At 37.9% G+C, this 57671-nt stretch carries 60 protein-coding genes and 1 pseudogene (2 of these 61 cut by a window edge); 32 read left to right on the top strand and 29 right to left on the bottom strand.

Features of this window, described 5'->3' with window-relative positions; translation table 11 throughout:
- The 3 genes from pnp to rpsO form a co-directional block, all read right to left on the bottom strand.
- Positions 1–851, bottom strand: partial view of a polyribonucleotide nucleotidyltransferase gene (pnp, locus tag ACQ86H_RS12585; protein ID WP_431295388.1) — the 5' portion only. It extends 1015 nt beyond the left edge of the window; only the first 851 of its 1866 coding nucleotides appear in the window; it begins with the start codon at positions 849–851; its stop codon lies off the left edge, out of view.
- A complete protein-coding gene (locus ACQ86H_RS12580) occupies positions 851–1120 on the bottom strand; it encodes a hypothetical protein (protein WP_431295057.1) in 270 nt (89 codons plus the stop codon). Before ACQ86H_RS12580 ends, pnp begins: the two co-directional genes overlap by 1 nt.
- Before the next feature lie 176 nt (positions 1121–1296).
- The gene (gene rpsO / locus ACQ86H_RS12575; RefSeq protein WP_056096414.1) at positions 1297–1581 is read right to left on the bottom strand and encodes a 30S ribosomal protein S15; all 285 of its coding nucleotides are present in this window, start codon (positions 1579–1581) and stop codon (positions 1297–1299) included.
- Between the two features lie 635 nt (positions 1582–2216).
- On the opposite strand from rpsO, the gene ACQ86H_RS12570 reads away from it, so the two are divergent.
- Together ACQ86H_RS12570 and ACQ86H_RS12565 are read left to right on the top strand one after the other, a co-directional pair.
- Positions 2217–2636, top strand: a complete 420-nt coding sequence (locus tag ACQ86H_RS12570) for an acyl-CoA thioesterase (protein WP_431295056.1) — start codon at positions 2217–2219, stop codon at positions 2634–2636.
- A 398-nt stretch (positions 2637–3034) separates the two neighbouring features.
- Positions 3035–4459, top strand: a complete 1425-nt coding sequence (locus ACQ86H_RS12565; protein WP_138821618.1) for an MATE family efflux transporter — start codon at positions 3035–3037, stop codon at positions 4457–4459.
- 85 nt (positions 4460–4544) lie between these two features.
- On the opposite strand, the gene ACQ86H_RS12560 is transcribed toward ACQ86H_RS12565, so the two are convergent.
- On the bottom strand, positions 4545–5642 hold the full coding sequence (locus ACQ86H_RS12560; RefSeq protein ID WP_431295055.1) for a hypothetical protein: 1098 nt from the start codon (positions 5640–5642) through the stop codon (positions 4545–4547).
- Complete coding sequence (locus ACQ86H_RS12555) at positions 5643–6269, bottom strand: ATP-binding cassette domain-containing protein (RefSeq protein WP_431295054.1); 627 nt, start codon at positions 6267–6269, stop codon at positions 5643–5645.
- Positions 6270–6532: 263 nt separating this feature from the next.
- On the opposite strand from ACQ86H_RS12555, the gene lepA reads away from it, so the two are divergent.
- The 4 genes from lepA (at position 6533) to ACQ86H_RS12535 (ending at position 10174) form a co-directional block, all read left to right on the top strand.
- The gene (gene lepA / locus ACQ86H_RS12550) at positions 6533–8320 is read left to right on the top strand and encodes a translation elongation factor 4 (protein ID WP_138821621.1); all 1788 of its coding nucleotides are present in this window, start codon (positions 6533–6535) and stop codon (positions 8318–8320) included.
- A 153-nt stretch (positions 8321–8473) separates the two neighbouring features.
- On the top strand, positions 8474–9355 hold the full coding sequence (locus tag ACQ86H_RS12545) for a bifunctional 5,10-methylenetetrahydrofolate dehydrogenase/5,10-methenyltetrahydrofolate cyclohydrolase (RefSeq protein ID WP_431295053.1): 882 nt from the start codon (positions 8474–8476) through the stop codon (positions 9353–9355).
- 135 nt (positions 9356–9490) lie between these two features.
- Entirely contained in the window at positions 9491–9751 is a 261-nt protein-coding gene (locus tag ACQ86H_RS12540; protein WP_431295052.1) for a DUF6364 family protein, read from the top strand.
- A gap of 3 nt (positions 9752–9754) precedes the next feature.
- Positions 9755–10174 carry a PIN domain-containing protein gene (locus tag ACQ86H_RS12535; RefSeq protein WP_138821624.1) on the top strand — a complete coding sequence of 140 codons (420 nt, stop codon included), beginning with the start codon at positions 9755–9757 and terminating at the stop codon, positions 10172–10174.
- Positions 10175–10225: 51 nt separating this feature from the next.
- Here the strand turns inward: ACQ86H_RS12535 and ACQ86H_RS12530 are convergent, their stop codons facing one another.
- Positions 10226–10561, bottom strand: a complete 336-nt coding sequence (locus ACQ86H_RS12530; protein WP_138821625.1) for a Rieske (2Fe-2S) protein — start codon at positions 10559–10561, stop codon at positions 10226–10228.
- A 106-nt stretch (positions 10562–10667) separates the two neighbouring features.
- On the opposite strand from ACQ86H_RS12530, the gene ACQ86H_RS12525 reads away from it, so the two are divergent.
- From ACQ86H_RS12525 to ACQ86H_RS12515, 3 genes are all read left to right on the top strand, one after another.
- The gene (locus ACQ86H_RS12525; protein WP_138821626.1) at positions 10668–11291 is read left to right on the top strand and encodes a 7-carboxy-7-deazaguanine synthase QueE; all 624 of its coding nucleotides are present in this window, start codon (positions 10668–10670) and stop codon (positions 11289–11291) included.
- Between the two features lie 228 nt (positions 11292–11519).
- Positions 11520–13214 (top strand): OmpA family protein, encoded by a 1695-nt coding sequence (locus ACQ86H_RS12520; RefSeq protein ID WP_431295051.1) that lies wholly within the window; start codon positions 11520–11522, stop codon positions 13212–13214.
- Between the two features lie 284 nt (positions 13215–13498).
- Positions 13499–14149, top strand: coding sequence for a YceH family protein (locus ACQ86H_RS12515; protein ID WP_431295050.1), 651 nt, complete (start codon positions 13499–13501; stop codon positions 14147–14149).
- A gap of 448 nt (positions 14150–14597) precedes the next feature.
- Here ACQ86H_RS12515 and fabF read toward each other — a convergent pair.
- The 4 genes and pseudogenes from fabF to ACQ86H_RS12495 form a co-directional block, all read right to left on the bottom strand.
- Positions 14598–15847 (bottom strand): annotated as a pseudogene (fabF, locus tag ACQ86H_RS12510) (beta-ketoacyl-ACP synthase II).
- A gap of 216 nt (positions 15848–16063) precedes the next feature.
- A complete protein-coding gene (locus tag ACQ86H_RS12505; RefSeq protein ID WP_431295049.1) occupies positions 16064–16834 on the bottom strand; it encodes an SDR family oxidoreductase in 771 nt (256 codons plus the stop codon).
- A 13-nt stretch (positions 16835–16847) separates the two neighbouring features.
- A complete protein-coding gene (locus ACQ86H_RS12500) occupies positions 16848–17333 on the bottom strand; it encodes a PaaI family thioesterase (protein ID WP_431295048.1) in 486 nt (161 codons plus the stop codon).
- Between the two features lie 39 nt (positions 17334–17372).
- The gene (locus ACQ86H_RS12495) at positions 17373–17960 is read right to left on the bottom strand and encodes a TetR/AcrR family transcriptional regulator (protein ID WP_431295047.1); all 588 of its coding nucleotides are present in this window, start codon (positions 17958–17960) and stop codon (positions 17373–17375) included.
- 163 nt (positions 17961–18123) lie between these two features.
- Here ACQ86H_RS12495 and ACQ86H_RS12490 point away from each other — a divergent pair, with 163 nt between their 5' ends.
- The 17 genes from ACQ86H_RS12490 (at position 18124) to ACQ86H_RS12410 (ending at position 34455) form a co-directional block, all read left to right on the top strand.
- Positions 18124–19035: a helix-turn-helix domain-containing protein gene (locus tag ACQ86H_RS12490; protein WP_138821633.1), complete on the top strand. Its 912-nt coding sequence runs from the start codon at positions 18124–18126 to the stop codon at positions 19033–19035.
- A gap of 87 nt (positions 19036–19122) precedes the next feature.
- Complete coding sequence (locus ACQ86H_RS12485; protein WP_371717054.1) at positions 19123–19956, top strand: SDR family NAD(P)-dependent oxidoreductase; 834 nt, start codon at positions 19123–19125, stop codon at positions 19954–19956.
- Between the two features lie 195 nt (positions 19957–20151).
- Positions 20152–21003 carry an SDR family oxidoreductase gene (locus ACQ86H_RS12480; protein WP_138821635.1) on the top strand — a complete coding sequence of 284 codons (852 nt, stop codon included), beginning with the start codon at positions 20152–20154 and terminating at the stop codon, positions 21001–21003.
- Positions 21004–21553: 550 nt separating this feature from the next.
- Positions 21554–21919 carry a hypothetical protein gene (locus ACQ86H_RS12475; RefSeq protein ID WP_431295046.1) on the top strand — a complete coding sequence of 122 codons (366 nt, stop codon included), beginning with the start codon at positions 21554–21556 and terminating at the stop codon, positions 21917–21919.
- A 53-nt stretch (positions 21920–21972) separates the two neighbouring features.
- Positions 21973–22131 carry a PhnA domain-containing protein gene (locus tag ACQ86H_RS12470; protein ID WP_431295045.1) on the top strand — a complete coding sequence of 53 codons (159 nt, stop codon included), beginning with the start codon at positions 21973–21975 and terminating at the stop codon, positions 22129–22131.
- 256 nt (positions 22132–22387) lie between these two features.
- Positions 22388–22579 (top strand): hypothetical protein, encoded by a 192-nt coding sequence (locus tag ACQ86H_RS12465; RefSeq protein ID WP_138821637.1) that lies wholly within the window; start codon positions 22388–22390, stop codon positions 22577–22579.
- Between the two features lie 702 nt (positions 22580–23281).
- Positions 23282–24670: an arginine decarboxylase gene (locus tag ACQ86H_RS12460; protein WP_025146786.1), complete on the top strand. Its 1389-nt coding sequence runs from the start codon at positions 23282–23284 to the stop codon at positions 24668–24670.
- A gap of 102 nt (positions 24671–24772) precedes the next feature.
- Positions 24773–25009 (top strand): DUF433 domain-containing protein, encoded by a 237-nt coding sequence (locus tag ACQ86H_RS12455; RefSeq protein ID WP_138821638.1) that lies wholly within the window; start codon positions 24773–24775, stop codon positions 25007–25009.
- A gap of 7 nt (positions 25010–25016) precedes the next feature.
- Positions 25017–25355 carry a DUF5615 family PIN-like protein gene (locus ACQ86H_RS12450; RefSeq protein ID WP_431295387.1) on the top strand — a complete coding sequence of 113 codons (339 nt, stop codon included), beginning with the start codon at positions 25017–25019 and terminating at the stop codon, positions 25353–25355.
- Between the two features lie 12 nt (positions 25356–25367).
- Positions 25368–26264 (top strand): DUF72 domain-containing protein, encoded by an 897-nt coding sequence (locus tag ACQ86H_RS12445; RefSeq protein WP_431295044.1) that lies wholly within the window; start codon positions 25368–25370, stop codon positions 26262–26264.
- Positions 26265–26446: 182 nt separating this feature from the next.
- On the top strand, positions 26447–27160 hold the full coding sequence (locus ACQ86H_RS12440) for a 3'-5' exonuclease (RefSeq protein ID WP_431295043.1): 714 nt from the start codon (positions 26447–26449) through the stop codon (positions 27158–27160).
- Complete coding sequence (locus ACQ86H_RS12435) at positions 27160–28863, top strand: ABC transporter ATP-binding protein (RefSeq protein ID WP_431295042.1); 1704 nt, start codon at positions 27160–27162, stop codon at positions 28861–28863. The genes ACQ86H_RS12440 and ACQ86H_RS12435 overlap by 1 nt, the downstream gene beginning before the upstream one ends.
- Positions 28864–28872: 9 nt before the next feature.
- A complete protein-coding gene (locus ACQ86H_RS12430; RefSeq protein WP_138821643.1) occupies positions 28873–29913 on the top strand; it encodes a sialidase family protein in 1041 nt (346 codons plus the stop codon).
- Between the two features lie 272 nt (positions 29914–30185).
- Positions 30186–32318 carry a ribonuclease R gene (gene rnr, locus ACQ86H_RS12425; RefSeq protein WP_431295041.1) on the top strand — a complete coding sequence of 711 codons (2133 nt, stop codon included), beginning with the start codon at positions 30186–30188 and terminating at the stop codon, positions 32316–32318.
- Between the two features lie 47 nt (positions 32319–32365).
- Complete coding sequence (locus ACQ86H_RS12420; RefSeq protein WP_431295040.1) at positions 32366–32761, top strand: carboxypeptidase-like regulatory domain-containing protein; 396 nt, start codon at positions 32366–32368, stop codon at positions 32759–32761.
- A 104-nt stretch (positions 32762–32865) separates the two neighbouring features.
- Positions 32866–33477: a hypothetical protein gene (locus ACQ86H_RS12415; protein WP_431295039.1), complete on the top strand. Its 612-nt coding sequence runs from the start codon at positions 32866–32868 to the stop codon at positions 33475–33477.
- A gap of 3 nt (positions 33478–33480) precedes the next feature.
- On the top strand, positions 33481–34455 hold the full coding sequence (locus tag ACQ86H_RS12410; protein WP_138821646.1) for a polyprenyl synthetase family protein: 975 nt from the start codon (positions 33481–33483) through the stop codon (positions 34453–34455).
- Positions 34456–34565: 110 nt separating this feature from the next.
- Here the strand turns inward: ACQ86H_RS12410 and ACQ86H_RS12405 are convergent, their stop codons facing one another.
- From ACQ86H_RS12405 to rplU, 4 genes are all read right to left on the bottom strand, one after another.
- On the bottom strand, positions 34566–34733 hold the full coding sequence (locus tag ACQ86H_RS12405) for a hypothetical protein (RefSeq protein WP_431295038.1): 168 nt from the start codon (positions 34731–34733) through the stop codon (positions 34566–34568).
- A 63-nt stretch (positions 34734–34796) separates the two neighbouring features.
- Positions 34797–35399: a hypothetical protein gene (locus ACQ86H_RS12400; RefSeq protein ID WP_431295037.1), complete on the bottom strand. Its 603-nt coding sequence runs from the start codon at positions 35397–35399 to the stop codon at positions 34797–34799.
- 590 nt (positions 35400–35989) lie between these two features.
- Positions 35990–36415 carry a 50S ribosomal protein L27 gene (gene rpmA / locus ACQ86H_RS12395; protein ID WP_431295036.1) on the bottom strand — a complete coding sequence of 142 codons (426 nt, stop codon included), beginning with the start codon at positions 36413–36415 and terminating at the stop codon, positions 35990–35992.
- A 52-nt stretch (positions 36416–36467) separates the two neighbouring features.
- A complete protein-coding gene (gene rplU / locus ACQ86H_RS12390; RefSeq protein ID WP_025146774.1) occupies positions 36468–36779 on the bottom strand; it encodes a 50S ribosomal protein L21 in 312 nt (103 codons plus the stop codon).
- Positions 36780–37515: 736 nt separating this feature from the next.
- Between rplU and ACQ86H_RS12385 the strand changes: the two genes are divergently transcribed.
- Genes ACQ86H_RS12385 through ACQ86H_RS12375 form a run of 3 tightly spaced genes read left to right on the top strand, consistent with a single transcriptional unit; the run spans position 37516 to position 41130 of the window.
- Positions 37516–37854: a hypothetical protein gene (locus tag ACQ86H_RS12385; protein WP_431295035.1), complete on the top strand. Its 339-nt coding sequence runs from the start codon at positions 37516–37518 to the stop codon at positions 37852–37854.
- Positions 37855–37861: 7 nt separating this feature from the next.
- Positions 37862–38473: a GLPGLI family protein gene (locus tag ACQ86H_RS12380; RefSeq protein WP_431295034.1), complete on the top strand. Its 612-nt coding sequence runs from the start codon at positions 37862–37864 to the stop codon at positions 38471–38473.
- Positions 38470–41130: a carboxypeptidase regulatory-like domain-containing protein gene (locus ACQ86H_RS12375; protein WP_431295033.1), complete on the top strand. Its 2661-nt coding sequence runs from the start codon at positions 38470–38472 to the stop codon at positions 41128–41130. Before ACQ86H_RS12380 ends, ACQ86H_RS12375 begins: the two co-directional genes overlap by 4 nt.
- Before the next feature lie 252 nt (positions 41131–41382).
- Here the strand turns inward: ACQ86H_RS12375 and ACQ86H_RS12370 are convergent, their stop codons facing one another.
- The 6 genes from ACQ86H_RS12370 to ACQ86H_RS12345 form a co-directional block, all read right to left on the bottom strand.
- Positions 41383–41595 carry a hypothetical protein gene (locus tag ACQ86H_RS12370; RefSeq protein ID WP_431295032.1) on the bottom strand — a complete coding sequence of 71 codons (213 nt, stop codon included), beginning with the start codon at positions 41593–41595 and terminating at the stop codon, positions 41383–41385.
- Between the two features lie 5 nt (positions 41596–41600).
- A complete protein-coding gene (locus ACQ86H_RS12365) occupies positions 41601–42296 on the bottom strand; it encodes a hypothetical protein (RefSeq protein WP_431295031.1) in 696 nt (231 codons plus the stop codon).
- Positions 42289–42873 (bottom strand): hypothetical protein, encoded by a 585-nt coding sequence (locus ACQ86H_RS12360; protein WP_431295030.1) that lies wholly within the window; start codon positions 42871–42873, stop codon positions 42289–42291. Before ACQ86H_RS12360 ends, ACQ86H_RS12365 begins: the two co-directional genes overlap by 8 nt.
- Before the next feature lie 5 nt (positions 42874–42878).
- Positions 42879–43241, bottom strand: coding sequence for a BlaI/MecI/CopY family transcriptional regulator (locus ACQ86H_RS12355; RefSeq protein WP_431295029.1), 363 nt, complete (start codon positions 43239–43241; stop codon positions 42879–42881).
- A 193-nt stretch (positions 43242–43434) separates the two neighbouring features.
- Positions 43435–43809 carry a hypothetical protein gene (locus ACQ86H_RS12350; protein WP_431295028.1) on the bottom strand — a complete coding sequence of 125 codons (375 nt, stop codon included), beginning with the start codon at positions 43807–43809 and terminating at the stop codon, positions 43435–43437.
- 229 nt (positions 43810–44038) lie between these two features.
- A complete protein-coding gene (locus tag ACQ86H_RS12345; protein ID WP_138821653.1) occupies positions 44039–45421 on the bottom strand; it encodes a dicarboxylate/amino acid:cation symporter in 1383 nt (460 codons plus the stop codon).
- Positions 45422–45576: 155 nt separating this feature from the next.
- On the opposite strand from ACQ86H_RS12345, the gene ACQ86H_RS12340 reads away from it, so the two are divergent.
- Genes ACQ86H_RS12340 through ACQ86H_RS12330 form a run of 3 tightly spaced genes read left to right on the top strand, consistent with a single transcriptional unit; the run spans position 45577 to position 47262 of the window.
- Positions 45577–46074 (top strand): RNA polymerase sigma factor, encoded by a 498-nt coding sequence (locus tag ACQ86H_RS12340; protein WP_138821654.1) that lies wholly within the window; start codon positions 45577–45579, stop codon positions 46072–46074.
- Positions 46061–46660: a hypothetical protein gene (locus ACQ86H_RS12335; RefSeq protein WP_138821655.1), complete on the top strand. Its 600-nt coding sequence runs from the start codon at positions 46061–46063 to the stop codon at positions 46658–46660. Before ACQ86H_RS12340 ends, ACQ86H_RS12335 begins: the two co-directional genes overlap by 14 nt.
- Before the next feature lie 35 nt (positions 46661–46695).
- Positions 46696–47262 (top strand): DUF922 domain-containing protein, encoded by a 567-nt coding sequence (locus ACQ86H_RS12330; RefSeq protein WP_431295027.1) that lies wholly within the window; start codon positions 46696–46698, stop codon positions 47260–47262.
- On the opposite strand, the gene ACQ86H_RS12325 is transcribed toward ACQ86H_RS12330, so the two are convergent.
- The 9 genes from ACQ86H_RS12325 to ACQ86H_RS12285 form a co-directional block, all read right to left on the bottom strand.
- Entirely contained in the window at positions 47251–47622 is a 372-nt protein-coding gene (locus ACQ86H_RS12325; protein WP_138821657.1) for a diacylglycerol kinase family protein, read from the bottom strand. The two genes, ACQ86H_RS12330 and ACQ86H_RS12325, sit on opposite strands and share 12 nt — an antisense overlap.
- 235 nt (positions 47623–47857) lie before the next feature.
- Entirely contained in the window at positions 47858–48454 is a 597-nt protein-coding gene (locus tag ACQ86H_RS12320) for a hypothetical protein (protein ID WP_138821658.1), read from the bottom strand.
- Positions 48455–48517: 63 nt separating this feature from the next.
- Positions 48518–50428, bottom strand: a complete 1911-nt coding sequence (locus tag ACQ86H_RS12315) for a beta-N-acetylhexosaminidase (protein WP_431295026.1) — start codon at positions 50426–50428, stop codon at positions 48518–48520.
- Positions 50429–51106: 678 nt separating this feature from the next.
- The gene (gene trxB / locus ACQ86H_RS12310; RefSeq protein ID WP_138821660.1) at positions 51107–52063 is read right to left on the bottom strand and encodes a thioredoxin-disulfide reductase; all 957 of its coding nucleotides are present in this window, start codon (positions 52061–52063) and stop codon (positions 51107–51109) included.
- A 274-nt stretch (positions 52064–52337) separates the two neighbouring features.
- Positions 52338–53966: an acyl-CoA carboxylase subunit beta gene (locus tag ACQ86H_RS12305; protein WP_431295025.1), complete on the bottom strand. Its 1629-nt coding sequence runs from the start codon at positions 53964–53966 to the stop codon at positions 52338–52340.
- 546 nt (positions 53967–54512) lie between these two features.
- Positions 54513–55052: a hypothetical protein gene (locus ACQ86H_RS12300; protein ID WP_431295024.1), complete on the bottom strand. Its 540-nt coding sequence runs from the start codon at positions 55050–55052 to the stop codon at positions 54513–54515.
- Positions 55053–55110: 58 nt separating this feature from the next.
- On the bottom strand, positions 55111–55572 hold the full coding sequence (locus tag ACQ86H_RS12295) for a MaoC family dehydratase (RefSeq protein ID WP_138821663.1): 462 nt from the start codon (positions 55570–55572) through the stop codon (positions 55111–55113).
- A gap of 195 nt (positions 55573–55767) precedes the next feature.
- Positions 55768–56361: a TIGR00730 family Rossman fold protein gene (locus tag ACQ86H_RS12290; protein ID WP_431295023.1), complete on the bottom strand. Its 594-nt coding sequence runs from the start codon at positions 56359–56361 to the stop codon at positions 55768–55770.
- 350 nt (positions 56362–56711) lie between these two features.
- Positions 56712–57671, bottom strand: the 3' end of a protein-coding gene (locus ACQ86H_RS12285) for a TonB-dependent receptor (RefSeq protein ID WP_431295022.1). It continues 1620 nt past the right edge of the window; the window shows 960 of its 2580 coding nt (coding positions 1621–2580); its start codon lies off the right edge, out of view; the stop codon is at positions 56712–56714.

Below are 57671 nucleotides of genomic sequence, written 5' to 3'. Positions count from 1 at the left end.
CCATTAAAGAAAGCACCATCAATCATTTGCTCATCATCTTTGCTACCTAAAGTAACCGAAGTTAGTGATTGGGTTTCGCCACGTGTAAATACTGCCGAACCGTGTGCAGCAGGTAAATAACCAACTTCGCTCCAGATAGGACGGATTTCTGTAGTCTTACGACCATCTAAACGGATACCTTCATCCAGCAATAAATTTCTAATGGCATCGTACTGAACATCATGGTAATAATGTTTAGCCATTGCTTTGGTTAAATCTGCAGTATCTTCTGGCATTGCTTCGAAGAACTCGTTAATGATTGCTGTGAAACCTTCTTTGCGAACATCTTTATTGCCACCGGCTTTCGCTACAGCATAAACTTTATCGTAGGTATCAGCATAAACTTTAGCTTTTAAATCAGCATCATGGTCTTCGTGATTATATTCACGTTTAACCGTTTTGCCTGTAGCTTCTGTTAATTCAACCTGAACAGCACATTGAACTTTAATTGCATCGTGTGCAAATTTTAAAGCCTCAACCATTTCGTCTTCCTGAATTTCATCACACTCACCTTCAACCATGCCGATATCGTTAGCTGAACCAGCAACCATAAACTCTAAAGTTGCACGTTCTAATTCGCTGGCTTTCGGATTGATAATTAATTTACCATCAATTTTAGCCACACGTACTTCAGAAATCGGACCGTTGAAAGGAATATCAGAAACTGATAATGCAGCAGATGCTGCCAGACCTGCCAAACAATCCGGCATAATATCTTTATCAGCAGAGATTAGAGAAATCATCACCTGTGTATCAGAGTGATAATCACTTGGAAACATTGGGCGTAAAGCTCTGTCTACTAAACGTGAAATTAATACTTCGTAATCAGATAATCTTGCCTCACGACGTAAAAGCCTCCCGGGATACGGCCAGTAGCCGCATATTTCTCCTGATAATCAACCGATAAAGGTAAAAAATCAGTACCTGGTTTAGCACCAACAGTAGATACAACAGTTGCTAACAACATCGTATCGCCCATTTTTACCACAACCGAACCATCAGCTTGTTTAGCCAGTTTACCAGTTTCAATTTCTACAATTCTGCCATCGCCCAAATCGAACGATTTTTTTATTACATTCATTTAATTAGAATTATGGTGTGTTTTCCTCTTTCTACACACCGTTGTTTATATAGTTTTTGTTTTTGCAAACGAAGATAGGATTAAAAATGCCTATCTATAATAAAACCCGTTAAAAAAAATTAACAGGGAATTAAAAAGCCATTCCCTAAAGAATGGCTTTTAATGATAAAATTCGCTTATTTTTGTTTGATGATATCACGAAGCTCTAAAGCTTTGATGATAGCACGATAGCGCTCAATATCTTTTTTGTATAGGTAAGCCAAAATACCGCGGCGTTTACCTACCAATTTTTGAAGTGACAACTGAGTAGAGAAATCTTTACGATTTTTCTTTAAGTGTTCTGTTAAGTGCGCAATACGGTATGTAAATAACGCTACCTGACCTTCTGCAGAACCCGTGTTGGTTTCTACTTCGCCGTGTTGTTTAAAGATTTCGGCTTTCTTTTCTGGACTTAAATACATTTCTTGAATAATATTAAAGCAATAAAAATTAATTAATTGTGGCGCAAAGATAAGGTTATATTTGATTAAAAACAAGAGGTTTTTTTATTAACATGAATCAGATAAGTCTGTAGAAAAATCGTCATCTCCACTGAAGCGTAGCGAAATCGAGATATCTATCTTGACAGATTTAGCTTCGTTGTTCTCAACTACATTGCACTCCGCTCGAAATAACGACTTGAGATTTAATTATCGCTAATATTTTAATGCTTTTGACTAAAAAACTAATCTCACTATATAATGATCACATCAGGAAAGATTAAAAATTAAATTATCAGATATTAAAGATTAAACTGTACTTCTTTATCAAAAGATATGATATGGCTGGCTTACAGATTACAAGCCCCTTGCCTTGCGGAGATTTTAATGGCTTGCCGCCGTTCATGGTAACCGAAATTTGATTAAGTTGCAGAATGCCAAAAAAGCGCTGCCCGGGGTTACGACTCAAATAATAGCATCACGCTCCTCAACAATTGTTTCGCGTGGATATTGAAATCATATAATTTGAGTTTTCCCATTTCATATCAAAAATACAAAAAAGCAAGCAATACTTTACAATCAAGCTTTATTTATACTTTTGCTGAAAACATCAACCCTTGGAAAAGAATCAATACAGCATTTTCGAAAGCGAATTACGCGTCCGTCCGGATGATATAGATATGTTTAATCATGTACATAACAGCAAATACTTAGATTATGTACTGGCAGCCCGTTACGAGCAAATGGAAAAATTCTACGGTATGCCATGGGAGCATTTTACCAAACAAGGCTTAGGCTGGGTAGTGAGCCATGTAGATATCAATTTTAAACGCCCATTATTGATGAATGACTTAATGATGATCAGAACCGGAATCCTGAATATGAATGATAAAGGCTGCTCCGTTCAGTTCGAAATTATTAATCAGAAAACGGGTAAAGTGGCTTCAGATGGCATTTTTGATTACGTACTGATTGATTTAAATACTGGTAGAGGAACAAAAGTTAACGAAGAAATGATTAAGGCTTATAGTATATAGAACATGATACTCCGATTTAGGGACTACAAAGATTGGGGAATTAGCGTTTCAGGGTATAAAACTCAATTAGTTGATTGTGAGCCAAAGACCATGGATTAGTGGCAAAATATTTATAACATAAAGTAGAGCCATTGATTGATACAGGAAAAAGAATTATAAGTACATGCCTCCTTGGCTAAAATAAATTACAAAAAATAAATCAATCCCTTAAAAGCAGTCATCAAAATTTGACGGCTCAAAATTTTATTTATATTTGCACCATCAAAAAGACCAGAACCATGATAGTATCTGCAATCCGTTTGAGGTTTTAAGTAACTGAGGATTCCCTCCATTTCAATTTTAGATATGTACGTTTAACTGCATATCATTGTTTATACATCACAATTTATTTTTATTATATGTCACAGTCTACAAAGGCACAGGGCAAATTATCGTCATTTTTCGATATTCTGATCCAGTCTTTAAAAGGTCACGAAGTTGACCTCACTTCCATTAGTATAAAACGCGCCATTATTTTATTGGCCATTCCTATGATGCTGGAAATGGCTATGGAGTCGGTTTTTGCTTTGGTTGATTTATATTTTGTTGGCCACCTTGAAAACAGCAGCCATGCCATACAAACCGTTGGTTTAACGGAATCTGTATTAACCATAATTTATTCATTAGCCATTGGCTTGAGTATGGCAGCAACTGCAGTGGTTGCACGCAGAATTGGCGAGAAAAATCCAGAAGCAGCATCAAAAGCCGGAATGCAGACCATTGTGATAGCTGTTTTCGTAAACATAATAATCAGTATCCTGGGGTTGATTTACGCCAGAGATATTCTATTGCTCATGGGCGCTTCAGCTGAAACTGCTGAGCAAGGTGTCACATTCGTCCGCATTATGATGGGCGGAAGTATCATTATTGTACTGCTATTCTTGATTAATGGGATTTTTAGAGGTGCTGGTAACGCGGCAATCGCAATGCGGAGTTTATGGATTGCCAATATTGCCAACATCATTCTCTGCCCTGTTTTTATTAACGGTTTTGGACCAGTACCTTCATTTGGTTTAACAGGCGCTGCAATTGCAACGACAATTGGTCGTGGTTTGGGTGTTTGCTATCAGGTATATAATCTATTTAGCGGTAAAAACGCGCTTAAGATACGCATCGGTCATTTTATTCCAGATTTTACGCAGATTAAAGCGATTGTTAAAATTGCCGCTCCAGCTATCTTTCAGTTTGTAATTGCAAGCTGCAGCTGGGTATTTTTAGCAGAACTGGTTGCCACTACTGGTGGTGATACGGGATCGGCAGGTTACCAGACTGCACTACGGCTGATGATGTTTTTTATGTTACCAGCCTGGGGCTTAAGCAATGCAGCCGCTACGTTGGTTGGTCAGAATTTGGGTGCAGGCCACATAGATCGTGCTGAAAAGTCCGTTTTCCAAACCTTAAAATACATTTTGATTTTTATGGCGGTAGTAAGTGTACTCTTTCTCACTTGTGGGCATTTGTTCGCTGCATTTTTCACTTCAGATGAAAAGGTGATTGCTATTGCGGGTAAGGCCCTTAAAATTATGAGTCTCGGTTTTGTGATTTATGGAGCGGCAATGGTATTTAGCAGCGCATTTAATGGTGCTGGCGATACCTGGACGCCTACCAAAATTAATGTTTTTGCATTTTGGCTGTTCCAGATTCCTTTGGCTTATTTCCTGGCGAAATATTTAGAAATGGGCCCAACGGGAGTTTTTATTGCTATACCAACGGCAGAGGCTGGAATTGCTGTAGCTGCTTACTTCTTATTTAAAAAAGGTAAGTGGAAGAAAACGATGGTTTAACAGGATTTAACCACAGATCAAATGGATGGTTACGGATGAATTTATCTGTATTGTTCATCAACATCTGTGGTTAAAATTCTTATTGCTATTCTTCTATCCCTTTTAAATCGATTCTATTAAACATAATGAAGTAGTATAAAATACAACTGCCTAACAGCACTAAACTGAAAAAAAGATAATAATGCCCAAGTATCGACCACATGGCAATAAAAAAGAAAAATAGCAGCCATTTCAGGTAGTTATCCATATTTAACCTAACTATATATAATAATGTTAAAAGAAAAGATAATCCTGCAATGCCGAATAAAATCCCATTCGCTATAGCACATAGGTTAAGGTGAGCAGCCATAATCAAAAATATCCATTCAGGAATTAAAATAATGGCAAAAACCAATAACCAGTTTAACATTCTTTTGATTACAGAGATCTGCAGGCTTTTATTGAAATTTAAAAATTCGGTTTCAAATTTTATTAGGGTAAAAACTAAAACTGCATGACATAAAACAGATGCCAATAAAGCAACCAATATTACACGGATATCATTACCCACATCAGCAAACATCCATAACATTCCTTTAAAGAAAATTAATGACAAGACCTTGCACATCAGCAACATTAACGGTTGTTCTTTCAATAAATGAAACAGCGGCCAGCTAATAAATGCTTTTTTTACTTTCAGCCCTACTGATACTATTTGTCTCTCTTTTTTCAGAAAGCCCAATGCCACGGATTGATAGGTAAACCAGGATAAACCAAAAATTATAAGCGAAAAAACAATTAAGATAAATGCGATACTAATAAAAAAGTGGTGATAGATACTTAAGGCAATGAGTAGAAAAACATAAATAATTATTGGTAAAAGAATAGTGAAATATAGCTTTACCCATAATTTTAACTGTAAGTTTTTTTCCAGAGCGGCTGATTCTTTAATAAAATTATACCTGGCTGATGCTAATTTTTGTTTGATAAAGAAATGAACTTTTGTAGCGTATAAAAGCCAGGATACAAATACAACTGCCATTCCGATTGGAGAAGAAACACCAGCTAATAATAAGGCTGTTTGGTAACTGAGTAATTGAGAGGGCTCTACTATGCCAAATAACATATAAATGCCTACAAGAAAAAAGCCAGCATGTTGCTGGTAAAATTCTTTCGACAGCGTATTAATCAATAACTTCAGCATTTAGAGTTTAATAATTTGTTTATCAACGATTTGAAGTACAGTATTAAGTTGAAGCTTATCGTTATTTACCTCCTGGTGTGATGATAAAAGAACCCCCTTTCCCTGCGCCGCTTTTTCTGTAATTAACCGATACAGTTGATCAGCCGAGTTTATATCAATAGTAATTAATGGTTCATCTAAAATGTATAAATCGGAGTTACCCATAAATGCGCAGATCAGCGAAAGTTTTTTTAACATTCCACTGGAATAACTACCTATTTTATTGTCAAGAAACAGCGTCATTGCAAAATATAGTGCAAGATCTTCTGCCTGTTTTCTTTCAGCACCCCGGGTTTCAATATAAAAATCGATCAACTCCTGCCCGGTTATAAATAGAGGATATTGGGGTTCAGCTTCGGCAAAACTAATGATGGATTTGAATTTTACAGGGTCTTTTTTAAGATTGATTCCATTAAACTCTACTTCGCCTTTAAAAGGTGTTTGTCCGGAAATAATCCGAAATAAGGTTGATTTACCAGTGCCATTCCCTCCTTTTAACCAATGAATTCCGTTATCGATTTTCCATTCGCCAAAGTTTAATACTTCGTGGCTACCGTATTTTTTATTGATATTGGTTAAACTGAGCAAAATGTTTTGATTTTAGTTCTATTTTAGATTTCATGATATTCAATTTGTTACTTACTAAAGCATCTTGCCCGAAAAATGTAAAAAGGAACATTAGCTTAAGTTTAATAAACCTGATTGAAACGAACACGCAATGCATTGGAGTAAAGTGGAAAGCAGGACTACTGTAACCGAAAAGCCACTGTATTTGCTTTTCAAATCAAAGTGCTTGAGATGGATATTTTCTAGATTAAAAATTACCTTAAAAACCATATCTTTGCGCAAAGATGAAGCATATACGTAATTTTTGCATTATTGCACATATTGACCATGGTAAGAGCACCCTGGCCGATAGGTTATTAGAATATACAGCGACGATTTCGCAGCGTGAAGCGCAGGCGCAATTGCTCGACAACATGGATTTAGAGCGTGAGAGAGGCATAACGATTAAAAGTCATGCCATACAAATGAACTATAAGGTTGGGGATATTGAATACAATTTTAACCTGATTGATACACCGGGACACGTAGATTTCTCTTACGAGGTTTCTCGTTCTATTGCAGCCTGTGAAGGGGCATTATTGATTGTAGATGCTTCGCAAGGGATTCAGGCCCAGACCATTTCAAATTTATATTTAGCTTTAGAGCACGATCTTGAAATTATCCCGATTTTAAATAAAATGGATTTACCCGGGGCCATGCCTGAGGAAGTTAAAGACCAGATTATTGATTTAATTGGCTGTAAACGCGAAGATATTATTCCTGCATCGGGTAAAACCGGAATGGGAATTCCTGATATTATCCAGGCGATTGTAGACCGCGTTCCAGCTCCGGTTGGCGACCCTGAAGCGCCTTTACAAGCATTAATTTTTGACTCCGTTTTCAACTCATTCAGAGGGATTATTGCCTATTATAAAGTGGTGAACGGAGAAATTAAAAAGGGTGATAAAGTAAAATTTATTAATACTGGCAAAGAATATCTCGCTGATGAGGTTGGTATTTTGAAGTTGGATATGTCGCCACGTAATGTGGTTAAAACCGGCGATGTGGGTTACATTATTTCTGGTATTAAAGAAGCCAGAGAGGTAAAAGTTGGTGATACGATTACAACTGTTGCCAGACCATCGTTAGATGCCATCCAAGGTTTCGAAGAGGTTAAACCTATGGTTTTTGCTGGTATTTACCCTGTAGATACTGACGAGTTTGAAGAACTGCGTGAGGCGATGCATAAGTTGCAGCTGAACGATGCTTCTATTGTTTTCGAGCCAGAAAGTTCTGCGGCTCTTGGTTTTGGTTTCCGTTGCGGTTTCTTAGGAATGTTGCACATGGAGATTATCCAGGAGCGTTTAGAACGCGAATTCGATATGACCGTAATCACAACGGTTCCCAACGTGTCTTACATAGCACACACTACTAAAGGTGATGAGTTTATCGTAAATAATCCATCTGATTTGCCAGATCCAAGTAAATTGGATTCGGTTGAAGAACCTTATATCAAAGCAAATATTATTACCAAGTCTGATTTTGTTGGTCCGATAATGTCGCTTTGTATCCAAAAACGAGGAGCAATTATTAATCAATCCTATCTAACATCAGACAGGGTTGAGTTGGTTTTCGAAATGCCAATGGCCGAAATCGTATTCGACTTCTATGACAGGTTAAAAACACTTTCTAAAGGATACGCTTCGTTTGATTACCACCAAATTGGTTACCGTAAATCTGATTTAGTGCGATTAGATTTGTTGTTAAACGATGAGCCTGTTGATGCTTTATCTTCATTAATCCATAGGAGCAACGCTTACGATTTCGGAAAGAAAATCTGTGAGAAATTAAGAGAATTAATCCCTCGTCAACAGTTCGAGATTAAAATACAGGCATCAATCGGTGCCAAAGTTATTGCCCGCGAAACACTAAGTGCCCTACGTAAAGATGTAACGGCTAAATGTTATGGTGGTGATATTTCCCGTAAACGTAAGTTATTGGAAAAACAGAAAAAAGGTAAAAAACGCATGCGTCAGGTGGGTAACGTAGAAATTCCGCAGACAGCATTTATGGCAGTTTTGAAATTGGATTAAAAATTAGATATGAGATGATAGATATGAGACAATTGTTCAATCTCAGATCTATCATCTCAAAAAAACTAAAATTAAGATTTGAGATGTTAGATTTGAGATATGAGAAACCCTCTAATCTCAAATCTGATATCTAGTATCTCACATCTCGTAAAAATGAAATTATTAGACGGTAAATACGTATCAGAAAAAGTTAAAGTTCAAATTGCAGAAGAAGCTGCCGAATTTTTAAATAAAACAGGTCGCAAGCCACACCTAGTTGCCGTCTTAGTGGGCAACGATGGTGGAAGCGAAACCTATGTGGCCAGCAAAATGAAAAACTGTGAAAAAGTTGGTTTTAATTCATCTTTACACAGATATGATAACTCGGTTACTGAAGCAGAATTACTGGCTAAAATCGAAGAAATTAACCAGGATGATGATGTAGACGGATTAATTGTTCAACTACCGCTTCCAAAACATATAGATCCTGAAAAAGTAACCGAAAAAATCGATTACCGTAAAGATGTTGATGGTTTTCACCCTGTAAATTTAGGAAGGATGATGCGTAATTTACCTTGCTTTATTCCGGCAACACCTTATGGTATTTTATTGATGCTACAAGAGTATGGTATAGATACCACAGGAATGCATTGTGTTGTTGTGGGACGCAGTAATATTGTGGGTAGCCCAATGAGTATTTTAATGGCCCGTAACGCAAACCCAGGCAACTGTACCGTAACCCTTACACATTCCCGTACTAAAGATCTAAAAGAACAGGTTCTCCAGGCAGATATTGTGATTGCCGCAATTGGTAAGAAGAATTTTGTTACTGCCGATATGGTAAAACCTGGCGCAATTATTATTGACGTAGGTATTAACAGAGAAACTTCTACAGAAAACAAATCTGGCTTTAAGTTATTTGGAGATGTAGATTTCGAAAACGTGGCGCCTAAGGCTTCTTACATCACGCCTGTTCCCGGGGGTGTTGGTCTAATGACGATTGTTGGCTTATTAAAAAATACATTGGCATCAGCTAGGAAAGAAATTTATTCGTAATGAAAAGCTAAAGACTAAAGCGAAAACCTAAGTCATAGATATTAAAAAACGGCTCAAATATTTGAGCCGTTTTTTTTACGTGTAATATTTTTAATCCTTACGTGTAATTGTTATATTTGGTTAAAATTTAATTAGATGGATACTAAGTTAACTTTAAGTTTTAATCAAGATGTTGTAGCAAGGGCAAAAAAATATGCCGCTGAAAACAACATTAGCTTATCGCGATTAATAGAGCACCTCTTAACCCAGGTAACTGCTAAAGAGTACAAATCTTTAGAAGACTTTCCAATTTCAGATTGGGTGAGCATGGTTGCTGAGGGAGAAGTAGAATATAAAAAAACGCCAAAGCCAAACCGTAAAGATTCAAAAAATGAATTCTTTTCTTCTAAAAAGTAGCTGATGGAGATATTTTTAGACGCGAATGTCCTTGTTTCTGTATTGAATAAGGAATATCCTCTTTATACCTATTCGTCAAGAATTTTAAGTTTAGCATCGCATCCAAATTTTGAAATTTATACTTCTCCCCTTTGTTTAGCTATAGCATTTTATTTCGCAGAAAAAAAACATAAATCACATTTGGCCAAACAGAAAATCGATTTGCTCTGCCAGTATATTAAGATTGCAGGAAATTCATCAAAAAGTGTTTTGGATACCCTTTCTAACAAATCAATTCACGATTTTGAAGATGGTTTAGAATATTACGCTGCCAAATCTGCTAATTGTAAATGTATTATCACAGAAGATATTGAAGATTTTTATTTTTCTGAGATTGAAGTTCTAAACTGTCAGGAGTTTTTCAAGAGGCATTTGTTAAATTGATTTTATAATAGACCCGTCACTCTGAAATAAATTCAGCATGAAGGGAATATTTCATCCCCAAAGCTTACTCCACCAGCTTTCTTCAAAACCGATATATAATCCATCTTCGTGTAATTCGGTTGGATAGATGTTGATATAATCTCCTTGTCCCTCCGCTCCCTTTCCTGTGGTTAAACTATACTCATATCTGTGGATAGGGCAAACCAGTTTTCCGTTTTTACACCAGCCACCACTAAAATGGCCGCCAGCATGTGGACAATGAGATTGGGTTGCAATAATTTTATTATCAATATTGATCAGACAAATCTGTTTTCCTGCAACCTCAATTGTTTTAATTGTATCAGGTCGAGGAATTTGGTTATTATTTAGCGCCTTAAACCACTTCATTCTGCTAAAATACTGCAAAAAAATATCACTCTTGTTTCATCTTTCTATTAAATTTCAAAAGAGGAACAGCATCACCATATTTTTTAGGATATTTGCATCCTCAAAAATGAAACAAGAAATACCAGAAGACGGCACATTACTTCCTTTAATGGAAGAATTTTATACCATACAGGGAGAAGGATTTAATACCGGTAAAGCAGCTTATTTCATCCGTTTAGGAGGCTGCGATGTAGGTTGTCACTGGTGCGATGTTAAGGAAAGCTGGGACGCAGAAATGCATCCCCTTACCCCAGCTGATGTAATTGTCGAAAATGCAGATAAATTTCCTGGGAAAGCTGTTGTAATTACCGGTGGTGAACCCTTAATTTATAATCTGGATTATTTAACCAATAAATTAAAAGAAAGAGGCATCCTCACCTTTATCGAAACCTCCGGAGCCTATCCACTTTCCGGAAATTGGGATTGGATCTGTTTGTCGCCAAAGAAATTTAAGGCTCCAAGGCCAGATATTACACCATTTGCGCACGAATTAAAGGTTATCGTTTTTAATAAAAGTGATTTTAAATGGGCCGAAGAATATGCCGCAATGGTATCTCCTACCTGTAAACTATATCTTCAACCAGAATGGTCTAAGTCAAAAGAAATTACTCCATTAATTATTGAGTATGTAATGGCTAATCCTAAATGGGAGATTTCTTTGCAAACACACAAATTTTTAAATATTCCTTAAATTAGTTTACATTAGCTTTGATAACCAATGTTAATGTATGAGGTTTTGTCTATTCTTATTCTTGAGCCTATTCAGTTTTAATGCGTTTGCTCAGGTTTCGGGCAATAAAAAGCGCAAAGCTTTTTCGAAAAAGCAAACCAATTCATTCAAAAGCAAGATTATGCCTCAGCGGAGCAGGCCTTAAACAATGCTGTTGAGGCCGATCCTTTATTTCAAAATGCCTATGTAATGCTTGCAGGTGTTTACAAAACACAAAAGAAGTATCAGAACGCCAGAACGGCTTACGAAAAAGCAATATTAATTAATAAAGCAATAGCTCCGGAAGTAATTTATGGCCTGGCAGAAACAGAATTTGCTACGCAGGATTATTTAAAAGCAAAACAGCATTTTAACGAATTTTTGATGCTAGATTCCTCATCTGATAGAGTAAGAAGAGCAAAAAAATACCTTTTAGACTGTGATTTTGCTACCATTGCAATAAAGAAACCCGTAAAATATAGCCCAACAAATTTAGGTGAAGGTGTAAATACAACAGATGCAGAGTACTTTCCTGCAATAACTGCCGATGGTGAAACCCTGGTTTTTACCCGCCAAGTTAATGGAAATGAAGATTTCTGGACTTCTCAACTCAAAAATAATTCATGGAATACTGCTACTCCCTTGTCAAGTAAGATTAATACGGCTAAATACAATGAAGGTGCACAAACCATTTCGCCTGATGGGAAATACCTCTTTTTTACAGGATGCAACCGACCAGATGGTTTAGGCAGGTGTGATATTTACGTTTCTCACCGCGAAGGGAAAGATTGGGGCGAACCTTATAATGTTGGCCAGCCCGTTAATTCTGAATTCTGGGAGTCGCAGCCTGCTATTAGTCCTGACGGACGGACATTATATTTTATTAGTAACCGGCCTGGCGGGTATGGTGGTTACGATATATGGAAAAGTACCATTACTGATGATGCCAAATGGGGACCAGCCATTAATCTTGGACCAGATATCAATACTGCTTTTGATGAGAATACACCTTTTCTGCATGTAGACGGCAAAACCTTGTATTTTTCTTCAGATGGCTGGCCAGGTTTCGGGAACAAAGATATTTATTATAGCAGACAGGAAAATGATGGCAAATGGCACAAGCCCGTCAATATAGGTTATCCGATTAATTCTTTTGAAGATGAAAGTGGTTTAGTGGTAAGTGCCGATGGCAATTCAGGATTGTTTTCATCAAATTTAAAAGGTGGTTATGGCTTGCAGGACATTTACAGTTTCGGCATCCCTGAGGTAGCCAAACCGCTAAAAGTATCTTATGTGAAAGGAATTGTAAGAGACCGGGATACTAAAAAAACAATAGAAAGTAATGTACAGGTAGTAGATTTGAAAACCAATAAAACTGTCTTTGATGATTATACCGATCCAGAAACCGGACAATTTTTAGCTGTAATGCCTGTTGGAAGTAATTATTTGTTTAATGTAAATGCCGAAGGTTATATGTTTTATTCTGAAAACTTCGAGCTTAAGCCTGGGGATATTAATAAACCTTATCAGATTGAAGTTTATATTGAAAAAATAAAGCAAGGCGGAAATGTAACCTTGAGAAACATTTTCTTCGATACTAATAAGTTTAATCTTTTACCCGCCTCTATCCATGAATTGGATCTGCTTATTGATTTTTTGCATCAGAATGAAAAAGTACAGATTGAAATTCAGGGGCATACCGATAATGTGGGTGATGATAAATTAAATGAAAAGTTATCTTTTAATCGGGCAAATGCCGTTTACGAATACCTGATTAAAAACAGCATAGATGCAAAAAGGCTTACTTTTAAGGGTTTTGGATCTCGTAAACCGATGTCGGATAATAAAACTGAAATAGGGAGAAAAAATAACCGCAGAACGTCGTTTGTGATTACAAAGGTTTAGTTTTTCTTGCTATAATCATCATTTTGAGCTTGTTTCAGAAATTCTCCTCCGTGTTATAACAAGCCTGAAATAAATTCATGGTGCCGAAATCTATTAAAGCAATTCAAACTTTTTTCCTTTTAATTACCTTAATTTCAGATCAGTATCCGGTTAAAAAGTCATTTCTGGCTTAGTATTGCTGCAATTAGATTTTTTCTATAAAGCAATAATTTGGGTAACTCCCTATAAACAAGTCATTAACAAAATAATTTTCAAAATGCTCAGCCAATTTATACTTTTATAACATGGACAATGTAAAACCACTACCAGACTTATCAGCAGAAGAGCAACGCGTTTTAGGCTCGTTAATAGAAAAAAGCCGCACCACACCGGATTATTACCCAATGACTTTAAATAGTTTAACGGCTGCATGCAACCAAAAAAGTTCGAGAAATCCTGTGGTAAATTACGATGAGGAAACTATAACTTTAACGCTAAATCAACTTAAAATAAAAGGTCTAATTTCCACAGCTACAGGAGGATCTAGTCGGGCAACTAAATACAAACATAATTTAGCCATCGTTTATCCTTTATTACCCTCGGAGCTGACTATTATTTGTCTCTTACTTTTACGTGGTCCATTAACACCAGGCGAAATCAATAGTAATTCAGGTAGATTATATGAATTTGAGCGCATAGAAGAGGTTTTAGAACAACTTCAAAAATTGTCAGATGACGAGCCTGCTTTTGTAAAACAATTGGCTAAGAAACCAGGACAGAAAGAAACCCGCTTCATTCATCTTTTAGGGGAACAAGCTGAAACCACTGCCGAAACTGAAACTGGAACCCATGCAGAACCTCAATCTGATACTACTGCACTGGAAAACCGCATCGAAAAACTGGAACTGGAAGTAGAAGAGCTGAAAGAACTGGTTAATTTATTGATGAACGAGTAGGTTAATTGGTTTATTAGTTATTGGTTTCCCACCCATCGATGTAATTAAGATAGAATCGTCATTTCGAGCGGAGTGCAACGAAACCGAGAAATTTATATCCAATTCTCCGTGTTTTCTGTGTATCCGTGGCAAAAAAATTAAGTAGAATATTTTACTAAGCAGATCTCTCCATTTCGCTGCCGATGAAAAAATCAGCGCGCTAGAGTCCAGATGATGACACTTTTTAGGATTTTGTAAATTCTGAGTATAACGAAGAATCTCTGCACTTACTTGTAGCAACTTCGGAGAAGCACTGCCCGAAAACCTTCTATCACTAAAAGATTCTTCACTGCGTTCAGAATGACAGAGAAGTGAACTTTGTGTAGATGATGGCAGGATTAAAACTACAGCTATAAAAAAGTGCCTGGCGATTAACCAGGCACCATCTAATATGGTTTATAAAACCTATTTAAGCCTCGTATTTTTTAAAAATCGTACTCGCCGTATGTCCACCGAAACCAAAAGTATTGTTTAACACATAATTGATTTCCTTTTAATTAGCTCACCCAATACAATATTCAATCCTTTCGGAATGTTTTCGTCCAGGTTTTTAGTGTTAATGGTTGGAGGAATCACATTATCCCTTATCGACAAAATACTGATCAAACTCTCTACAGCACCAGCCGCCCCCAATAAATGGCCAGTCATCGATTTAGTAGCCCCAATAATCACAGGTAAACCATTAAAAACAGTATTAATCCCCTGCAATTCACTTAAATCGCCCAATCCGGTTGAAGTAGCGTGTGCATTAATATAATCGATTTTATCGGCAGTAATTCCGGCGTCTTTCAATGCTTTTGTCATGCCCAAAGCTGCACCAATCCCATCCGGAGGTGTTCCGGTTAAGTGATACGCATCAGCAGCCATTCCACCACCAACAATTTCAGCATAAATATGTGCACCACGCTGTAAAGCATGTTCCAGTTCTTCTAAAACCAAAGCACCTGCGCCCTCACTCATCACAAAACCATCCCTATCCTTATCAAAAGGTTTAGACGCACCCTGAGGGTCTTCATTATTTTTAGATAAAGCCTGGGCAGCGTTAAATCCGCCTACTGATGATTTGGTTAAGGCTGCTTCAGAACCACCTGCAATCATCACATTCGCTTTACCTAAGCGGATCGTATCAAAAGCATTAATAATTGCGGTGTTAGACGATGCACAGGCCGAAACTGTGCAATAATTTGGTCCACGTAATTTATGACGGATAGAAATGGCTCCGGCAGCAATATCAACGATCATTTTCGGGATAAAATAAGGATTAAACCTAGGTGTTCCATCTCCGGAATGAAACTCTTCCAACTGTGATTCAAAAGTACCGATACCACCGTTTCCGGTTGCCCAGATTACACCAACTTCTGCCAATTGACCATCATTCATGGCACTAAAATCCAAACCAGCATCTTTTATCGCCTGATCGCTCGAGCCAATGGCATATTGCGTAAAAAGGTCGTATTTTTTAATCTCTTTTTTCTCCAGGTATGTTTCAGGAATAAAATCCTTTACTTCACCTGCAAATTGCGTCTTAAATTTACTCGAATCAAATTTTGTAATTGGGCCAATGCCACTTTTTCCAGCTAATATCTGTTGCCAAAATTGCTCAACAGTATTGCCAAGAGGGGTTATCGCACCTAAACCTGTTACTACTACTCTTTTCATTTTATTGTTTTTTAGTCACCTCCCCCGGATAAAAATCAACCGTTAATTATCCGAAAGGTATTTTAATATAGCAGGAATAGCTATAAGCCCCTATCGTTTCATTAAGGTTGAGTAAACCCAGGATTTACACTTAATGGCGCGAAAGTAACAATTCCTATATTGAAAACCGTCATCTAAATGGAAACAACAATTTCTTTTGCTTCCCTGCTATATCATTTATTGCTCAACAGAATCGATCCAGGCTTTTCTATTTGCATTCATTACATTTAAAGCATCCACTGGCGACTGCCTGAACAGTTCGTAAATTTTTGCAGTGTCTCCCACCCTGATCTCATATTCATCATTGGCCAGGGCAGTCAATAAATCCTCAGCCACTACAGCTGGCTTGATACCATTATGCCCGCTAATTTCTTTCGAAAATTCAGTATCCACCAATGGAGGCATCAATTCGAAAACCTTTACCGATGTTTCTTCCAAACTTAACCTCAAAGAAGTACTGTACGAATGCAATGCTGCTTTACTGGCCGCATAAGTTGGCAGAGTAATTCCAGGTACATACGCTACGATAGATGAAACATTTACGATGGCTGAAGCTTGCTGTTGTTTTAACACAGGTAATAACTTTTGATTAATCCTGATGATAGATAAATAATTGGTCAGCATTTCATCCTCTGCGTGAGCAAAAGCGTCCTGGTTTGGATCGGCTAAATTGTAAAGAATTGCCCTGCCTGCATTGTTGATCACGATATTTAACTGAGGAAATTCGGCTTTGATCCGACTTATCAATTGGTCTACATCTTCAGCTTTGCTTACATCAGAAAGAATAGTGGTTACATTTTGTAACGATGTAGCAGCTGCGTCCAGTCTTTCCTGGTTTCTGCCGGTAATAATTACATGGTTATCTAAAGCAGTTAATTGTTTTGCGATTTCTAAACCGATACCGGCAGTTCCGCCGATTAATAAAACAGTATTTTGTGAAGTTTTCATTTTTATATTTTTTTTAAAATTTTAAGATTAAACAAGTGCTCATCGCGTGAGCGTAAATAGTATCATTATCATCAAGCAATTGTGCTTCTACCAAAACGGTACGGCCGCCCAGGTTGATCACTTTAGCAATGGTTTTTAATTTTCCGGTTTTAATGGTGATGGCTTTCAGGAAATTTACTTTCAATTCTAAAGTGGTATAACCTTTTCCGGCAGGTAAAAGAGAATGTACAGAACAACCCATTGCCGAATCTAAAATGGCTGTAATTACGCCACCATGCACGGTACCAATTGGATTGTAATGAAATTCCTGAGGTGTAAATTCAAAAACTACGTTTCCGGCTTCAATTAAGCTAACGCTAAAGTTTAATGTATGTAAAAGAGGTGGCAAAGGAAATTTATGATCGCTCATGGCCTTTAAATAAGCAATTCCATCCAATTGCATAGCTTCTTTTGCACCTTTCATGGGGTCTTCCCAGGTAATTGTTCTACTTCTTTTCATTATAAAAATACCAATCGGTATATTTTTAGTTAAAAATTTTTAGCCGAGGCTATCTACATATTTTTTTAAGGAACCCATAATGAGCTTCCAATATTCTGTTTTTGAAGTTAGTTTTGAAATCATGATCCCCCCTTCTACCAAAGCAATAATGGTTAAGGCAATCTGTTCGGGATTATGATTTGCATCGATTTCTTTCCTGGCTATCCCGACTTCAACCAGTTCGGCAATTTTATTTTTCCAATCTAAAACAGCTTTTAACACTCTTGCCCGTAATTCGGGGTGGGTGTCATCAGCATCAATCGCGGTATTTAAAACCGGGCAGCCTCCCTCCGACACCGAGCCATCAATAAATTTTTGATAAATATTGATATATACTAAAAGCTTATCTTTTACACTCGCCTGCCGATTCATTTCAGCCTCTATCCTGCCTGATACATTTTTCAGGTTGTAATCAAAAGCTGCCAGCGCTACTTCATCCTTATTGGCAAAATTGCCATAAATACTACCCTTGGTCAAACCTGTAGCAGCTGTAATATCATTTAAAGAAGTTCCCGCATAACCTTTCATATTAAAAATCGGCGCTGTTTTCTCTACAATGAAATTTCTCGTTTTTTCTGCTTTGGTCATGCTGTTATGAATTGACGATGCAAATATATACCAATCGGTATATTAAATCAAAATTGTTTTATCATCAGAATCTCCTTTTAACACTGAAGCTATTATCAATTAATGATGCACCACATAAAAAGTCCATTATTTGTTTTACGTTTGAATTTTGTAACTTTGATTTATGAATAAACCAGAAAGCATTGAAGACTTTTATCAGAATAAATTTAGTTTTCTGCCTGATAATTTACAAAATGGCGTAGGACACTTTAACGTTTTTAAACTGGAAGATTGTTTAAGGGACGACTCAAAACCGATGAGTTATAACCGAAGGGATTATTATAAGATCTGTCTCACCCGCGGCCATAACGTTTACCATTACGCAGATAAGAGTATCGAAATTAATGGCACGGCACTCATCTTTTTTAATCCGTTGGTGCCTTATACCTGGGAACTCGCCACTGGCAATAAAAGTGAAGTAACGGGTTATTTCTGTATTTTTACAGAAGCTTTTTTTAAGGAAAAGATTCGTGGAAACATTGGCGATCTGCCCATGTTTACGCCTGGGGGAAAACCTGCATATATTTTAAATGAACAGCAGGACAAGCAGATAGAGGCAATTTTTGGAAAGATGTTTGAGGAAATAAATACAGATTATATATATAAGTATGACCTCCTTCGGAATTACATTACCGAAATTACTCACTTTGCTTTAAAAACACAACCATCAGAAAGTTTATTCAAACATACCGATGCCAATACCAGAATTACATCTGTGTTTACAGAGTTACTGGAACGCCAGTTCCCCATTGAAACTACTACGCAAAGGCTTACCATGCGTTCGGCAAAAGATTATGCTGCGCAACTTTCGGTACATGTAAACCATTTAAACAGGGCCATTAAAGAAACCACCGGTAAAACCACTACAAACTATATTACAGAGCGTTTATTAAGTGAAGCAAAGGCATTATTAAAACATACGGACTGGAACATATCGGAAATAGGTTATTGCCTGGGCTTTGAAGAACCGACACATTTTAACAACTTTTTCAAAAAACTGACCAACCATACGCCTACTTCTTATCGAATTGTTTGAATTTTGTAATCATAAGTTTGATTGACGTAATAAACTGAAGCCATTTGCACTGTAATTTTGTGTTAAAAAAAGAAGAAAATTATGGGCATGAAAAAAGTTTGGTTTATTACCGGAGCTTCAAAGGGCTTAGGATTAAGTTTGGTAAATCAATTGCTTAAAGCTGGCCAATCTGTTGCGGCTACTTCAAGAAATATTGATGAACTTAAAAAAGCTGTAAATACAGATACGGGAAAATTCCTTCCACTGGCTGTTAACCTGGCCGACGAACAAAGTGTGGAGGATGCAATAAAAGCTACCATTGCAAAATTTGAAAGGATTGATGTAGTGATCAACAATGCTGGCTATGGCATTGGAGGCAGCATTGAAGAATTGACTGATGCCGAAACACGCAATAGTTTTGATGTTAATGTTTTCGGAACATTAAATGTAATCAGAAAAGCTTCACCTTATTTAAGGGCACAACGTTCAGGACATATCATCAATATTGCGTCAATTGCAGGCATTGCCGGTGCAACAGGCTGGGCAGTTTATGCTGCAGCTAAATCAGCTGTAATTGCATTATCGGAAGTATCAGCCGAAGACCTTAAAGAATTTGGTGTAAAAGTGACTGTGGTTGCGCCCGGAGCTTTCAGAACAAGTTTCTTAACTACCGATTCTTTGATTTTGGCCGCCAATCCAATTGCCGAATATGAAGAAGTACGGGCAGTACACAGCAAGTATTTAAAAATGGATGGCCAACAGGTTGGCGATCCGGAAAAAGCTGCTGCTGCCATGATTTCGCTGGCCAGTATGCCTAATCCACCGGTACATTTACTATTGGGAAATGATGCTTTTCAAAGGGCAAACAGTAAGATTGAGGCTTTAACAAAAGAGTTTAAAGACTGGAAAGCCATCACGATTTCGACAGATTTCGACAATTAAATTATAAGCTAATGGCAAATTAGCATTTCAAAAAGAGGCTGTATCATAAATATAGATTTGTCATCATTAAGCTTGTCGAAGGACCTGAAATAAAGCTGTCTAAGGTGTTTCGACAGGCTCAACGTGACAAAGTTTTAGCGAGAATAGTTTTAGGATACAACCCAATCAATTCATTTCATTCTAAAAAACAATATCATGGAAAATCAAAAAGTTTGGTTTGTAACAGGCGCGTCCAAAGGTCTGGGACTAACCCTAGTAAAAACATTATTAAACAACGGCATTAATGTTGCCGCAACTTCAAGAAATTTAAACGATTTAATCAAAGCAGTTGGTGAACACGAAAACTTTTTACCTTTAAGTGTTGATTTAATCAGTGAAGAAAGTGTAGAGACTGCAGTGAGCCAAACCATTAGCAAATTTGGCCAGGTTGATGTAGTAGTGAATAACGCTGGTTATGGCATGGTTGGTGCATTGGAAGAATTAAGCGACAAAGAATCGCGTGAGAATTTCGATGTAAACGTTTTCGGTTCCTTAAATGTGATCAGAAAAGTGCTTCCTCAATTAAGAAAACAACAATCGGGGCATATTTTCAATATTTCATCAATAGGTGGATTTTCAGGGGATTTCCCAGGCTTCGGAATCTATTGTGCTACAAAATTTGCAGTAGTTGGCTTTACCGAATCGTTAGCCGCAGAAGTAAAATCAATGGGAATCAAAGCAACAGTTGTTGAACCAGGTTATTTCAGAACTGCGTTTCTAACAGAAGGATCATTAGCAGTGCCAGGTTCGCCAATCGATGCCTACAAAGAGGTACGCGAATCGCAGGCTGCACATCAGAACGACATCAACAACCAACAACCTGGTGATCCGGCAAAGGCGGTTGAGGTAATTATTGAAGCCGCAAAAAGCGAAAATCCGCCGCTACATTTATTCCTTGGGCCTGATGCTTATCAGGTTGCGGATGCGAAAATTGCGGATGTACAAAGAGATATGGCCAATTGGAAATATCTGGCAACCGCTACCAATTTTGATGAGCTTAGTGCGTAGTATTTGGATCAATTGTCATTTCGACTGAAGCGCAGCGAAACGTAGAAATCTTTGAACTATATTTATTAGATAGTTTAAAGATTTCTCTAATGCAATCAAAAATGACGATTTATCTTAAGCACTTGCCATGGCTAACGTCTCTACAAACAGTTTTTGGTAAGCCACTAACTATGGGGTTATCCATCCTAGCTGTGGTTCGTGTCTCCAAGAACCATTGTATTTTTGCCACGGAAACACAGAGGACATGGAAAACTCATCTGACAAATGCACATTCGCTATTCAAACTTAAATAGCAGCACAAGCCCAAATACATAAACCTGATCGTAACGAACACGAGTGCAACGAGTAAAGTGGAGAGCAGGACTAACCCAAACCAATGAAAGCAGGAACCTGCTTTCCAAATAACCGGCTAACATTCATAACTTTTCTATTAAACAAACCTGTTAAAAGATTTTGCTTCACAGCCCTTCCGGTTCTCCTCTGCATTGGCAAGGACGACCCGCTTCATTCCAATTAGTTTTATTACATTCGCCAAAAATTCAGTATCAATATGTCTTTAGTACAAGAATTACAGACCCGTTCGGGCAATAAATGCGAATTATGCACCGCCGAAACCAATTTATCGGTATACGAAGTCCCTCCAACCAGCAATGCAAATAGCGATAACAGTATTTTAGTTTGTAAAACCTGCTTAGATCAGCTTGAAAAAACGGAACAGCTTGTCCCAAACCATTGGAAAATATTAACTGAAACCATGTGGTCGGAATTTCCCCCGGTACAGGTTGTTGCCTGGAGAATGTTGAGCAGATTAAGAAACGAAGGCTGGGCTGCAGATAGCCTGGATATTTTATACCTTGAGGATGAAACTTTAGAATGGGCTAAAAAACAGGTGACCATGAGCTGGATGGAACAGTAGAATTCCACCAGGACAGTAACGGCACACGTTTATTTGAAGGCGATACTGTAGTTTTGGTTAAAACGCTGGACGTTAAAGGCTCAACTTTGAGCGCTAAATTGGGTACGGTAGTTAAAAATATCCGGTTAGTCCACGATAACACTGAACAAATTGAGGGTAAAGTCGAAGGACAAACTATTGTAATTTTAACGAAATACCTTCGCAAAGGATAAGATTCTAATTGGTTCCAGAACCTGTACTTAAGCTGTGTTCCATCCAAACCCTTTTTTATTTTTGCTGAGACTGTCAAGCAGTTCAGACTAAAACACCCGAAGAACGCGGAAGTATCATGATTTTATTTATAAATGGAATCGAATTTAACCGAAAAAGAATTGCGTTTGGCTGCATTCATCAGTGAAATCTCAGAAAACTGCTATTCTGCTGGTTGGATGCACAATTTAGAATATGTTTTATGGCATGCGGTAATAAATGGACCAAGAAAAATATGGACAATCTTACATCACCGAAGCTGATATCTCCAAATTAATTAAGCTTGCTACAGATGCAGATGCCTGGATCGTATATGATGACGATAAAGAGGAAAAAGCCTTGAGCTTAAAAGAATGGACAGAAAAGTTTAAAAATGATATGGAGCAAAACAAAGAAATTATAAAAGGTTAATAAAACTATTATTTGGTAAGCCTCCAACTATGGGGTTATCTATCCTAACCGTGTCGTGTCTTCACGTACCACTGTATTTTGCCATGGAAGCTCGGAGCAAGCGGAAAATCCATCTGACAGATGCATCGCTATTAAATCTTAAATAGCAGTACCAGCCTAATTTATTAAACCTGATCGGAACAAACACGAGTGCAACGAGTAAAGTGGAGAGCAGGGCCAACCCCAACCTGTAAAAACAGGAACCTGCTTTCCAAATCTTAAAATTTAAACCAGATGATTACCCCTTGTTTTCTCTCGCCGTGGTTCGTGTCTCTACGTACCACTGTATTTTTGCCACGGAAGTTCGGAGCGTACGGAAACCCATCTGACAGATGCATCACTATTAAATCTTAAATAGCTGCACCAACCTAATTTAATTAAACCTGATCGGAACAAACACGAGTGCAACGAGTAAAGTGGAAAGCAGGGCCAACCCCAACCTATAAAAACAGGAACCTGCTTTACAAATCTTAAAATTTAAACCAGACGATTACTCCTTGTCTTTCAGTCTATTAACAAAGCAGAGACGTCCAGTTTCTATTCAAAACAATTTACCAGCATTTTTTGTAGTTAGGCCAAGCGTTTCCTTACAGTAAAAATATTTTCAATACCGTTTAATTCTCGATTTAAAATTACATTTTTGCAAAAATTATTTAAAAGTAAATGCAGAGTTACTCAGAATTTCTCGATCTAAGCGTTGGCTTTCCACAGGAAGGCTTTGATGTTATAGATGATGAATTATATTTTCAGGATTTAAACCTGATGGAAATGATCGAAACTTACGGTACCCCCTTACGTTTCACGTATTTACCCATGGTAAGTAAGAAGATTCAGCAGGCGAAGATTCTTTTCCAAACCGCTATTTTAAAGAACAATTATCGTGGCGATTATAAATATTGCTACTGTACAAAAAGCTCGCATTTTAAGCATATTGTAGAAGAAGCTTTAAAAAACAACATTCACCTGGAAACTTCTTCGGCTTTTGATATGCCAATGGTTGATGCTTTGGAGAAAAAAGGTGTATTAACGAAAGATACCACCATTATATGCAACGGCTTTAAAACCTATCAGTATAAGCAGTATATTATTGATATGTTGCATGATGGTTATACCAACATTATCCCGGTTTTAGACAACAAAGAGGAATTTAACCTTTTTGATGATGAGGTGGATATTGATACGCCATGTAATTTAGGCATCCGTATCGCTGCAGAAGAACAACCCGATTCGCAGTTCTATACTTCGCGTTTGGGTGTACGTATGGAAGATATCATCGATTTTTACAATAATAAAATCGTGCACAATCCCAATTTCAGGGTTAAATTATTGCATTTCTTTATTAACTCTGGTATTACTGATTCGCCATATTACTGGAACGAGTTAGAGAAATATGTAACCCTCTATTGCAAGTTCAAAAAAATCAATCCTGATTTAGACACCCTTGATATTGGTGGTGGCATGCCATTTAAAGATTCATTGGTTTTCGATTTTGATTACGAATACATGGTAAACGAAATTGTGAAAAGGATTAAAGAAATATGCGCCATCCACGAAGTAATGGAACCGGATATTATTACTGAATTTGGTAAATATACGGTTGCTGAAGCATCGGGTATCCTTTATAAAGTATTGGGTCGTAAACAGCAGAACGACCGTGAGCGTTGGTTGATGCTGGATGGTTCTTTCATCACCAATTTACCTGATGTTTGGGCATTAAATCAAAAATACATTTTATTGCCAATTAACAACTGGGACGCTGAATATGAACGGGTTAACTTAGGTGGTATTACCTGCGACGGACAGGATTATTACAACCAGGAAGCGCACATGAACAGTGTATTTATGCCTAAAACACGTAAAGTGCAATACTTAGGTTTCTTCCACACTGGTGCTTACCAGGAAGTGTTGAGTGGTTATGGCGGTATTCATCACTGCTTATTACCAAGTCCGAAGCATGTGCTGATCCGCAGGAACCGTGATGAAAGTTTCAATTTTGAGGTCTTTGGAGAGGAACAGAATAGCAAGCAGGTATTGAAGATTCTGGGTTACTAGGTCAGTTTGCAGTTGGCAATTTGGAGAGTTCAAAAACAAAATTTCATTACAATACACAGATACCTCAGTTTTTTTACTGAGGTATTTTTTTTATATTTGAGTATGGCACATGAACAAATTAAGTTATTCGATCGGATCATTGCTACAGATGGTTTGATGGGAGGAATACCTACAATACGTGGGTTAAGATTTCCGGTTTCTGATGTACTAGAATTATTAGCAAGCGGCATGAGTGAGGAACAAATCCTGGAGGAACATCCCATCCTCGAAAAGGAAGATATCAGGGCAGTTCTCTTATATAGCGCACAAAAAGTAAATGAAGACTTAATGTATGAATAATTGGTAAATTTGGACCGACACCAATATATCCCCTATAATTGCTAAATGGATTTCAGAATACACAAATTTTGAAACAAAATCTTCTTTCAGTCTAAATTTGCATTCAGTAGATGACTTGACCATTTTCAGAATGGCTCAAATTAAAAAGAATGTCATAATTGTTTCTAAGGATTCAGATTTCAAAGAATTAATCGATTGGTTTGGTGCTCCTCCAAAACTTATTCTTATTAAATTCGGGAATTGTTCAAATAAACTATTTTGGCAAAAATTGGAACCAAAGATTAACTCAGCATTAGAAGTTCTTTTAAATAAAAAAGAGGAAGTTAATATAATTAGTATCACATAACATATTTTTAAAATGCAATTTGGTAAAGTAGACGACCCCTCGATTATAGATTATACCCTTCCGGCTGATGCTCCTGAAACAGCCTCAATTTTATCAGCAAATAAATCTAAACAATCCTTCAAAGCTTACGTGGGTTGTGCGAAATGGAATAAAGCCGATTTAAAAGGTTTTTATCCAAAAGGGACGAAGGATGAATTGACCTATTATTCTACCCAGTTTAATTCGATCGAATTGAATGCCACTTTTTACGGCATGCCAACCCGCGAGCAGGTAATTACGTGGACGCAAAAAACACCTGCAGATTTTAAATTTTTCCCGAAACTAACCAATACCATCAGTCACTTTAAAAGGTTAATCAATGTTAAGGAACCTGTAGAGCAATATTGTGATGCCATCAGTAATTTCGAAGATAAACTAGGAATGGCTTTTCTCCAATTACATGATAACTTTAAACCTAAGGATTTTGAAAGGTTAAAAATCGTGATCAACGAATTTCCAAAGGTAATTCCATTGGGTGTTGAAGTAAGGAATACGGAATGGTTTACGAACCCTGCTATCGCGAATGAATTCGCCAAACTTTTCGAAAATAATGGTATAACGAACATTATTGTCGATACTTCGGGCAGAAGAGACATGTTACACATGCGTTTAACTACGCCAACTGCTTTTGTACGTTTTGTAGGCGCCAATGATGATGAAATCGATAAAAAACGTTTAGATGACTGGATTGAAAGAATTGTGGACTGGAAAGCGCAAGGCTTACAGAACTTATATTTCTTTGTACACCAGAATGTAGAGCTATCATCACCTTTATTTTCTGCTTATTTTACAGAGAAACTAAATAAAGCAGTTGGAACCGATTTAAAAATCCCGGTAATGGCCAATCAGGCCTCACCTTCTTTATTTTAGCCGAATCAAAACCACACAGGTTTTTAAAACCTGCGAGGTTTAAAATACTACTAGCCGAGATTTGCAGCCTTGTCTGAATGAGCTGTGGATCTATAATCCAACGTAAAGATTAAAAATACCGATAAGCATGGCTATAATTATGAACAGAAAATTGTAAATTGTTAACTGAAAACTATCTATGTATGCTAAAGGCTTTAGATCTTAATCAGGTAATGGTTATCGATATCGAAACTGTGCCTCAATTTCCATCTTTTCAGGATGTACCCCCACATTTACAGGAACTTTGGGAACAAAAAACACATTACCAGCGAAGTTCTGACCAAAGTCCGGAAGAATTTTATGAAAAAGCAGGCATAATGGCCGAATTCGGTAAAATTATCTGCATGAGCCTGGGCATTTTCAGTATCCAGGGTAAATCCGCCTCATTGCGCATCAAATCTATTTTTGGCCATGATGAAAAAGAAATGCTGTTACAATTCTCCGCCTTATTGAGTAAACAAACGCCCACCTTAATGTTCTGTGCGCACAATGGAAAAGAATTCGATTTTCCTTATTTATGCCGACGGTTACTGGTTAATGGCATAGAAATCCCTGTTCAATTGCAGCTTTCGGGTAAAAAACCATGGGAAATAAACCACATCGATACGATGGAACTTTGGAAATTCGGCGATTACAAACATTTTACATCTTTAAACCTATTGGCTGCTGTTTTAGATATTCCTACACCAAAAGATGATATTAATGGTGCACAAGTGCGACAGGTTTATTATGAAGAAAGAAATCTCGATAGAATTGTTACCTATTGCCAGAAAGATGTAATTACTACTGCCCAGGTATTGTTAAAATTTAAAGGTATGGATATAATTCCGACAGAAAACATTACCATTGTAACCTGATGCTAAACGTAGAAAACCTAAATATCGACTTCTATAACCAGGAAGAAAAAACCTGGTTTAAAGCTGTAAAACAGATCAGTTTTAATGTAAAAAAAGGAACCGTTTTAGGTATTGTGGGGGAATCAGGCTCCGGAAAATCAGTTACTTCTTTTTCTATTATGCGCTTGCATGATGAACGTGCCACAAAAATTACCGGCGATATAGATTTTGAAAATATTAGTCTGCTCAATCTCAGCTCAAACGAAATCCGCCAGATCAGGGGAAACCAGATCTCGATGATTTTCCAGGAACCGATGACTTCCCTCAATCCGGTATTTACCTGTGGTGATCAGGTGGCAGAAGCCATTATGCTGCACAGAAAAGTGGATAAAGCCGAAGCAAAAAAACATACCATTGCGCTGTTCAACGAGGTACAACTCCCCCGTCCAGAGAAAATATTCGCTAGCTATCCGCATCAGATTTCCGGCGGACAAAAGCAGCGGGTAATGATTGCCATGGCCTTAAGCTGTGATCCCAAATTATTGATAGCAGATGAACCTACCACGGCACTAGATGTAACTGTTCAGAAAATAATTTTGCAGCTCCTGTTAAAACTCAAACAGGAACGAAATATGGCGATGATTTTCATTTCCCACGATTTAGGTGTGGTAAACGAAATTGCCGATGAAGTTGCTGTGATGTATAAGGGCGAAATCGTAGAGCAGGGTCCGGCAAAATCTATTTTCGAAAACCCGAAACATCCATATACCAAAGGTTTGCTCGCCTGTCGCCCTTCCCCTTACCTACAGTTAAAGAAATTACCTGTGGTGGCCGATTTCCTTACCGGAAAAATTGACGATGCCTCCGCACATTTGCAGGCTTCAAACCAGCTAACAACAGCCGAAATAACCTCGCGCAGGGAGAAACTTTACGCCCAAAAGCCTTTACTTCAAATTAAAGATCTCTGCACCTGGTACCCGATCCATAATGGCCTATTTGGTAAAACCACCGATTATGTTAAAGCCGTTGATCAATTGAATTTTGAAGTTTATCCAGGAGAAACTCTTGGACTGGTTGGCGAATCGGGCTGTGGTAAAACCACCTTGGGGCGCACCATTTTAAGATTAATCCAACCCACTTCTGGTCAGATTATTTTCTATGGAGAAAACATCACCCACATCGGCAAAACAGCCTTACGGAAGTTAAGAAAAGACATACAGATCATTTTTCAAGACCCTTATGCCTCTTTAAATCCAAAATTAAGTATCGGTCAATCGATTTTAGAGCCTTTACAGGTGCATAAATTATACCGTAACGATGGAGAGCGCAAACAAAAAGTACTAGAGTTGCTTGATAAAGTAGGCTTAAAAGCCGAGCATTACAGCCGTTATCCACACGAATTTAGCGGTGGTCAGCGGCAGCGGGTGGTAATTGCCAGGGCTTTGGCACTGCAACCTAAATTCATCATCTGCGATGAATCAGTATCTGCTTTAGATGTTTCGGTGCAGGCACAGGTTTTAAACCTGATCAAAGATCTTCAAGGCGAATTCGGACTCACCTATATTTTCATTTCACACGACCTGGCTGTAGTAAAACACATTTCAGACCGTATTTTGGTTATGAACAAGGGAAAAATTGAAGAAGAAGGTTTTCCAGAACAGATATTTTATGCGCCAAAAGCAGCTTATACCCAAAAACTGATCGAGGCTATACCAGGACACTAATAACAGAAAATGCTTAAAAATCTTTCAATTGTTTTTACACTTATTTTTCTTTCGTTAAACGTTTCAGCGCAAAAGGTAGAAATCATTCAGTTGACAACTATTTTTGAAAAGGCTCCATTCGAGGCCTGTCATGCCTCAACCCTGGTTGATTTGGACAAAGGAAAAATAATGGCAGCCTGGTTTGGCGGTAAACACGAAGGAAGTAAAGACGTTGCAATCTGGTCGTCAATAAAAACCGGAAAACAATGGAGTCACCCGATCGAAATCGCAAATGGGATAATAAACGATACCACCCGATTTGCCTGCTGGAATCCTGTTCTTTTTAAAACAAAAAATGGCACCTTATTTTTACATTATAAGGTCGGTGCTAATCCCAGAACGTGGTGGGCAGAATATAAAACATCTGATAACAACGGTAAAACATGGTCGAAAGCGCGGAAATTGCCTAAAGATTTTTTGGGGCCAATAAAAAACAAACCTATCCAATTACCCAATGGAACAATTCTTTATCCCTCAAGTACAGAAAGTTTAGATGAAAAAACATGGACCATTCATATTGAAAAATCAAATGCTGATGGTAAAAACTGGAAAAAAATTAATATTAACTGCGATACTTTTGGTGTAATCCAACCTTCTATTCTAACTTATCCAAACGGGAGGTTACAGTTATTATGCAGAAGCAGGCAGAATGTTATTGTAGAAAGCTGGTCAGAAGATAATGGAGAAACCTGGTCAAAACTTAACGCTACTCAATTGCCTAATCCAAATTCGGGTAGCGATGCCGTAACCCTAGAAGATGGCCGGCAATTACTTATTTACAATCCGTTAACAGCAGGCAAAAACTGGTGGGAAGGACGTTCTATCTTAAAATTGGCCATCTCCACAGATGGTAAAAACTGGCAAGACATCTATACCTTAGAAAACCACGATAAAGGTGAATACAGTTACCCTGCTATTATTCAGGATAGAACGGGTAACATCCATTTGAGTTATACCTCCGAAAGGAAGAAAATCACTTATGCGGAGATCAGGCTAGTCCGTAGTCCGTAGAATGGAAAGGTGGATTGAAAGAAGGTTCAACCTACAAAATATTATTTATTTGGTCCATGGCTCATAGTCGATAGTCAAATAGCTATTCACCCTAACCCACCCAGTCCCTTAACCATTACTATGAACCGTAAGCTGGTTGGCAATTTGCTTTACTAATGGACCAATGGGAAATGAACTATTGAACGATAAACCATCATCCATTTTACATATTATTCCCTACATTTTCCATCCTGAGCATCTTTTCTGTATCTTCGGTAAATTCAGTTTAGCGTATGGCAAAGAAAAAATCGGCAAATATAAAATTGGTTCTGAATCAATTGGTTAGTGATGTTTTTGAAAAAAACAATAATCAGCTGCTTAATTACAAGCAGGTTTCGGCCAAATTAAATTTGAACGATCAGGAATCAAGAGAAACCATTCTTGAGATCTTAAAAGAAGGGAAAAGTGCAGGAATTTTCTTAGAACCAGAAAAAGGTAAATTTAAACTAAAAGAACTGCAGAACTTTATTATCGGTACGGTTGATATGACTGCCGATGGATCAGCATACATCGTTCCGGAAGATGAATTCGAGAAGGATATTTTTGTAGCTCCCCGAAAACTTAAAAATGCTTTACACGGCGATACCGTGAAGGCTTATGTTTTCGCGAAGAAAAGCGGTCGTAAAAACGATGGCGAAGTTATCGAAATCATTAAGAGGGCAAAATCAGATTTCACAGGAGTAATCAAAATATCAGATCGCTTTGCATTCGTAATTGCCGACGATAAAAAAATGATGCACGATATTTTTGTGCCATTGGCCGATACACACGAAGCCAAAAATGGTCAGCGCGTATTGGTAACCCTATCCGATTGGCCTGAAAGTGCCAAAAATCCGATTGGTATTGTTAAGCATGTCCTGGGTAACCAGGGCGAGAACAATACCGAAATGAATGCCATTTTAGCGCAATATGGCTTTCCTTTGGAGTTTCCTCCTCAGGTAGAACGCGAAGCAAATGCGATCCCTGAAGAAATTTCGGCTGCCGAAATTGCCAAACGTAAAGATTTTAGAAAGGTGTTAACTTTTACCATCGATCCGGCAGATGCCAAAGATTTTGATGATGCCATTTCATACCAGAAATTACCCAATGGAAATTATGAAATCGGTGTACACATTGCCGATGTTTCGCATTATGTAATCCAGGGAACAGAATTAGACAAAGAAGCTTACAGTCGTGCTACTTCAGTTTATCTGGTCGATCGCGTAATCCCGATGTTGCCTGAACGTTTAAGTAATGGCGTTTGTTCATTGCGTCCAAATGAAGATAAGTTGTGTTTTGCTGCTGTTTTTGAACTGGATGAGCAAGCCAATATCCAAAATGAATGGTATGGTCGTACAGTAATCCACTCGGATCGGAGATTCAGTTATGAAGAAGCCCAGGAAGTAATTGAAAGTAAAAGCGGCGATTATGCAACTGAAATACAAAAACTGAATGAGCTGGCCTATATCCTTCGCGACCGTAAATTTAAAAATGGTGCCATTAGCTTTGAAAGCACCGAAGTTAAATTTAAGCTTGATGATTCGGGCAAACCAATTGGTGTTTATGTAAAAGAGCGTAAAGATGCCCATAAACTGATTGAAGATTACATGCTTCTGGCCAACCGTAAAGTTGCCGAATTTATCGCGAAGAAAACTAAAGGAAAAGATAAACTGACCTTTGTTTATCGAGTGCACGATTCGCCAAATATGGAAACCTTGAATACTTTCGCCACATTTGCTTCGCGCTTCGGTTATAAAATCAACACCAAATCGGATAAGGAAATTGCCAAATCATTAAACAATTTAATGGCCGATGTTGAGGGCAAAAAAGAACAAAATATACTCACATCACTCGCCATCAGGTCAATGGCAAAAGCAATTTATTCAACTAAAAAAACCAGTCATTACGGCCTGGCTTTCGAATATTACACCCACTTTACCTCTCCTATCCGCCGTTATCCGGACGTGATGGCACATAGGCTTTTACAAACTTATTTAGACGGTGGAAAATCGGCAGACATGGAGTTTTACGAAGTAGCCTGCGTACATTCTTCGGCTATGGAGAAGAGAGCCGCCGATGCGGAACGAGCCTCTATTAAATATAAACAAGCCGAATACTTAGAAAACAATATCGGTACGGAGTACAAAGGGATTATTTCAGGCGTTACCGAATGGGGCATGTATGTAGAAATTGAAGAGAATAAATGTGAAGGTATGATTCGTTTAAGGGATATATCAGATGATTTTTATGTACTTGATGAGAAAAACTACTGCATTGTAGGCCAACGCAAAAAGAAAAAATACCAACTTGGAGATGAAGTGATGATCAGGGTAAAAAAAGTTGATCTCTCTAAACGTCAAATCGATTTCACCCTGATTCCTGACTAAATTTTAATGAAGATCAAGTTTTGTTTTAACATTATACTTTTTGGTTGTTGCCCAATTTATTATTGGCTCAAACGATAAAGGGAAAAATTACTGATGAATTATCTAACGACGGAGTAGCCTATGTAACCGTTCAAGCCGACGCAAAACATAAAACCATCAGTAATGAAAACGGGGAATTTGAACTTGCCGTAAGCTCGCTGCCTTGTGATTTAACGATTTCACATATCAGTTATCAACCCATAAAAATTAAAGCAAACGATATCATTTTAAATCTAAAATTAAAAGCTATTGTACAAAACCTCGAAGAAGTTGTTGTAGGTAATCATGCACTTTCGTTAATGAAAAGTGCTTATACAAAAGCCATAAAAATTGTTGATGAATCTTACTACGCCAAAGCTTTTTTCGCCAGATTGCTTATGAAGCTGACCGGCCAGTCTATTTAAACGAAATATTTTTTAATGCAGATTGGAAAAACTACTCACTTATAAAGTGGTTACCTACCGAAAGCAGGTATCTAAAAAATGACAGCCATGTTTCTTATTCAAACTTGAGTTTTTCGGTATTTGCCCTATCTGGTTATCTATCCAATAGTTATTATGCGAAACCATTATCCTCCAAGTTAGATTCGCTATATACTTTCAAAATTAAAAGCACATTTAAATCTGGCGATGATGAAATTGCAATAATCAGTTGTAAATTAAAAGTTAAATATGAAAAGGCATATTTTGAAGGGGATTATTATTTAAATACTGAAACCTATAACGTTTTAAAAATCGATGGTACCATAAAAAATTTCGGTTTAACAAGTAAAGGTGTATTAGGGGCAAAACTAAAAGAGGCAAATTTAATTTCACAATACTCCCTTAACAGCGAGAATAAAAGCATTTTGGATTTTTCAGTGCTGACATTAAAAAGTAGAATGGCGGTACTCGGCTTAGGTACAAAAAACCTCGAACTATATAGTACTTTATATGTGATGGATTATAGCAATACTTATAATAAAGATTTAAAACAAATCCAAAATAAAACCAATGATGTAAAAACGACACAAAATATGGTTTATAATGCCGATTTTTGGAGATCGAATCCTACTATTAAAAGAACTGCAAAAGAAGAGGAGGCCATAAAAATTTTAGAGGAGGCCTCAACAATAAATTAGTCAATGCATACTACAGAACAATTACAGCAAATTTTATATACTGCAATACAAAATTTAAGACTTCCGGATCACCCTAAACAGCTTTACGATCCGATTACTTATATTATTAACCTGGGTGGAAAACGGGTAAGACCGCTTTTGGTACTTATGGCTACCGAATTGTTTGGCGGGGATGCAAACCAATCAGTTCATGCAGCCATGGCCATTGAGATTTTCCATAATTTTACCTTGGTGCATGATGATATTATGGATAATGCGCCATTGCGCAGAGGCCAGGCTACCGTACACGAAAAATGGAGCACTAACGTGGCTATTTTAAGTGGCGATGTAATGATGGTAGAAGCCAATAAAAACCTGGCCAAAGTAAATCCGATCTTCCTTAAAGATGCATTGGACACTTTTAATGCTACTGCACAGGGTGTTTGCGAGGGCCAGCAGCTAGATATGGAATTTGAAGGACGTGGTGACGTAAGCATCGACGAATACATCAACATGATCAGGCTAAAAACGGCTGTATTATTAGGGGGTGCATTAAAATTGGGGGCTATTATTGCTGGCGCTTCAGAAAAAGATGCTGACCTGATTTATCAGTTTGGTGAAAATATTGGAATTGCATTTCAGTTACAGGATGATATTTTAGATGTTTATGCTGATCCGGAAAAATTTGGTAAGCAGGTTGGTGGTGATATTATTGCCAATAAGAAAACCTTTTTATTGTTAAAAGCTTTTGAATTGGCAGAAGGCGAAACCCGTGCTTCATTAGATACCTGGACCTCATATAAAGAATTTAACGCACAAGAAAAAGTAGATACCGTTCGTCAGGTATACGATACTTTAGATATTCAGGATATTGCAAAAGAACACATGAACCATTACCGAGATAAAGCTTTGGCTTTATTTGCGCAGATTAGTGTGAGTGAAGAAAGAAAATCAAACCTCTTAACACTTACTGATCAGTTAATGGCAAGAGAGCATTAATTAAGGTATTCGTCATTTCGAGCGAAGAGCAACTAAGCCGAGAAATCTATATCTAAATATCTCTCCATTTCGCTGCGCTTCAGTCAAGATGACGTACTTCCTATATTTCCTTAAGCTTTCACCAATTTATATTTAATCCAAAAATCAGCTGATTTGCCACCTTGCATTGGTCTTTGGCCGCCACCCATTTTTCCTCCGCCACCCATACCGCCACGGCCACTTCTGCCCATGCCACCACCTCCCATTCCTCCTCTACCTCCACCTCCAGATCTTCCCACACTTCTGTTTCCTCCTTCAGGAGTACCTTCTCTTTTGAAACCGGATTTACCAGGTTCATTTATTTAAATATTGTAAACAAGTGGTTTTTTAAGATCCAGACCGACCTGTAGTTGCGCCAATGGAATGCTCAGTTCATAAATCAGATCTCTGTTTGGATGAATGCTCATTCCCGTTTCAATACCATCTTGATTTATTGCTGGCAATTCACCATCAGGAATATTTTTAAATCCTGCAACCCTAATACTTTTATTCATCATCACCTGATCATGCATCTCTTTATCAGGAGGTAAAGCAGTATGCTCATGATGCTCTTCTCCTTCTTTCTGCATTGGTGGTCTTTCCATCAGCGGAAAAGTTAACTTCATCCCATCCTTCTTTTTTCCTGCTGTATTAATATTTAAAGTAATACCACCTCTTAACACACTAAAAGTAGTCTGAGGATCTAATGATTCTATAATGATATACAAATTTTTATCGTCGTTAGCCAAGGCAAAGGCTAGTTTGGTAGCATCGTTGTATTGGTTAAGAGGCTCGTTCCATTCGTTTGCCACACCATCGGCCTTAAATGGCTTTACCATGCGGATATTTTCTTCTACCTCCTGCCCATACAATAACCGGCCGGAAATAAGCGATAAAATTAATAAGGATATTTTCTTCAGATTCATTTGGACTAATTTTTAAATTAATACCCAAATCTAGTGGTTGGAAATGTTAATTTTTGTTATTTAACAGGGTTTAACATGTTAGTCCTGAGTCGGCAGTCTGGAGTCCGAAGTCTAATGATCGATTTTCCTAGATGTGCCATCCTGAGGCGGAATTATTATATAAAAATTAATATAAATGAAATAAAAGCTTAAGTATATAGCTTCCTCAAGCCATCGTCATTTCAGGCGGAGTGCAACGCAGTCAAGAACCACAGAGTGCCCAGCGAAGCTAAATCTGTCTAGATAGATCTCTACATTTCGCTGCGCTATAATGGAGATGACGATCATTCTATTGGAGTCGATCAACCGAACCCCTCAATATGTCACCCTGAGCGGAGTCGAAGGGCCGGTAGATAGCTTGGACGTTGACAACAATTAACCGCTTTAAATAATTAAGCAATTTTCAGATTATGACCATTAAGAAATTAAGAAAAATTAAGATTTAAGCGATTGCTGTAAACATTATGGCTATCAACCATGGAGTAATGAACCCAACCAACAAAAAAAGTCCCGATTTGCATCGGGACTCTCCTTTATAACTTTGATACTAATTATTCTGCAGGTGCAGCTTCTTCAGTAGTTTCGTCTTTTTTAGCTGCTTTTTTAGCAGGTGCTTTTTTAGCAACCGGAGCTGCTTCAACTTCTTCAGCTACAACTTCTTTCTCTGCAACCGCTTTTTTAGCAACTGGTGCTTTCGCTACTGCTGCTTCGATTTCAGCTTCAGTGATAGGAAGGATAGAAACATAAGATTTGTTATCTTGTTTCTTTCTGAAAATTACGGTACCATCAACTAAAGCAAATAAAGTGTGGTCTCTACCAATACCAACACCTTTATCAGGATGGTGTTTTGTTCCACGTTGACGTACTAAAATGTTTCCAGCGATAGCTAATTGCCCACCGAAAATTTTAATACCTAAACGCTTACTATGCGATTCACGTCCGTTTTTCGAACTACCGGCTCCTTTTTTGTGTGCCATGATTTTATATTTTGTAACTCGCTAAAAAGCGAATTATTGGGTTAACAATTAATTATAGAGTGATATCAGAGATCTGAATCTTAGTGAAAAACTGACGGTGACCATTTTTCTTTTTGTAACCTTTTCTACGTTTTTTGTGGAAAATAATTACTTTGTCACCTTTTAAATGAGATACGATCTTAGCTGAAACTTTAGCACCTTTAACTGCAGGAGCACCTACAGTAATTGCACCACCGTTGTCAACCAACAATACATTATCAAATTCAATACTAGCGCCTTCATCTCCTTGTAATCTGTGTACAAAAAGGTGCTGGTCTTTAGCAACTTTAAATTGCTGCCCTGCTATATTTACTATTGCGTACATTGTTTAAATATTAGTTTTTTAATTTTTATTTAACGAGGTGCAAATATAGAACAAATTCAATTAACACACAAATAGATATCGAAAATATTTTTCTTTGACATTATACAGGATCAGGATTAGGAAGATTTAAGGATTTCAAGATCGATTTGATGACTATATTAATTGCACTTTTCGAAAATCATAGTTCAATAATTCCCAGACTAAGCCCACCCTATTGCCTATTGCAGCGAGCACTTATATTGGAGCGCAGAGCCAGTGCAAAACAACTAAGTTTCTTCCCGTTTTACGCTTATACGCTTCGCTTCCTCGTACCTCGTTGCGGCAGGGTAACACTTCAACCGGGGCTATTGGACCAAAACAGCACTTCATTTCCGGGGTTTCAGTCTGCAGGAACCCTTGTACCTAAACCTGATTGGAGCGAACACGAAGTGCAACGGAGTAAAGCGTAAAGCAGGACTGAAGACAGCCAAAAACCACAAGCCGCTCATTTCCAACCCGTAAAAATATTTGTCCTGTACTATTCAAGCTTCATATTGGTCCTTCAACTCCGCTCAGATGGCATATCGAAAAGAATTATGTGTCTATGTATCTTCGCGAATAAAATACGTTACCCTCCCATTACCTATCATCCCATTCTACCTCTTCCATCTCCTTTTCGTTAAAAAATGTTAAATCAATTTGTTATTACGAATATTTCGTAGATTTACGAAAATTAAATAAACCTAAATCCAATATTATGAAACGAATTTTAACTACCTGTTTGGCTACGGCCATTTTACTTTCAGCCAAAGCCCAGGAACCAGATAAAGCACTGGCCAGGGTGCGTTATACTTTTACCCATGTGAGAGATACCACCGAAAGAGATAAACCTAAAGTGGAGAACATGCTATTGGTTACTGGTAAAAATGCTTCGGTTTTTACCAGTTACGATAAGCTGAACCAAACACTAAACATGCAAAAGCAGATACAGGAACAGATTAAGAACCAAGCGGGTAACGGCAACTTAAAAATTGAAGTTAAAAAGCGAAACGAAAGTCCCCCTTACCCAGGAAGACTATTTCTTTTTTGCGAATGAGCATAAAATGATTACTAAAGAGCGCCTGTTTAATAATTACCTGATTGAAGAACCCGCTACAGCAATTGACTGGAAGATATTAAAAGATACAATGAGCTTTTCTGGGGTTGCCTGCCAAAAAGCAACTGCGCATTTTAAAGGCCGCAACTGGACAGCCTGGTTTGCGACCGAAATTCCGTTTCAAAGTGGCCCGTGGAAATTAAATGGCTTACCTGGTTTAATCATAGAAGCTTACGACGATAAAAAAGACGTAAAATTTGAATTTGCCGGACTTGAATATGTAAAAGATACGGATGCTACATCAAACTCTGATGGCGAAGTTAAAATAGCAGCACAGAGCGGCGGTATAGGTGCGGTAAAAATTGTAGGCATAGATGTGAGCACAAGCTACCTCGGACCCGAAATTAAGTTACCAACTGATGCCATAAAAACTACCCGCAAGGAGCTGGATAAGCTTAAAGCTGCACGGGATAAGGACCCTCAAGGTTTTATGCAGGCACAAATGGCCGCAAGTGGTATGCAAGGTTCGTTCAAAACCAACCAGGCACCACGCCAGACCAGTACAACAGTAGCTAAGGATGAAGTTAATAACCCGGTTGAAATTGAAGACAAAAAATGAGAAAGCTCGTTTTAACTTGCTGGCTTCTGCTGGCAGCTTTTTCAGTTTTTGCCCAAAAACCGATTAAAGGTTCCGTTAAAGATACCGATGGAAAAGGTATAGAATCTGTTAACGTAATTTTAAAGGATCCTGAGGGAAATGTAATCAATTTTACAAGAACTAATCGCAATGGTGAATTTAGCATCTTAATAAAAAACGATCAGATTAATAACTATAAAATAGAGGCCTCGAGCATTGGGTATAAAAAACTGAGCACGGTGATTACAGACGTGAACAAAAGTTACGACCTCGTTTTGCAGAACAACGAAACAGCCTTAGAAACTGTAACGGTAAAAAACCGTCCGTCTCTAACGGCAAGAGGTGATACCTTAAATTACAAGCCATCTGATTTCGCCGATAAACAGGACAGAAGCATTGGTGACGTACTTAAAAAAATGCCAGGGATAGAAGTCGCTGAAGATGGAAAAATCAGTTATAACGGAAAATCCATTTCCAGCCTTTATGTAGACGGTGATAACCTTTTGGATGATAAGTATAATATTGGCACCAAAAGTATTCCACAGGACGCGGTAGATAAGGTACAGGTGATCCAGAATGATCAGCCGATTAAAATGATGCGTAAAAACAACATGAGCGATGATGTAGCACTTAATCTGGTGCTTAAAGACGAAGCCAAGCTTAAAGTAATGGGTGATGCCACTGTTGGCGCGGGTATGCCAGCGCGTTTTGATGAAAACCTGACGGCCATGCTTTTTAATAAAAAGCTCAAATTTATCAATAACATAAAAGGTAATAACATTGGCAATGACCCGGGTATTGATCTTACCTCGCACAACCTGTCTGATTACTTAAAAAAGCTGGATAATGACAGACCAGGCGACCTGCTTTCTACTGGAGCCGCGGGAGTGCCCTCCTTGCCACAAAGCAGGTACCTTTTTAATAAGGCAGGATTACTGAACTTAAATAATCTATACAAGTTTAACCAGGATCTGCAGTTAAGGGCAAACCTTTCGTACCTGTACGATCAGCGCAATCAGCAGTACAATAAATTTTCACAGACCTATCTTTCAGACCAGACCATCAGCTATTCAGAATCGCAGAACAATGCTATTAATCCACAAAAATTAAGGACGCAATTTAACCTGAACGGAAATGCAGAAAAATACTACCTGAACAATAATTTTGTACTCGATTATGCGCCTTTTAAAACTTCTTCGGGTTTTGTAATCAATAACGTGGCGGCTAATCAGGTACTGCGGCAGGAAACACTAGATATTTCGAACGAGTTCAATTACCGTAAAAAGCTAAAGTCAGAAGATATAATTAACATGTACTCCTATTTAAACCGCACTACACAGCCAGAAAACTTAAACATAACACCGGGTCTTAATGCTGATATTTTAAACAATGGTAACAGTTATCTTGGTTTAAGCCAGTATATCAAAATACCAACCTGGTACACCAATAACTATGCTTCTTTTGCTTTTGTAAACAAACATTTCGTTCAAATGTATAAGGCAGGTTTTAATGTGCAGCAGCAAAAGCTCAATTCGGAACTTTACCGCACACAGAACAACCAGCAAACCGAACTCGTATCTGGCAATACCGTAAATGATCTAGATTGGCTAAAAACCAAGATATATACCGATGCCACCTACGAATTTACCAACGATAAATTAAAAGCTGGATTAAGCTTGCCTTTAAGTTATAATCTGATTAAATACAGTGATGACATCAATCAATTGGATAAGCGCCTGAATAAATTGTTTCTAAACCCTTCTCTGAATATCAAATATCAAACCAGCGTTGAAAATTATGTGACAGCAAATTATAGCTTCCGAAACGATTTAGGAGGAATAGATGATGTTTACCGGGGCACAGTATTAAAAAACTATCGGTCTCTTTTTGCCAATAATGCCCCCATTTCGGAATCTAAAACTCATAACGTTGGCGCAGGGTTTAATTTCAGAAAAGCTATGCAGATGTTATTTGTAAATTTAACTGCTAATTACAGTGATGCCCAACTGAACACCATTTCTTCGTACAGTTTAAGTAATAACATCCAGCAAAGGGTGGTACTGCCATTGAGCAACCACATCCGCACCCTATTTTTTAATGCAAATGCCAGCAAATACCTTTTTGTGCTGAAAAGCACAGTAAGTGGAGGTATTAGTTTTTCACAGAGCCAATATGATCAATTACAAAACAACGAACTTTTTGCATTTAATGCACAAACCATTTCTTACAAACTTGGAATAGAAGCAAAACTCACCAACTTTATCAATTGGTCTTACCTGGCAAATTTTTCGGTTACCGATAATAAAGCTAAAGTGGCCGACGCCATCAAAACGAATTTTCAGCAGCTCAGGCAGCAGTCTACCCTGGCCATTACCACTTTCAGAAATGTATACATAAATCTATCGGCCGAACATTTATTTACACATCAATCTACACAACCCAATTTAAAGTATCTTTTTGCGGATATGAATATCAAATACAAGTACCTGAAAATGAAAACAGATTTTGAATTTGGCGTTACCAACCTGGCTAATATCAAAAGCTTTAATGCGGTTTACCTTTCAGCAAATTCACTTACCACGGGAACATATTATATTCCGGGTAGGGTAGCGATGTTAAAGGCGACTTTTAGTTTTTAAGTACCGGGATCGTCATCTCGACTGAAGCGCAGCGGAATGGAGAGATCTTTTAAAGACGCTTTAAGCCAAGGTTAAAGATTTCTCCACTGCGTCTAAAGACGATTTTACTAAATTCAAATCATCTAATAGTCATCTCCTGTAGCGCAGTCCCAAACCTTCAGGAGAGATAGCTATAGTTGATTTAGTTTCGGTGATCAATTGCGGCTCCCGGCTACGCTGTGCTCCGCTTGAAATGACGGCAACTGCGGGAAATTACGGTTTTGTTGTAATCTGAATAGTCTGATTATTTCTATCAATTTTCATATCAGAAACTTTATTCAGGTTCAGTTTGTCCAGTTCTTCTTTTGTAATCTTATTTCCATTCAGAAAATACGATGTACTTTCTGCAATCATTATTCCATTGGCATCTGGCTGATTTCCATCTTTTGCATCAGAGATTGTTGCGGTTGATTTTATGGTATACATATAGCCTACCCCTTTTTTCCTGGCATCGGCAGTTCTTGCAGGTCTCCACCATGTTTAGTTAAAACTTTTACCTCGATATTTTTATGATCCGATTTTACCGTATCTGTAAAGTTAAAGTGCTGCACAAAAGTTTTTCCTTTAAAATCACCGTCCGTTTTAAAGCTCATGATCTTCACTTTCTTACCTAAGCCTTTTAACATATCCTCAACCGATCTTCTCGAAGAATCTACTCCATTGGTTATGCTTTTGATAATGAAAGTCATTTTGTTAACCGTGTCCGGTTCTTTCAGCGTACCGATCGATATTTTCTTTTTTGCTTTTGGTTTTAAAACCGCTTTGGTTTTTTCCTGCATTTCGGGTACCTTTTCTGGTAAAACCTCATTCACCATTTTACTTAAAGGTGCAAAATGTTTTTTAACCTCCTTTTTGTCGATGGTAAATGCCAGGGTAACGCAAAGCAATATCGGCAATACAAATAAATACCGTGTTAAATTCACCTTCGATGAACGTTTGGCGTTCATCATTTTAATCCGTTTCTTAAGATCAGACAGGTTAAAATTATTAACAATAGCTACTGATGGCTGTAAAGTACCCACATCTAATAAACTGTACTGGTAGGCTTTTTTATCGATTCCTTTTTTTAAGATCTTAGCATCTGTAATAAATTCGATGTTTTCGCGTACAGCTTTTTCATCAGCCAAACACCAGGATTAAACCAATAAAAACCACGCAAATTTCGGCCAGGATAATATCTACCGTATGCCACTCTTCTACATGCACTTTTTCGTGCTCGAGGATATTATTTAAATCCTGCCTTTTATGCAGTCTGGGGTTAATATAAATGGTTTGCCAAAAACTAAAGGGACTCACCTGATCATTCAATATCCTCACCTTATAATCAGCCAGGCGATCGGGCGAAGAATTTTTATGCATTTTGTAAAGCGAGATAAACTGGATCAATAACCTTAAGGCCATTACTAGCACGCCCACATAAAAAAGCAAGGTTAATACCTGCCAGAATACCGAAACAGCATCTTGCTGCACCAGTTGACTTACTTGTTGATTTAATCGGGGTACAAAGGCCGGAACTGCTTTCCGGTCAGCAAAAAATTCGGTGAGGTTAATAAATGGGTAAGCTGAAGAAAACAGAATCCCAAACAGCAGAAACATCCTGTTGATGGAGTAGAAAGTTAACCTCCGCAACACCAGGTAGTAGGTGGCCGAAAACAAAATCAGCACCAGATTAATCTTTAGGAGAATGATAAAGAAATGTGGCATGGCATTTACTTTTCAGGGTTTTCAATCAAATTTATAATCTCCTTAAGCTCTTCGGCACTGATTTTTTTATCTTTTGCGAAAAAAGCAACCAGTTCCTTATACGAACTTTGAAAATAACTATTTACGAAACCGCTCATAAAGCGCTTTTTATACTCTGTTTCTTTAACCTTGGCACTATAGCGATTGGCATTGGCAAAACGTTCGCTTACCAGATAACCCTTGCGTTCCAGATTCTTAACTGTTGATGCCAGGGTGGTATAGGGTGGCTTAGGCTCGGGCAGCATGTCCATAAAATCTTTGATAAAACCTTTTCCAATCTGCCAAACAGCCAGCATCGCTTCTTCTTCCTGCAAAGTTAATTTTTCCATACTTACGAATATATCGTAAATATACGAAAAGATCCTAAATAAAAAATTAGCAAACTGTTTAATTGTTAAACCGGTTAACTGATGCCAAACGTCCAGCTCTAAACTAAATACCATTCGACTCCGCTCAGGGTGACAAATCGAGGGGAATCGATTGGATTGACTCCAAACGCGAAACTCTTAACTCCAAACTCACTTATTTTCCGCTTCTTTTTTCGGCCTCCAGTAAGGTTTGATCAATAACTTTGCGCATCTGTACTGCTGCATCTAATAATTTGGGATTGCCATCAAAATCGCCATAAATCACTACATGCTTTGTTTTTTCTTTGTATTTAAACAGCAAATCGTAGCGTGGTACTTTGCTTGATTTTTCGCTTTTCTTACCAATAGTATCCGGAAAATTCCAAAGTCCAATTTCATTGGCTTTGCCATGCATGTAAAGAATATCGTCATTCTTTAAAAAGATTTTCTTCTTAATTACAGAATCGGCACCATTAACATACTGGTAATCGCCAGTTGCAGAATTGTAATGGTTCTCTAAGGAATCTTTTATCCCCCATTTATATTCCATTGAGACAAAATCGTTTTTTCTAAAGGGGGCATTCTGAATGATTGGTTTGTAATAGATGTAACAATAAATGATCATCGGCACGATGATGGTAATGGCTAAAAATATTTTTTTCCTCTGCTTGACACTTTTTGTATTATTAATTGAATGAATGAATTTTGAATGATTGAATCAGAGCGTTATTGAATGAGTGAATAATTGAATATTAAAAACAGACTCAGAACTGATGACTCTAGACTTCCGACTCTTTAAGTTCCCCTTCCCACTTACTTACAACAGCGGTTGCAATACTGTTACCCACTACATTGGTTGCTGAACGGCCCATATCCAATAAAGGATCGATACCGATTAATAAGGCTAAACCTGCTTCGGGAATATTGAAACTGGCAATGGTTCCGGCAATAACTACCAGCGATGCTCTTGGCACACCAGCAATCCCTTTACTAGTTAACATCAGGATTAACAACATCGAAATTTGCTGCTCAAAACCTAAATGAATACCATAGGCCTGCGCGATAAACAGAGAAGCAAAAGTCATATACATCATTGAACCATCCAGGTTAAATGAATAACCCAATGGTAAAACGAAACTTACAATTTTATCCTTACAACCAAAACGCTCTAAAAGCATCATGGTTTTTGGATAAGCGGCTTCGCTACTTGCGGTACTGAAAGCCAGAATGGCTGGTTCCTTCATATCGTTTACTAAGCGGAATATGCGTTTTTTCAGCACCAAAAAGCCTAAAAAGATCAACACGCACCATAAAATCCCCAATCCGAGGTAAAACTCGCCAATGAATATGGCATAAGTATTCAAAACATTAAGTCCTTGCTTAGCTATGATTGCCGTCATGGCACCAAAAACGGCCAATGGTGCAAAATTCATCACATAACCGGTCATTTTTAAGATCACATGTGCAATGGCATCAAAAGTTTTAATTACCACCTGGCCTAAATCACCAATTGCGGCCGTTGCCACACCAAAAAACAATGAAAATACCACAATCTGTAAAATTTCATTATTCGCCATTGATTCGGCAATACTTTTCGGGAAAACATGGGCAATAAAATCTTTAACGCTCATGGCGGCTTTCTGGATGCCTGTATTCACCAAATGATCGGGTAATGATAATTTCATGTGCCTTCCAGGCTCGAATAGGTTCACCAGAATCATCCCCAGTACCAGCGACATTAACGACATGGCTAGAAACCAGCCCAATGTTTTACCGCCAATACGACCGACCGCTTTAATGTCGCCAACTTTAGCTACGCCAACAACCAGCGTGGTGAATACCAATGGGGCTACAATCATTTTAATCAGACGGAGAAAAATATCGCTCAAGAGCGTAAAATATTCTAACTTTTTCTCCCTAATGTCTTCATTTTCTTTTTTAATTTTGGAATTGGCCTTTTTTTCAGCCTTTAGCTGTGTGTAAGCAACACTTGTCGTATCGGTCGATTTTGCAATGTTTACTTCTATACTTTTAACCTTTGCATCCGCATTCAGGATATTCTGATTATAAACATTGATGGAATTTACGTTTAAAATATACCCCAATGCAATCCCTGCAATCAGCGCTATAAAAATAAAAAGCGTGAGTTTGTTTTTCTTCATGAATAAAAAAGTTTGTGGCAACTTAATTCGGTAAAACTACGATATTTACCGCTTGTAACAAATTTTGATACAGAGCATTAAAAATATATTATTTTCGCTTCCTCGTGTAACAAAAAAAGTGAACCAACATCTAAAACGCAACGATAAACCTCTAAATGGAACAAAAAGACAAGTTATTTAAGCAGATCTTCGACTCGAATTCCAAAAAAATATTCCATTTATGTTATGGTTATACCGGCGATACTGACGCCGCAAATGATCTTTTGCAGGAAACTTTTTTGAAGGTTTGGCAAAATCTGGATAAATTCAGAAACAAATCTTTAATATCTACCTGGATTTATAGAATTGCCGTAAATACCTGTCTTACTTATTTACGCTCAGAAAAACGTCAGGCAAAAGATGAATTGACAGATAATATAATTGAGAATAAAATTGAAGAATTTTCTGAGAAAAATGAACAGGTTGCCCTGCTTTATACCTGCATTTCTAAACTCGAAGAAAATGACCGTTTAATTATTACCATGGTTTTAGATGAGTTACCATATCATGAAATTGCCGATATCTCAGGTATAAGCGAAGGCAATTTGAGGGTAAAAATTCACCGCATTAAACAAAAATTAACAGAACTATATAACCAGTATGCAAGCGTTTGATCAAATACAGGAATTGTGGCAAAAGCACGAGGTAGAAGTTAAAGTTTCTGCTGATGAAATGTTACAACAAGCGAAGAAAGAAGTAAATGGCCTAAAGCTAAAATCTGCTTTGAACATTTTAGGCATGCTGGCATCCTTTATTGCCATTGCTGCATTATGGATATTTTTTCACTTCGAATCGTGGACAACCCATGTAGGTATCAGTATTACGATTGTTGTTATTGGTGTATATACACTCATTCTATATCGCGATCACCGTTTGATTGCTAAAAATGATGCTACTGCTCATCCGCACGAATACCTGAATAATTTAAAAACATATCAATTAAACCGGTATAAACTTTACAATTCGCTATATTGGTTTTACGCTATTGCATTATCATTGGGAATTATATTTTATTTCATTGAAATTTTAACCTATTTGAGCATGGCTCAAAAAGTAGCTGCAATTGTATTAACTTTTTCATGGATACTATTTTGCTCAACTATATTGCGAAAGGCTGTAATTAAACGCGAAAAAGAACGAATTTCACTGCTGATTGAGAAATTCGAAAGGATTAGCGGACAGATTTCTACCCACGAATAATTTAGGCACGGTTTTTTCATTGTAAAAATCAACACATGAAAAAACTGATTATCCCCTTATTATTTTTGCTGGTTTTACCCTGCACTTTTGCTTTTAAACAAGACCTTAATCAACCGGTACAACTGGATTGGGAAACCCATTTCAAAGGAAAAGCAGATATGCGCTCGCGATTTTTTGCTTTAACTGCCATGACCTGGAAATACAGCTATGAGAGCACGGTTTACCGTAACAGAGTAGTAATTAAGCTTAAAAACGATGTCAGTATTGATAAAACCAGATCGTGGGTAAAATGGGATAAAATTAAAGACCCTGAAATTAGTGCCAGTCTTTTACACCATGAGCAAGGACATGCTGATATTCAATATATTTTACTTTTAGAAGCCGAAAGGGTATTGAAAAACAGAAACTATTCTGTAAACAACTATAAAGCTCAAATATCTGAGCTTGCCAATCAGATCAGCAATTATTTTGATACCATGCAACGTAACTATGATGAAGAGACTGAGCACGGCAGTAACCATAAAATGCAGGCCCGGTGGGATGAGATTATTCAAGAGAAGATTGAGGAGTCTAGGACTGCTATGGCTGAGCTACAAAAATAGTTTCGGAACAAAAACTATAAAACCAACAGCTATCGCCAGGAATGCAGAAACCAAAACTGCAGCAGCCGCCAAATCTTTTACTATTTTAATTTTCGGATGATAATCAGGCGAAACCAAATCCGCCAGTTTTTCGATAGCTGAATTAAGGATCTCAGCCACAAAAACCGCAGAAATAACCGATAAAATCGCAATCCATTCTAAACCTGAAATTTTAAGATAAAAAGACAACGCAATGGCAACTATTGTGGCAAATAAATGAACACGACCATTATGTTCGGTCATAAAAAAGAGTTTTAACCCATTAAATGCATATTTAAAGCTCTTTATGCGATCGATAATTGAAAATTTCTGGTTGTTCATTGTTTTAAATTTAAACTAATCGCAATAAAGATGGCCGTCATCTCGACTGAAGCGCAGCGGAACGGAGAGATCTGCCTAGATAGATTTCTCGACTGCGTTGCACTCCGCTCGAAATGACGGACTATTGAAATGGAAGTGTTACTCCGCCATATGCTCTACGCTTAGCGCCATAAGCCTTTCAGCTTTGGTCTTTAGTCTTAAACCTTCTACCTTAAAACCTTCCACCTTCTGTACTCTACTTCACCTCACCTGCCGAAAAACTATTGCCACTTAACTTATATTGCAGTGTTCTGTTAATCGTTTTAGTGCTATCTGCTATATCTTTTACAGGAAAAGAGCGGAAAAGATCACCGTTTTTGATGAAAAATTTATCGTTGCCTGCATAACCTTTTTTCTGGTTTGTGCTTAAAGATGGGAAACTGATTTTATTGAAATCTCCACCCGCATATTCGAACACATTTAAATCTAAAATATTCTTTTTGCTTAACAACTGGATATATAGCTCAGGATTTCCATCATTGTCAAGATCCATGTTCCAGGCATCGGTAATAATGCCTTTACGATCAACAGCTGCTGAACGGTAATTATTACGGATTGAATCAGACATTAAGATCTGGTACCCACCAATAGAGTCTACTCCTTTTCCCCAGCTTACAATTTCGAAATTTAACCCTGGTTTTACTTCTATATCTTTATAAAAGCGGAAGGGATTCTTTTCTACTTTGACCGTTTCTGTTTTAATTTCTTTAGGTTTTTCTTCGGTGCATGCAAAACAAAACAGCACCCCTGTCATTAACAAAAGGTGCTGCAATGTGTATTTTTGTAGTTTCATTCTATTTGGGTTCATTTTGGTTGCCCCCAAATTAAGTATTTTAGCCTATCAAAGCAATAAATTTTATTTCTTCGCTTCCGCTTTAACTTCGGGTGCTCCGTTGTTTAAAACCGTTTCGGTAACTACGCTTCTTCTACCGCTTGGGGCAATTACAATGGTTTTTAATACCCTCTTCTCACCTTGCGGAATGTTAATTTTAATTGGCGATGTATATAAAAATGCATTTTCGGATGGGCGGGATAAATCAATCGAATAATAAATTTTAGCTCCTGCAACTGGTGCTTTTAAATCAATGGTAAAATCGCCACCGGTTAAAGCTTTATCACTTTGACCTATCGGTGTAGGTACCCAGTAGTTAACATTCATTTTATCTAAGCGGGCCAAATGTGCTGGCAAACGCACTTCGCTAAAATTTTTCAAATCTTTACGTTCAACCGGTGACCAGGCAATCTCTGATAAAGCCAATATCCTCGGGAAAGCATGATTTTCTGCTTTTTCAGGGGTTTTAATATACTCTGTCCACATATTTGCCTGTACACCTTTAATGTATTTCCTTTCGTCGGCCGTTAATACCTTCGGAATCGGATCATAAGCATATATTTTTTGATAAGGTGCAAAACCACCTATGGTAACCGGCTCATCAGGAGAATTAGATTGTTTATGATCAATATACAAACCCATCGATCCCGGGGTCATAATTACGTCGTGTTTTTGTTGTGCAGCTGCAATTCCACCATCTTCACCTCTCCAGCTCATTACTGTTGCATTTGGCGCTAAACCACCTTCTAAAATCTCGTCCCAGCCAATAATCGAACGTCCTTTGCTATTTACATGTTTTTCAATTGTCTGGATAAAATAACTCTGTAATTCGTGTTCATCCTTCAAACCTTTCTCTTTCATTAAAGACTGGCAAAACGGTGATTCTTTCCAATAGGTTTTTGGCGCTTCATCACCACCAATATGGATGTATTTTGAAGGGAAAATAGCAATTACCTCATCCAGAATATTGTTCAGGAAAGTAAAAGTATTTTCTGAGGGCACAAAAATATCATCAAAAACGCCCCAGGTTTGTTGTACCTGTTTCCCTTTTCTGCTTCCGGCCCATGGTGTTTTATCGCTGATAAAAGTATCGCGGCCAGGGAAACAGCTTAATTCCGGATAAGCTGCAATTGCTGCCGATGCATGTCCTGGCAATTCAATTTCGGGTATTACGGTAATGTACTTAGCAGCGGCATATTTAACAATATCTTTGGCTTCTTCCTGCGTATAGTAACCTTTAACCGGGGTAAGGTAATTGCCATTACCCGGGTAATTACCGATTATGGTACCGTTACGGGAAGAACCAATCTCAATTAGTTTTGGATATTTTTTTATCTCCAGTCTCCAGCCCTGATCATCAGTTAAATGCCAGTGAAAAGTATTGATTTTATAATAAGCCAACTGATCGATGTACTTTTTGATAAAAGAAATCGGGAAGAAATGACGGCTTACATCCAGCATCGTTCCACGGTAGGCAAAACGAGGATAATCGTTGATATTAACAGCAGGGATGGTAATTTTATCGGCAATTTTATCCGGCATCATCTGCATAACCGATTGGACGGCATAAAACAGGCCTGCACCTTTTCCTGCTAAAACAACTTGTTTTGGTGTAACTTTAATGGTATAACCTTCGGCAGGTAATTGATCTGCTCCAGCAGATGTTAAAATGATAGCCCTTTGGTTAGGTTGGGTTATTTTAGTCTCTCTTAGGGCAAAACCCGCCTCGGTAACGATAAAAGCGTTTAATAAATCAGCCATCTTTGCGCCGTCGATGCTTTGATTGACTAAAACTGTGGTTTTATCTAATACGAAATTTCCGTTGGCCCTGGTAATGGCTACCGGTGCAGGTATAATACCCAGATTAGGATCACCCTGCGCAAATGCAGCCGTACTGATTAATACTCCAATAAAAACCGATAATGCTTTGTTCATTTTTTGTGTAGATTTTATGACTTAAACTAATATTTGAACCAAGATAGAGATTATGGAGATATTACAAATCCCACATTCTTGTTACAATAGGAATCAAACGTTTGACTGCACCGCATAATGCAGATAAATCTAAACAATATTTATTAAAACGTTTTTCCAATGTTTCTGATAAGCTATGATAATGGAAGCCTTAGTCTTTTTTTTGGAAATCGGGTACAGCAGCGTTTTGGTTCAGGTAGTCCCGCTCCCGCTTCTGCCAATTTGAAGGAAATTGGCATCCCGCTCAGATCGGGTTTAGGTGGCAAGGCAGGTTAAACTATTTAGGGTTGCAGTTGCAGAAGAAACCATAGGCACTATGTTATTAAACCCAAACAGTTGCAGAAAACTGTGTATTTAAACCTGATTGAAATGGCATTTTTTGTCACCCTGAGCGTAATCGAAGGGCAAAAAATATAATGAAAAGCAGGACGAACAATAAAAAGAACTCCTGTACTTGTTTTCTAAAAAATGGAGGTTTTATAAAATAAGATTTGCTTTAACAGATCTCCCGACTACGTTTCACCCGATGACTATCGGGTTCGCTCAAGATGACGATTGGCGTGATTGAGATGATGACCATATATAAAAAAAGAGAAACCATTGCTGATTTCTCTCTTTCAAAATATTTTAAAATTATTCTTAAGCTTCTACCGGATGTTCTTTAGCGGCCAGATACCTTTCGGCATCAAGAGCTGCCATACAACCAGAACCCGCAGCAGTTACTGCCTGACGGTAATACATATCCTGCACATCGCCGCAGGCAAAAACGCCTTCGATATTGGTTAAGGTAGAACCTGGTTTAGTGGTTAAATAACCGGTTTCATCCATATCTAACTGACCTTTAAAAATATCGGTGTTAGGTTTATGACCAATAGCCACGAAGAACCCTTCTACGGCAATATCAGATTCGACACCTGTTTTGTTATTTAAAACTTTAACTGCAGTTACATTTTTGCCGTTACCTAGAATCTCTTGGGTTTCAGTATTGTAATGAACTACAATATTTGGTGTTGTCAATACGCGGCTTACCATTGCTTTAGAAGCTCTAAACTCATCTCTACGCACCAATAAGTGCACAGTTTTACAAAGTTTTGCTAAATAAGTTGCTTCTTCAGCTGCAGTATCCCCAGCACCTACAATAGCAACATCCTGACCTTTAAAAAAGAAACCATCGCATACTGCACATGCCGAAACACCAAAACCATTGTATTGCTGCTCGCTTGGTAAACCCAACCATTTGGCAGTTGCACCTGTAGCAATAATTACAGTATCAGCTGTAATGGTTTTAATTTCGTCAACCACTACTTTATGAGGAGTTGAAGAGAAGTCTACCGAACTTACATAACCGAAACGGATATCGGTGCCAAAACGCTCTGCCTGCTTGCGGAAATCTTCCATCATTTCTGGTCCCATAATTCCTTGCGGGTAACCTGGGAAATTTTCTACATCCGTAGTTTGCGTAAGCTGTCCGCCAGCTTGCATACCGGTATACATTATTGGTTTTAAATCAGCTCTGGCAGCATAAATTGCAGCAGTATAACCTGCAGGGCCAGAACCTATAATTAAACACTGAACGTGCTCGTTTTCTTGTGACATTATATAGTGTGTTTGAAATTCATTAATCGTAGCACAAATTTAATGCTTTAAATAATTGTTAACAAGTTTACATTGTCAACATAGTTTACTTATTAACAGCAAAAGGACAGGGGCATGGTGTAAAGCGTTTGAGTAAAGCGGATTGCGTTTGGCGTTAAGCTCAGATGTATCAGATGGCTTAAGCGGTAAAAAATATCTTTGTGGTGTCAGATATTTCTATCTGACACTCATTTATAAATCTGTCAGATGTTACCATCTGACAGCACTTATGCCACTAAGTTTGTATTATACCTACATTAAACTTCTTCGTAATCGGCGATTGATTGGCCGCCTCAATCCCCATCGAAATTACCTTCCTGGTTTCCAAAGGATCGATAATCCCATCTACCCAAAGCCTGGCTGCCGCATAATAAGGCGTGGTTTGGCTATTGTATTTATCGGTAATTTCTTTTAATAACTCAGCTTCTTTTTCAGGCGTAATCACCTCTCCTTTTGCTTTTAAAGAAGCTTGTTGAATCTGCAATAATGTTTTTGCGGCCTGTGAGCCACCCATTACGGCAATTTTTGCTGTTGGCCAGGCATAAATCAAACGTGGATCGTAAGCTTTACCACACATGGCATAATTACCGGCACCGTAAGAGTTGCCCAAAACAATAGTAAACTTTGGTACAACAGAATTAGCCACGGCATTTACCATTTTTGCACCATCTTTTATAATGCCACCATGTTCTGATCTGCTACCCACCATAAAACCAGTAACATCCTGTAAAAATACCAGTGGAATTTTCTTCTGGTTACAGTTCATAATAAACCGCGAAGCTTTATCGGCACTATCTGAATAAATTACTCCACCAAACTGCATCTCCCCTTTTTTTGATTTTACCACTTTACGCTGGTTAGCCACAATACCTACCGCCCAGCCATCGATACGGCCCAGACCGCAGATAATGCTCTGACCATAACCTTTTTTATATTCTTCAAATTCAGATCCATCAACCAAACGGTTAATAACGTCCATCATTTCGTAAGGTTTATCCCTGTTCTCAGGGAAGATGCCATACAGTTCTTCTTCTTTTTCTTTTGGTTTAACAGCAGCAATGCGATCGAAACCGGCATTTTCTGGTGCGCCCAGCATGCTCATGATATTTTTAATGCTATCTAAACAGGCCTGATCGTTAGGGTGTTTATAATCGGTAACACCTGATATTTCACAATGTGTGGTTGCACCACCCAATGTTTCATTATCCACTTCTTCGCCGATTGCCGATTTTACGAGATAAGAGCCTGCTAAAAATACAGAACCGGTTTTATCAACAATCATAGCTTCATCGCTCATAATGGGCAAATAAGCACCACCCGCTACGCAAGCCCCCATAATGGCCGAAATCTGTACAATTCCTTCAGACGACATGATGGCATTATTGCGAAACATCCTTCCAAAGTGTTCTTTATCTGGGAAAATCTCATCCTGCATGGGCAGGTATACTCCGGCACTATCTACCAAATAAATTACTGGCAAACGGTTTTCCATGGCGATTTCCTGCGCACGGAGATTCTTTTTAGCAGTCATCGGGAACCATGCCCCAGCTTTCACAGTAGCATCGTTTGCAACAATCATACACTGTCTTCCGCTAACATAACCTATGCCGCATACTACTCCTGCAGATGGACATCCGCCCTGTGCGGCATACATGCCATCGGCAGTAAAGGCACCGACCTCCAAAAAGTCAGAATCTTTATCGATTAAATAAGCAATCCTTTCACGGGCCAACAGCTTACCTTTTTCTTTTTGCTTAGCGGCATTCTTTTCGCCTCCACCAAGATGGATCTTTTTGAGTTTGGTTTTCAGTTCGTAAACCAACTGTTTATTGACATCCTCGTTTTTATTGAATTCGATATTCATGGAGGCAATTTAGATTTAATTTTAGAAAAACAGCATTGACCAAATCGGTTTCTGGTCTACAGGAAGGTTTAACCGCAAATAGCAATGTTTTTTTAATACCAATAGTTATTTTAACCGCAAAGTACACAAAAGGATAGCCGCAAAGTGCGCTAAGTATTTTAACACAGAGATCAAAGAAAAGGCACAGAGGACATAGCATTGAGATTGAATAAAATCACCATGTTTTCAGGGCATCCGCAGCTTTTTTTAACCGCAAAGTACGCAAGGGATAGTCGCAAAGAGCGCTAAGTTTTTTACCACAAAGATTTCGCAGAAAAACAGAGGACATAGAGTTGAGATTAGGTGAAAAATCAGGGTATCCGTGGCTTTCATAACTGCAAAGTACGCGAAGGATAGCCGCAAAGAGCGCTAAGTATTTTAACCAAAGAGATCAAAAGAAAAGGCACAGAGGGTATAACGTAATTAATAAGAAGTTTGTTTAACCGCGAAAATGTAGAGGTTGTTAAAAAAACGCCAATCGCATAACACCGGGCGCCCATCTCTTGGCTAGTTTTGATAAACCACACCGTCAATCTTTATTTTTTGATACTTTTCTGCCCAGCCTTTGCCTTTAATATATTTTACTTCAGATGGATGCCCTTTTAAATTGGGATGATAAATAGGATCGAATGAAAAGGTCATTTCCTGATCTGATTTTTGAACCACAGTTACTTCATTGTCGTTTTCATCCTTTTCACCTGTGGTAAAGAATCTCTCTCCTATTTTGGCATTAAAATCCGCGCGGATATAGGTTTTAGCCGGGCTATCGGGGTAACTCTCCACTAATCTGTTCCGTTCATCGATCCGCAGATAAACCGTGCTGCTTGCATCGCCACCAACCAGGGAATAAAATTGGTAAAAAAGTTTTTTGTTGATCCTTACGGTATCTTTAATCTCGGTATAAGATTGAGCATTCATATACCATAAATTGCCGATCTGCATGGGTAAAAATGAATCGGCCGCTGCATTTTCTACTTTCTTTTTCTGACAGGAAAGGATAAACAGACTAACTAAAATTAAACTAAGCGATGTGCTGATCTTTTTCATAAGTATAATTACTTTTATTAATAACATTAAAAATCAGCTACATGCTACAGCATTATAACTAACTAATAAAGTGGTACAAGAAAACTACTTCTCCGTTAAAAGCAGGTTTTTTCTGGTCTTCAATTTCCATTTCGATAGCCATATTTACCTTTGTTACGCCACGTAAGTTAATAATTGAAGCCAATTTAGCTTTTAACCTTACTTTACTATTTACGGTAACCGCTTGTGCAAACCTTAAACTTTCAATACCATAATTGATCTCCATTTTCAGATTCTGGATATCAACAATTTCTTTCCATAAATAAGGAATTAAAGATAAGGTTAAATAACCATGTGCAATCGTTGCTTTAAACGGCCCTTCGTTTTGTGCCCGTTCTTCATCAACGTGGATCCATTGATGGTCTAATGTAGCATCGGCAAATTTGTTGATCTGTTCTTGTGTAATGGTGTGCCATGAAGAAACGCCTAATTCCTTGCCAAGGTATTGTTCAAATTCTGCGTGGGAGGTGATGATTTGCATTTTTAATATATTTTTTAAAGCGCCAGGCGTTTTGCGGATGGCGGGTTATTGATGATATGTTAAGATTGTATTCGTTTTAGCCTTGGGTTGATGGTTAATTGTCTTATAGCTCATAGTCCACAACTGGCCTATTAACTATTGACCAACAGCAATGAACTATTGACTATCAGCCATGAGCAACTGGCTATACCGCAGTTAACTCAAATTCCTTTCCCTAAACCAAACTTCATCAGGAACGGCAGAAAAATCGTCCATCTTATTGATTAAAATTTCTGCATTGGCTTCGTTAAAAACCAGATCGCGGTTGGCAGGTTTCAAAAATTTACTCTGCACCATCATTTCCATCTGGGCAAATAACGGATCGTAAAAACCATTTACGTTTAAAACACCAATTGGCTTATTGTGCAGGCCAAGCTGTAACCAGGTAAGCACTTCAAAAAATTCTTCGAGTGTTCCAAAACCGCCGGGTAAAATTACAAATCCATCGCTTAAATCGGCCATTTTCTGTTTTCTCTGGTGCATATTTTCAGTCACGATCATTTCGGTTACCCCTTTATGTCCAACTTCTTTATCCATTAAAAACTGTGGAATGATACCGGTAACCAACCCCCCAAGTTCCAGTACATCGTTGGCCAAAACACCCATCACACCAACACTACCACCACCGTAAACCAATTTAATCTGCTGTTTCACCAAAGTTTCTGCCAACTGTTTTATTGCATTACGCAATTGTACATCGCCGTTAAAGTTTGAGCCACAATACACACAAACTGAATTAAGCTTATTCATTTAGTCTAAAATTTACCGAAGTTAAGATTTTATCGGCTTTCTATAAATTTTAATTCTGCACAAAGCTGTTACAGGACTTATTACTCATGAAACCAGCGAGGTTAATCGCATTATTTATCTTTCCAGGAACCACCGACTTTGTTAAATAAACCTGATAGAACGGAAAGCCCGGAGCGAAGCGAGGACTTGGAGGGATAGCAGGACTGACGCTAAAATGAAATTCTGTCTTTGCTTTTCAAAATAGTATAAACCACCTGAGGACATTTAAGTTTTTTTCCAGTATAAAAAAAGGAGCGGCATTACACCACTCCTTCTAACCAAATATAAGAGAGAAAAGATTAATTTAAATATTAGAAAGCATAACGGATGGTTGCGCCATAAGTCCTTGGATCGCCAAGTACGCCTGCATATAAACCTGAGTTACCTGCTGCAGCCTGTAACTGCTCGTAATAGTTTTTATTTGCAATGTTTCTGCTCCAAACAAATAAGGAGAACTTATCCGATTTGAAACCTAACCTTGCATTAAATAAGGCATAACCTTTAACATTTAAAACGCTTGATGGTGTAGGGTTTGAAGAATATTCGGAACGGTAACTGGCATCACCGGCAATAAAATACCTGCCTTCTCTGGTAGACAGCTTACCTGCAGTACTCAGTTCCGTACCACCAGAAATATTCCATTTTGATACACCTGGCAACCTACCACCTGATGCATCTTTAAACGCAACCTGGGTAGCTACCCCATTTACCAGTTCGGTATGCCCTGTTTCTTCTAATGGAAGAGGTGCATTGGTGAATTTCACATATTTACCATCCAGATAAGCCAAAGCAGCATTTAAGGTTAAAAACCTTTCCAACTGATAAGTTCCGTCTATTTCCAGTCCTTTTACCCTTACTTTTTCAGCATTTGCTAAATAGCCCCTATTTACGCCTAATTGTGGCGATTGAACATTGGTCTGGTAATCTTTGATATCAGAATTAAATAAACTAAGATTTACAATTGCACCTTTAAAAGGTTTTGTTTTAGCACCTAGCTCGTAATGCTGAACATATTCTGGTTTTACCACAGCTACTGATAAATCAGCAGTTCCTGTTGAAGTAGTTGGCAAACCTCCTACGTTAACACCAACTGGTTTGTAAGCAGTAGAGAAAGTTCCATAAATATTTAAGTTATGTGTTGGACGGTATGATACAGTAAAGTTACCTGATAAATTGTTGTTATCTACCTTGGTTGTAAACTGCTGATTGGCATATACAGCCGCTTTAAGTGCCAATAATGTAGCATCGGTAGTTTGTAAACCACCATAAGT

The sequence above is a fragment of the Pedobacter sp. P26 genome (genome assembly GCF_050632135.1).
In the GTDB taxonomy this organism is placed as follows: domain Bacteria; phylum Bacteroidota; class Bacteroidia; order Sphingobacteriales; family Sphingobacteriaceae; genus Pedobacter.
The sequence above is the reverse complement of the archived record's forward strand: the minus strand, read 5'-3'. Positions and strand labels throughout refer to the sequence as shown.

What these genes read in the sequence shown, in the direction of transcription:
- ACQ86H_RS12295 (WP_138821663.1), bottom strand. Translation starts at nt 55,572, where the DNA reads ATGCAAATCATCACCTCCCACGCAGAATTTGAACAATACCTTGGCAAG.
- ACQ86H_RS12500 (WP_431295048.1), bottom strand. Translation starts at nt 17,333, where the DNA reads ATGAAAAGAAGTAGAACAATTACCTGGGAAGACCCCATGAAAGGTGCA.
- ACQ86H_RS12480 (WP_138821635.1), top strand. Translation starts at nt 20,152, where the DNA reads ATGGAAAATCAAAAAGTTTGGTTTGTAACAGGCGCGTCCAAAGGTCTG.
- ACQ86H_RS12435 (WP_431295042.1), top strand. Translation starts at nt 27,160, where the DNA reads ATGCTAAACGTAGAAAACCTAAATATCGACTTCTATAACCAGGAAGAA.
- ACQ86H_RS12330 (WP_431295027.1), top strand. Translation starts at nt 46,696, where the DNA reads ATGAAAAAACTGATTATCCCCTTATTATTTTTGCTGGTTTTACCCTGC.
- ACQ86H_RS12455 (WP_138821638.1), top strand. Translation starts at nt 24,773, where the DNA reads ATGGCACATGAACAAATTAAGTTATTCGATCGGATCATTGCTACAGAT.
- rpsO (WP_056096414.1), bottom strand. Translation starts at nt 1,581, where the DNA reads ATGTATTTAAGTCCAGAAAAGAAAGCCGAAATCTTTAAACAACACGGC.
- ACQ86H_RS12315 (WP_431295026.1), bottom strand. Translation starts at nt 50,428, where the DNA reads ATGAACAAAGCATTATCGGTTTTTATTGGAGTATTAATCAGTACGGCT.
- ACQ86H_RS12335 (WP_138821655.1), top strand. Translation starts at nt 46,061, where the DNA reads ATGCAAGCGTTTGATCAAATACAGGAATTGTGGCAAAAGCACGAGGTA.
- ACQ86H_RS12445 (WP_431295044.1), top strand. Translation starts at nt 25,368, where the DNA reads ATGCAATTTGGTAAAGTAGACGACCCCTCGATTATAGATTATACCCTT.
- ACQ86H_RS12490 (WP_138821633.1), top strand. Translation starts at nt 18,124, where the DNA reads ATGAATAAACCAGAAAGCATTGAAGACTTTTATCAGAATAAATTTAGT.
- ACQ86H_RS12505 (WP_431295049.1), bottom strand. Translation starts at nt 16,834, where the DNA reads ATGAAAACTTCACAAAATACTGTTTTATTAATCGGCGGAACTGCCGGT.
- ACQ86H_RS12300 (WP_431295024.1), bottom strand. Translation starts at nt 55,052, where the DNA reads ATGAAAAAGATCAGCACATCGCTTAGTTTAATTTTAGTTAGTCTGTTT.
- ACQ86H_RS12485 (WP_371717054.1), top strand. Translation starts at nt 19,123, where the DNA reads ATGAAAAAAGTTTGGTTTATTACCGGAGCTTCAAAGGGCTTAGGATTA.
- ACQ86H_RS12360 (WP_431295030.1), bottom strand. Translation starts at nt 42,873, where the DNA reads ATGCCACATTTCTTTATCATTCTCCTAAAGATTAATCTGGTGCTGATT.
- ACQ86H_RS12580 (WP_431295057.1), bottom strand. Translation starts at nt 1,120, where the DNA reads ATGAATGTAATAAAAAAATCGTTCGATTTGGGCGATGGCAGAATTGTA.
- ACQ86H_RS12380 (WP_431295034.1), top strand. Translation starts at nt 37,862, where the DNA reads ATGATTACTAAAGAGCGCCTGTTTAATAATTACCTGATTGAAGAACCC.
- ACQ86H_RS12535 (WP_138821624.1), top strand. Translation starts at nt 9,755, where the DNA reads ATGGAGATATTTTTAGACGCGAATGTCCTTGTTTCTGTATTGAATAAG.
- ACQ86H_RS12320 (WP_138821658.1), bottom strand. Translation starts at nt 48,454, where the DNA reads ATGAAACTACAAAAATACACATTGCAGCACCTTTTGTTAATGACAGGG.
- ACQ86H_RS12385 (WP_431295035.1), top strand. Translation starts at nt 37,516, where the DNA reads ATGAAACGAATTTTAACTACCTGTTTGGCTACGGCCATTTTACTTTCA.
- ACQ86H_RS12375 (WP_431295033.1), top strand. Translation starts at nt 38,470, where the DNA reads ATGAGAAAGCTCGTTTTAACTTGCTGGCTTCTGCTGGCAGCTTTTTCA.
- rnr (WP_431295041.1), top strand. Translation starts at nt 30,186, where the DNA reads ATGGCAAAGAAAAAATCGGCAAATATAAAATTGGTTCTGAATCAATTG.
- ACQ86H_RS12370 (WP_431295032.1), bottom strand. Translation starts at nt 41,595, where the DNA reads ATGTATACCATAAAATCAACCGCAACAATCTCTGATGCAAAAGATGGA.
- ACQ86H_RS12350 (WP_431295028.1), bottom strand. Translation starts at nt 43,809, where the DNA reads ATGGAATATAAATGGGGGATAAAAGATTCCTTAGAGAACCATTACAAT.
- ACQ86H_RS12520 (WP_431295051.1), top strand. Translation starts at nt 11,520, where the DNA reads ATGCTTGCAGGTGTTTACAAAACACAAAAGAAGTATCAGAACGCCAGA.
- rplU (WP_025146774.1), bottom strand. Translation starts at nt 36,779, where the DNA reads ATGTACGCAATAGTAAATATAGCAGGGCAGCAATTTAAAGTTGCTAAA.
- ACQ86H_RS12530 (WP_138821625.1), bottom strand. Translation starts at nt 10,561, where the DNA reads ATGAAGTGGTTTAAGGCGCTAAATAATAACCAAATTCCTCGACCTGAT.
- ACQ86H_RS12305 (WP_431295025.1), bottom strand. Translation starts at nt 53,966, where the DNA reads ATGAATATCGAATTCAATAAAAACGAGGATGTCAATAAACAGTTGGTT.
- ACQ86H_RS12355 (WP_431295029.1), bottom strand. Translation starts at nt 43,241, where the DNA reads ATGGAAAAATTAACTTTGCAGGAAGAAGAAGCGATGCTGGCTGTTTGG.
- ACQ86H_RS12495 (WP_431295047.1), bottom strand. Translation starts at nt 17,960, where the DNA reads ATGACCAAAGCAGAAAAAACGAGAAATTTCATTGTAGAGAAAACAGCG.
- ACQ86H_RS12400 (WP_431295037.1), bottom strand. Translation starts at nt 35,399, where the DNA reads ATGAATCTGAAGAAAATATCCTTATTAATTTTATCGCTTATTTCCGGC.
- ACQ86H_RS12475 (WP_431295046.1), top strand. Translation starts at nt 21,554, where the DNA reads ATGTCTTTAGTACAAGAATTACAGACCCGTTCGGGCAATAAATGCGAA.
- ACQ86H_RS12540 (WP_431295052.1), top strand. Translation starts at nt 9,491, where the DNA reads ATGGATACTAAGTTAACTTTAAGTTTTAATCAAGATGTTGTAGCAAGG.
- trxB (WP_138821660.1), bottom strand. Translation starts at nt 52,063, where the DNA reads ATGTCACAAGAAAACGAGCACGTTCAGTGTTTAATTATAGGTTCTGGC.
- ACQ86H_RS12440 (WP_431295043.1), top strand. Translation starts at nt 26,447, where the DNA reads ATGCTAAAGGCTTTAGATCTTAATCAGGTAATGGTTATCGATATCGAA.
- ACQ86H_RS12465 (WP_138821637.1), top strand. Translation starts at nt 22,388, where the DNA reads ATGGACCAAGAAAAATATGGACAATCTTACATCACCGAAGCTGATATC.
- ACQ86H_RS12545 (WP_431295053.1), top strand. Translation starts at nt 8,474, where the DNA reads ATGAAATTATTAGACGGTAAATACGTATCAGAAAAAGTTAAAGTTCAA.
- ACQ86H_RS12325 (WP_138821657.1), bottom strand. Translation starts at nt 47,622, where the DNA reads ATGAACAACCAGAAATTTTCAATTATCGATCGCATAAAGAGCTTTAAA.
- ACQ86H_RS12345 (WP_138821653.1), bottom strand. Translation starts at nt 45,421, where the DNA reads ATGAAGAAAAACAAACTCACGCTTTTTATTTTTATAGCGCTGATTGCA.
- lepA (WP_138821621.1), top strand. Translation starts at nt 6,533, where the DNA reads ATGAAGCATATACGTAATTTTTGCATTATTGCACATATTGACCATGGT.
- ACQ86H_RS12515 (WP_431295050.1), top strand. Translation starts at nt 13,499, where the DNA reads ATGGACAATGTAAAACCACTACCAGACTTATCAGCAGAAGAGCAACGC.
- ACQ86H_RS12430 (WP_138821643.1), top strand. Translation starts at nt 28,873, where the DNA reads ATGCTTAAAAATCTTTCAATTGTTTTTACACTTATTTTTCTTTCGTTA.
- rpmA (WP_431295036.1), bottom strand. Translation starts at nt 36,415, where the DNA reads ATGGCACACAAAAAAGGAGCCGGTAGTTCGAAAAACGGACGTGAATCG.
- ACQ86H_RS12560 (WP_431295055.1), bottom strand. Translation starts at nt 5,642, where the DNA reads ATGCTGAAGTTATTGATTAATACGCTGTCGAAAGAATTTTACCAGCAA.
- ACQ86H_RS12460 (WP_025146786.1), top strand. Translation starts at nt 23,282, where the DNA reads ATGCAGAGTTACTCAGAATTTCTCGATCTAAGCGTTGGCTTTCCACAG.
- ACQ86H_RS12290 (WP_431295023.1), bottom strand. Translation starts at nt 56,361, where the DNA reads ATGAATAAGCTTAATTCAGTTTGTGTGTATTGTGGCTCAAACTTTAAC.
- ACQ86H_RS12565 (WP_138821618.1), top strand. Translation starts at nt 3,035, where the DNA reads ATGTCACAGTCTACAAAGGCACAGGGCAAATTATCGTCATTTTTCGAT.
- ACQ86H_RS12525 (WP_138821626.1), top strand. Translation starts at nt 10,668, where the DNA reads ATGAAACAAGAAATACCAGAAGACGGCACATTACTTCCTTTAATGGAA.
- ACQ86H_RS12410 (WP_138821646.1), top strand. Translation starts at nt 33,481, where the DNA reads ATGCATACTACAGAACAATTACAGCAAATTTTATATACTGCAATACAA.
- ACQ86H_RS12340 (WP_138821654.1), top strand. Translation starts at nt 45,577, where the DNA reads ATGGAACAAAAAGACAAGTTATTTAAGCAGATCTTCGACTCGAATTCC.